Genomic DNA, 57,671 nt, shown 5'->3' with positions numbered 1-57,671 from the left:
AACGACGTGGTGGCGGTGGATAACTTCTCGGTGGAGAAGAAGATGCCGAACCTGAAAGGCAAGCGCCTGCGCGAGTTCGTAGACCGCAACGAGTTCTTCGAGTGGCTTGATAAGAACCACGAGCAGGTGGAGTTCATCTTCCACCTGGGCGCCCGCACCGATACGGCCGAGCAAGACAAAGCCGTGTTCGATTTGCTGAACCTGAACTACTCGAAGCAGATGTGGCAGGCCTGCGTGCGTTACCAGCTGCCGCTGGTCTATGCCTCGTCGGCGGCTACCTACGGCTCGGGCACGCTCGGCTACTCCGACGACGAAGCCCTGCTGCCGCTGCTGCGCCCGCTCAACCCCTATGGCGACTCGAAAAACGACTTCGACAATTGGGCCATTCAGCAGGAAGAGAAGCCGTTTTTCTGGGCGGGCCTGAAGTTCTTCAACGTGTACGGCCCCAACGAATACCACAAGGGCCGCATGGCTTCGGTGATATTCCACACCTTTCAGCAGGTGCAGCGCACGGGCTCGATGGAGCTGTTCCGCTCGCACAACCCCAAGTTTGCCGACGGCGAGCAGATGCGCGACTTCATTTACGTGCGCGACCTCACCGACGTGTGCATCTTCCTGATGCACCACCGCCGCAACTCGGGCATCTACAACCTGGGCACCGGCGAAGCCCGCACTTTCCTCGACCTGGCCCTGAACACCTTTGCCGCGCTCGATAAAACGGCCGATATCAAGTTCAAGGACACGCCGGAGGACATTCGCGACACCTACCAATACTTCACGCAGGCCGACATGAGCAAGCTGCGCAGCATTGGCTACGCGCGGCCTTTCACGCGCCTCGAAGACGGCATCAGCGAGTACGTGCGCGACTTTTTGGTGCCGAACGCGTATCTGTAGCCCGGCCTGCCGCGCCCGCTGCCTGTAAGCCCCAGGTAGGCAGAGTCCGGAAAATTTCCTTTTTTCGGACTCATAGCCAAGATAATCTTGGACTTACAATGCTTTGTATGACGCGGCGTACCATTGTCATTGTTGGGGGCGGAGTAGCGGGCAGCCTGCTGGCCGTGCAGCTTACGCGCCTGCCCGGCGGCCCCTGGCCGCTCGATGTGGTGGTGGTGGAGCCGCGCGAGCGGCTCGGCCCCGGCACCGCCTACACCAACGACCGGCCCGAGTGGCTGCTGAACGTGCGCAGCCAGGGCCTGAGCGCCTTTCCCGATCAGCCCAACCACTTTGTGGAGTGGCTGAAGCAAAACGGCATTGCCGAGGGTGAGTACGGCTTTTGCCCGCGCCAAACCTACGGCCGCTACATCGAGGGCCTGGTGCAGGCAGCGTTGGAGAACACGGCCATCAACGGGGTGCGCGTGCAGTGGCTGGCCAACCGCGCGGTAGCCGCCGCACCCGCTGCCGGTGGCTGCCTGATGCGCGTAACCCTCGACGACGGCCGCGAGCTGAATGCCAACACGGTGGTGCTGGCCCTAGGTAATTTTCCGCCCAGCATGCCCGTGCGGCCCGATACCGGTTACCACCAGCACCCGCACTTCCATGCCAACCCGTGGGCGCCCGGCGCGCTGCGCAACATCGGCCCCGAGGAGTCGGTGCTGCTGATTGGCACCGGCCTCACCTCCGTTGATGTACTGATGGCCTTGCGGGCCGACGGGCACCGCGGCCCCTTGCTGGCCGTATCGCGCCACGGCCGCTGGCCCGTAGCCCACACCGAAACGGCCGTAGCCCCCTACCCCAACTACTACGCCTCGGAAATAGCTGGCCTGCGCACCGTAACTGAAGTGCTGCGCGTGGTGCGCCGGCACGTAACCCAAGGCGCCGCCCAGGGCTACAACTGGCGGGCCGTGCTCGATGCCCTGCGCCCCGACCTAGGGCACATTTGGGCCAACTGGCCCCGGCCCGAGCAGCAACGCTTTATGCGCCATTTGGCCACCTTGTGGTCGACGCTGCGGCACCGCAACCCGCCGCAAAACGCCGCCGTGCTCCGCGAGCTGCTCGGTAGCGGCCGCCTGCAAGTGGAAAAGGGCCGCGTGCGGCACATCGAGGGCCGCAACGAGCAGCTGGCCGTGCAAATCCGCCACGACCACAACCACCAATGGCTGCAGGCCGACCATGTGGTACTGTGCACCGGCCCGCTGATGGACTACCAGCAGCTCAACGATCCGCTTATTGTGCAGCTGCGCCACGCCGGCCTGCTCGTGCCCGACTCCATGCGCCTGGGCATCCAAACTTCTGTTGAAGGAGCTTTGCTCGATAGCATGGGCATCCCTTCGGAGCACTTGTTCACCCTAGGTCCTAGCCTGCGCCCGTTGTGGTTCGAGTCGACGGCGGTGCCGGAGCTGCGCCAGCAAGCCGCCGATTTGGCTGCGGTGCTGGCCCAACGCCTGGCCGGCAACCACCCCGAGTCGGCTACAGTACTTCGGCGCGTACCGTAACCTTGCCGCTGGGGCTGGTCATCACCACTTGGTAAATACCCGCTTTCAGCGAGCCTTGGTACCACCTGAGCTGGCGCTTGCCGGCGCGCACCTCGGCATCAAACAGCGTGGCTACCTCCTGCCCTAGCATGTTCAGCACCCGAATTTGCACCCGCCCGGGCTCGGGCACGGCAAACGCCAGCTCCGTAGAACCGCTAAACGGGTTGGGAGCCGGCGGGTACAAGGTGCCTTCGAGGGGCAAGCCCTTGCCCAGGGTATACGAATCGATGCGCTGGCCGCGGCGGGTGTAAAACTCGAGGCGCAGCGTGTCGGCCGAGGCCTGCATGAGCATGGCGCCGTAGTCGGCGTTGTAGCGCACGCGGCTGCCGGGCACGGTGCGCTGGGGGTTCAGGTTGTAGATGTTGCGCCCGCCCAGGCCGTTTACGAAATACGGTAAGCCCTCCACCACCAGGCGCTCGTAGTGGTGGTCGTGGCCGGCCAGCACCACCGAGGCACCCCATTCCTTGAAAGGCCACTGCATGAACGTGGTGCTGCCGTGCTTGCCCGAGGAGTACGGCGCGTGGTGGAAGTACACCACTTTCCAGGGGGCGCGGGCCGCGGCCAGGCGCCGCTTCAGCCACTGAGCCTGCACCGAGGTGCTGGCTACGCCGTGGGGCTCGGCCGGGTCGCTGTTCAGCACAAAAAAATGCACGTTGCCGCGCCGATACTCGTAATAGCGGCCGTTGCCCGGCAGCGTGAAGTAGTGCTGAAAAGGAATGCCGTTGGCCGTGTACAGGTCGTGGTTGCCGAGGCTCGGGAAAAACCGGTTGTACGACGAGCCCTGCCCGTAGCGACCTTTGTAAAAGCCGATGTACTCGTGGTAGTACTGGCCAATGTTCTGGTCGATGGTGGTGGAGTCGCCGTAGTCGTAGTTGTTGTCGCCGAGCGTGATGACGAAGTGCGGGTTCCAGCTTTTCACCAACGAAGCCACGTCGCGCTCGGGCGTGCCGGCGTAGCCGTAGTCGCCAATGGCCGCAAAGCGCTGGGCCCGCGCCGGCGCTGCCAGCCACGTGCAGGCCAGCAGCCACCCCAGAAAGAAATACTTGAGCAAAGCGTAATAATTGGGCATTCGAAAGCAGGCATCTGTGCCAAACGTAATGACACTGACTGGCCCGCAACAGGCTCGAGAGTGCGCTACGAAGCAGCAATTTACGGCCGATACGCGGGCCGCCCCGCCATGGGTTGGCCAAAGGGCCAACTTTTGCTGCTTACGAGCGGTGCAACCTGCAGGCACGGGTTGGCAACAGGCTGAGCGAGCCTACGGTTCGGGCGCAAAAAAAGGCGGCTTCTCGTAGTGAGAAGCCGCCTACAGGGTGTTTAATATCAGCAAAGCAGCGCCCTAGGTTAGGCAGCAATGTCGGGGTACATGGGCCGCACATCAGCACCGATTTCGGGAGCGGGGCTGAAGGGCACGCCGCCCTCGGGCTCCTGCGAGCGGCGCAGGGCACGCATCAGCAGGTAGCGGTATTTCTCGGCATCGGCCAAGGCGTTTTCCACGGCGCGCAGGGCGTCGTCGTAGCTAACCACGGGGGCTTGCTCGGCTACTTCACCCGTCGGATACGTAAGGTAAAAAACCGGCATGTCGAGGTATTCAGCGGGTGTTTTCATGTCAGTATCGGCTGCTGTTTCAGTGTCAGGAGTAAAACACCCAGGGCCGGCTGCACATTCCATTTCAGCACTTCAGCTTGCAATTTATTCGCGCTGAAAAACAACCACTTACAAACTATTTTATCTGCAGCACCAGCTTACCGAACTGCTGGCCTTCGTCCAGGCGGCGCAGGGCTTTTTCGCCCTCGGCCAGGGCAAACACTGCGTCCACGAAGGGTACCAGCTGGCTGTCATCTACGAGGCGCAGCAAGGCGGCAAAATCTGCTTCGGTGCCCATCGTGGAGCCCATCAGGCTCAGCTGTTTCCAGAAGATGCGCGCCGGCGGCAGTTGGGTAATGGCGCCGGTGGTGCCGCCGTAAAACACGATGCGCCCGCCGGGGGCCGCGGCCTCCAGTAGCTGCGCGGTGCCGGGGCCGGCGGCGCTGTCGATAATCAGATCGAAGCCCGCGCCGGCTTGCTTGGCCAGGGCGCTGCCCCACCCCTCCTGCCGGTAGCTGATGCCGCCGCGGGCACCTAGGGCGCAGGCCCGCGCCAGCTTGTCGTCGGAGCCCGAGGTTACCCACACCTCGGCGCCGGCGGCCAAGGCCAGCTGCAGGGCCAGCAGGGCCACCCCGCCGCCAATGCCGGTAATCAGCACCCGCTCGCCGGCTTGCAGGCCGCCGCGCGTAAACAGCGCCCGGTACGCCGTAACGCCCCCCAACGGCAGCACGGCCGCTTGCTCGGGCGTGAGGTGGGCGGGGCGCGGGTGCACGTAGCGCGCCGGCACGCACACGTACTCGGCAAAGGTGCCATCGTGCGGCAGGCCCAGAATGGTAAAATCGCGGCCCTGGGCCCGGGGGTTGTCGCCCCAGTTGTGGCCGGGGTTGATGACGACTTGCTGGCCGCGCAGGCTTTCCGGCACGCCTTCGCCTAGGTCGGCCACGGTGCCGGCGCCATCGGAGCCCAGAATGATGGGAAAGCGCAGGCCCGCGTACTGGCCTTTCTGAATCCAGACGTCGCGGTGGTTGAGGGCGGCGGCTTGCAGGCGTACCAGCACCTCGCCGGCTTGCGGCTGCGGCGTGGGCACTTCGCGGAGTTGCAGCGGCTGGCCCACCCCATCGAGAACAAGAGCTTTCATAACAGAGAAAAGTGCCGCAAGTGGCGGCTGCACAGGATAATGGTTGATAGTAAGCGGGGTTACGGTAAACCTGTTTACGGGAAATTCGTTTAGCCGAAAACCTACCTGGCCCACGTGTTTGGGCGCGCAACCTACCGAAATTCCTATGGCACTCCCGCTCGACCCATTGTTTACGTTTGAAGGCCCCGATGTAAACCCGGGCTTTTTGCTGGCCCAGGCCACCGCCCACTGGCAACGCAGCCTGGGCGAAGTGCTGCAACCCATGGGCCTTTCGCCAAGCCAGTTTTTGCTGCTGGCCGCCGTGCAGCGCCTAGGTCAGCAGCAGGCGCCGGTTACGCAGGCCCAGGTGGCGCAGTTTGCCCACTACGACAAAATGACCACCAGCAAAATCGTACGTGCGCTGGAGGAAAAAGGCCTGATTCAGCGCCCCACCCACGAGCAAGATGCGCGGGCCCGCAGCCTTTCGCTTACGCCCGCCGGCCTGAAAACCGTGGTGCGCGCCGCGTGGGCCCTGGAGGAATTCGATCAGCAGTTTTTCGGGGCGGGAGCCGGCTCCTTGGTGAAATCCCTGCAAAGCCTGCTGCCTTCGGCCAACAAAGGCGGCGACGAGCACGCAGCTTCGTCGGCGGCATAGCTGCTACCAGGCGCAAGCGTAACATACCAAAACCGGCGCGGCCGGCGGCACCCTAGGTGCCGCCGGCCGCGCCGGTTTTGGGGAGGGCCGCAGGGCGCAGTAAGCACCCGGCCCAAAGGCAGCCGGCGCCCTACAAAAAGCGGGCTCTGAGCGCGGGCGTGGGCAGCCAGCATTCGTTTTGCTTGCCAAACCAGCGGTAGCGGTTGCGGGCCACAAAGCGGTAGGCGGCATCGCGCAGAAAACGTGGCAGCACCATGCCCAGGCCCAGCAGGCGCCAGCCGCCCCCTAGGTGCCGCACAATGCGCAGGATGGCCGTGGAGTGGGTGTAGGCCCGGCCGTTCTCAATCAGCACCACCGAGTCGGGGTTTGCGGGGTCGGGGTTGATGCCGCCGGGCATCAGGCGCTGGCCCGCTTCCGATTGCAGGGAGGCAAACTGAAACCGCCCCGCCGGGTCGCGCTCGATAATGAACTGCACCAAGCCGTGGCACAGGTTGCAAACGCCGTCGAAGAGGATAATGGAGGAGCCCGGTGTCATGGCGGAAGAAGTTGAAGCAGAGGTGCAGTGCCAGTACGCAACCCGCGAAATGCAGTTGGGTTGTGGCCTTCGCAATAATACTGGCAGCGGTGCCGCTTCAGAAAATACACCTTGTTTATGCAAAAAACATGCACAAAATTTTCTTGGTAAAGTTCATCTGATCTTCATGTGGAAGCGTATATGCCTCCTGTATTCGCCGCAGCAGTTACTACCACCAACCAACCTAAAACACTGTTTATGAACCGTACACGCATTTGGTGCATGTCGGGCGCAATGTGCGCGCTTCTGGCCTTGGGCTCTTGTGGCAACGATGGCAACTCCAACGCCGGCTCCGGCATGGGTGCCGATGGCACGGGCCCCGGACAAGGCACAGATACCGAAACCACCACCGACATGGGCAGCACCGACACCATGGGCACTGGTACTATGGGCACCGGTTCGGGCACCACGGGCAGCACCTCGTCGGGCACTACGGGCGGCGGCGTAACCACAGGCGGCGGCATGAGCGGCACCACCTCGAGCGCCGGCTCTACGGCCGGCACAACCGCGGGCTCTACGGGCGGCGGCGCTACTACCAACGAGGCTACCACGGGCGGCACCACGGGCGGCTCCGGCGCCGGTGCCTCCACCACCAGCGGCAGCACTACCAACTAGCTTACTCACACGCTCACATTTGGAAAGAGGAGGGAGAAAAAGGACGTCACGTTTGTGGTTGTCCTTTTTTTCTGCCTTTGCTCCAAGCCCGTCGGGCAAAAATAAACACCGCTATATAGCTCTTCTTTTGTGAGCTACGTAGAGTATGGGCTGGCTTGGCGTGAAAGCCGCCGCCCTGGCCCGCTGTAGAGTTTCGTCGTTCAGGCATTGCGTACAAGTTCTTCTCACAACCATCACCCCCTACAGCTATGAAAAAGTCGCTTCGTTCCCCGCTTTTCCTGTTCTCGGCCGCCGTGCTGAGCGTTTCGGTTGCCCTTTCGGGTTGCAACCGCGAAACCACCTCCGGCGCCACCACTTCGGGCTCTACCTCGGGTAGCGGCACCACCTCGGGCACTTACGACTCGACGACGCCGGCCACCACATCGGGCAGCACTACCACGGGTACTACCTCGGGCTCAACCAGCGGCACCACCTACGGCACCACTTCGGGTAGCACCAGCGGCAGCACTACCAGCGGCACCACCTCGGGCACTACTACGATGGGCAGCGACATGGGCACTACCACTTCGGGGACTACGTCGGGCTCTACCACGATGAGCACTTCGGGGACTACCTCGGGCACCACCAGCGGCAGCACCACCATGAGCACCAGCGGCTCTACCTCGGGCTCGGGCACCATGGGCACCACCAGCGGTACTACCTCGGGCTCCACCACGCGTAGCACCATGGGTACTACCAGCGGCAGCACCTCCGGCTCCACCACCCGCAGCACGTCTACGTCGGGCAGCACTTCGGGCTCTACCACCCGTGGCACTACCTCGGGTACTACGTCGGGCACCACCTCGGGCCGCACCACGTCGGGTTCTACTTCCGGTTCAACCACCCGCTAATTCCTAACGGCTTTGCATACTTCGGTCGAACCGCTTGACCGGGCGCAAGGGCAACTTCCCACCGAGGAGGTTGCCCTTTCTGCGCCTCCGCCTCCTTCATCCGGCAGCGGGCCCGGCCTTCGGTTGTTGGCCTTGTTGCGCCGTCCTTTCGAAGTCGATATCCGGGCCCTGGCGCTGATGCGCATGGCCGTGGCCGCGGTAATCCTGCTCGACCTGGGCATCCGCAGCACCGACTTGGAGGCCCACTACACCAACCTGGGGGTGCTGCCCCTGCACGTGCTGTTCGAGCGGGCCTGGAACCCCTACGAGTTTTCCATTCATAACATGAGCGGCCTGTGGCAGGTGCAGGCGCTGCTGTTTCTGGCGGCGGCGGCTTTTGCCGTGGGCCTGCTGCTGGGTTGGCGCACCCGCCTGATGACGGTGCTTTCGTGGGTGATGCTGGTGTCGTTGCAAAACCGCAACCCCATGATTGCGCAGGGCGGCGACGACTTGCTGCGCATGCTGCTGTTCTGGAGCATCTTTCTGCCCTGGGGCCGCGTGTGGAGCAAGGATGCCGAGGGCAAGCCTGCCCCCGAAAGCTACACGCACTTTAGCGCCGCCACGGTGGCCTATGTGGTGCAAATTGCCCTGGTGTACGTGTGCACGGCCTTCCTGAAAAACGCCCCCGAATGGACCACCGAGGGCACGGCCATTTACTACGCCCTCAGCCTCGACCAGGTGCTGATGCCCGGCGGCCGCCTGCTGTACCCGCACTACGAGCTGATGCGCTGGCTGACGCACCTCACCTACTACACCGAGCTGCTGCTGCCCATTCTGCTGTTTATACCGGTGGGCACCGCGTTTTTCCGGACGGTGTTTGTGGCCGTGCTGTTCAGCTTTCATATCGGCATCAGCCTTACGCTGTTCGTGGGCCTGTTCTTCGTCATCAACTTTGCCTCCCTCATGGGCCTGCTGCCCACGCCCGTACTCAATTGGCTGGAGTGCAAGCTGGGTCCTGCTACGCAACGCTGCTCGGGCTACCTAGGCGGGCTGCGCCAACGGCTGCCGGCCTGGCAGCTGCCGTTGCAGGTGCAGCTGCAAGCCACCTGGCAACCCAGGGCCCGCAAGCGCCAGCTGGAAATATTGCCCCTGCTGCGCGAAACCGTGCTGTACGTGCTCGTGGGCTACACCATTTGGTGGAACCTCGACGGCATCATCGCGCCGCGCTACACCATGAGCGAGCCGCTGCGCTGGTTTGGCTACCAGTTTCGTACCGATCAGCACTGGGGCATGTTTGCGCCGGCTGTGTTCAAAGACGACGGCTGGTACATTCTGGAAGGCCACGCCGCCAACGGGCGCCTGTACGATTTGTACCGCGAGGGCCGGCCGGTGTCGTACGAAAAGCCGTACTCGGTAATGGCGCTGCACAAAAACGACCGGTGGCGCAAGTACTCCGAGAACTACCTGTTCGTGGACAACTCCTGGATGCGGCCGTATTACTGCAACTACATGCTGCGCATCTGGCACCTCAACCCGCGCAACCCGCCCCTGAAGCGCCTCGATGTGGTGTACATGAAAGAAGTATCGCTGCCGAACTACCAGGTTTCGGAGCCGAAACGCGAGGTGCTTTGCAGCTGCGAATACTAGCCGCCGCAAGGGCCTCTACCCACTCAATCCAACACCTACCCTATGACCAATCACCATCTGGATGTGCTGAAGTCGCGCCCGAACCGCGCCACCACGCCCGATTTGCAGTACGTAGCGCCCGGCGTGTGGGCGTTGCGCAACGTGTTCGTGAATTTGTTTTTCGTGCGCCCCGAGCCCAACTCGGGTCCGTGGGTGCTGGTTGATGCCGGCCTGCCCGGCGCGGCGGGCAAAATCCGGCACGCGGCCGAAACGCTGTTTGGCGAAGGCGCGCGGCCCGAGGCCATTGTGATGACGCACGGCCACTTCGACCACGCCGGCGCCCTCAAAACCCTGGCCGAGCACTGGGACGTGCCCGTGTACGCGCACCGCTTGGAGCTGCCCTACCTCACGGGCCGCTCCTCGTACCCCCCACCCGACCCCACCGTGGGCGGCGGTGCCATGGCGCTGATGTCGGTGCTGTACCCCAAAACGCCCTACGACCTAGGCAGCCGCGCCCACGAGCTGCCCGCCGATGGCTCGGTGCCGCAGCTACCCGGCTGGCGCTGGCTGCACACGCCCGGCCACACGCCCGGCCACGTGTCGTTTTTCCGCGAATCGGACCGCCTGCTGCTGGCCGGCGACGCCTTCGTGACGGTGGAGCAGGAATCGGCCATTGCCGTGTGGGAGCAGCGCCAGGAGGTGCACGGCCCGCCCAAGTACTTTACCTGCGACTGGCAAGCCGCCCGCAATTCGGTTGAACTGCTGGCCCAGCTGAAACCGGCCATTGCCGCTACCGGCCACGGCGTGCCCATGCGCGGCGATGCGCTGCAGCAAGAGCTGGAGCAGCTGGCCCGCGAGTTCGACCGGCTGGCCGTGCCGGCCCACGGCCGCTACGTGCCGCAGCCCGCGCAAGCCGACGAATCGGGTGTGGTAGCGGTGCCGCCGCCCGTAATTGGGGCGCGCACGCCGCTGCTGGTGGGCGCCACTGCCGCTGTGGTGGGCCTGGCTGCCTACGCCATACTCGCGCAGCGCCGCAACGGCAGCAACAAGCACCTGAAGCGCCGCAAGCAAAACCGCATGCGCCACCACCACCTCGATCAGCCCGAAGCCTACGCCAGCGGCGTAATCGACCCGTTTGCGCCGACAGAAGGTTATTAGTTTTTTAGCTGTTAGCTATCAGCTGTTGGCTGTTAGTTATTGGCTATCGGCTGTCAGCCTAAATTAGCCCAACGAAAAGCCCGCGACTTGCGTCGCGGGCTTTTCTGTTACTGGCGTTATGGCATGTCAGCCAAGAGCTGACAGCCAACCGCTAACAGCTAACAGCTGCCGACTAACAGCTGCCAACCAAATCCTGGTACCAAAAGCCGGCGCTGAAGGGGTTGGGCTCGTTGCGGTAGCAGTCGTCGTTGGCTTTTTCGGTTTCGGTGGCGGGGCGGTAGGTACGGTGTACCTGCTCGCCGCGCGCAAAGGCAATAGGCCGGCTGAAGTACGGCGCATCGTACACGAAGCTGTGATACTCGCCGTTTTCGCCGCACGGGTCGACGCCGGCCGGCAAGTCGCGCAGAAACTGCTCGTCGAGCTCGCGCCCGCAAAAGCTTTGGTCGAGGTGCTGGTCGTTGACGCACACCACCACGGCCCGAAACCCTAGGTCGAGAAACTCGCGCATCACCTCGGCAGCCGGCTTGTGCCAGATGGGGAACTCGGCTTGCCAGCCCGCGTGCGCCAGCTGCTGCTCGCGGTACGTACGCAAATCCTGCAGGTGCAAATCGCCGAACACGGTGGTGCGCACGCCCTCGGCAGCCAGCCTACCCAGGGCCGCGGTCATGCGCTGCTCGTACACCTCCATGCTGGGCATTTCGGGCAGCCACACGGGCACCAGCGGCAGGCCGATGCGCTCGGCCTGGGCTTCGAGCAGCTCGGCCCGCACGCCGTGCATGGCCACGCGGCGGTAGTGCTCGTTGAGGGTGGTGAGCAGGTGCGTGAGGCGCAGGTGCGGGCTGCGCAGCGCGTGGTGCAGGCACAACGCGGAGTCTTTGCCTCCGCTCCAGCTGAGTACGGCGTTTGTCAAGGCTGATGGGGTTTGGATGCCGCAAAGATGCGCGTTGGGGCATTTCGCACGCGTGAGCCTAGGTGCAGTTAGCCAAAAGAGCGGCGCGGCGCGTATACAACAGCTCAATCCGAATTCTCTCATCCAAAACATTGCCTCTGCTATGTCTCGCACCCCGTACGCGCTAGGCGCGGCCCTGCTGCTGCTGTCGGCGCTTGTTGCCTGCGACCGTTCTATGGAACCCGGCATCGACCATTACATCCAGGATTCGTTCGACCGTGCTCCGCACGCTACCCGCGTCGATACCGAGCGCGACAGCGTATCGGGCGGCGGCAAGGCATACACGCCGGTGGGCACCACCTCGGGCGCCCGCACCGTGGCCGAGGCCGTCAGCTCGCAGCCCGGCGGCGACCCCAACACCTCCAAATACACCGAAACCGGCACCACCGACGGCAGCAGCACCACCAGCGGCCGTAGCCTCACGGGCCGCGGTGCCCACGACTCCGAAATACCCGCCACCGACAACCCGCCGCAAGCCGGCACCACCTCGGGCCGGGGTTCGCTCAACAACATCCCGCGCTCTACGCCCCAAAACGCCTCCATGCAAGGCGTGCAGGGCGGTGGCCCACGCCGCAACACCGACCGCGAAAACAGCAACTCGAGCCGCCAGGACAACCGCCAGTAGCCGCACATCGACACCGGCCTCAGCCGCCCCCGAACCTGGTTCGGCGGGCGGCTTTTTTTGTGGCCCGAAGCGGCAGCTCCGCAATGCCCGACCGCGGCACAAACACCTAGGGCACAGCACCCATGGCGGCTCCGCAACCGGTAGCCGGCGCCCTAGGTTGTGGGCCGGCTTTGGGCGGCCAGCAGCCGGGCGCACCAAGGGTAGGTATGCGGAGGCAGCGGGCGGCAAATACGGTGGCCGAATTATGTAAATATTCTAAGTATAAATCTTGCTGAAATACGTGTCTATTCGGAAACTCGACTATAGCTGCGCTGCGTACAAGCAGCTATAAAGCTCTACAACCTACACCTTCCCACCCCATTTATGCAGTACTCACGTTATCGGGTTTCCTCGGCCAGCGAGCGGGGCGCCGCATCCGGCCAGCGTTTGCATTCTGCCGGCAGCCAGGCGGCCCGCAGCCACGCCTACCGCCACACCCGCCACACCCGCCCCAACCACGACGGGCGCCACGCCCACGAGCGCGACACCGACCGCACCGCCGACAACGCCTAGGTGCCCACGGGCCCCGGCCAGCCCGGCAGCCAGCAAAAAGCCCCGCGCCAGCAACGGCGCGGGGCTTTTTGCACGGGGGCCCTAGGTGCTACTGCTGCTTAGCAGCCCAGGCATCCATCTTGCGCTCCAGCACGGCCAGCGGCATTACACCGTCTTTCAGCAGCTCGTCGTGGAAGTCGCTGATCCTGAACTTGGCGCCCAACTGCTGCTCGTACTTGCGGCGCAGCTCCTGAATTTTGAGCGAACCGGTTTTGTACGACAGTGCCTGGGCCGGAATAGCCATGTAGCGCTCAATTTCGGCTACGGCACCCTGCTCGTTGATGGCTTCGTTGTCCATCATGTACTTAATGGCCTGCTCGCGCGTCATGTTCTTGCTGTGCATGCCCACGTCTACCACCAGCCGGATGGCGCGGTGAATCTCGTCGCCCAGCGCGCCCATGTACTGGTATGGGTCGGTGTAGAGGCCTAGCTCCTTGCCCAGGCTCTCGGTGTACAGAGCCCAGCCCTCGCCCATGGCGCCGTACCACGCAAAGCGGCGGAACTTGGGCATCTGGTCGTTTTCCTGCTGCAGCGAGGTTTGGTAGTGGTGGCCCGGAATGGCTTCGTGCAGAAACAGCGACTCCATGCCCGAGGTGGTATTGAAGGTTTTGGCGTCGAGAATGGGCACGTAGAAAATGCCCGGGCGCGAGCCGTCGGGGTTGCCGGGGTTGTACTCGGCCGAGGCCGAAGCGGCCCGGAAAGCTTCCGTCTGGCGAATCTCGAACGGCGTTTTGGGCGTGCGGCCGAACAGCTTGGGAAGGTTCGGGGTGATTTTGGCCTGAATGCCGCGGAAGGCGTTCAGTACGTCTTCGGGCGTTTTGTAGGGCGTAAAGCGCTTATCGGTGCGCATGTAGTTGAAAAACGCGTTCAGGTCGCCTTTAAAGCCAACCTGGTTTTTCACGCGCTCCATCTCCGTCCGGATGCGCTTCACCTCGGCCAAGCCCGTCTGGTAAATCTCGTCGGGCGTTTTATCGGTGGTGGTCCAGTACTTCACGTAGTACCGGTAAATTTCGGGGCCGTTGGGCACGGCTGCAATGCCGGTGCTGGTGCGGCTCTTGGGCAGGTACTCCGTTTCCAGGAACTGACCCAGGCGGCGGTACGTGGGCACCAGCTCGTTGCTGATGGCGGCACGGTACGCCTCCGTAATGCGCTTGCGGTCGGCCTCCGAAACACTAGCCGGAAACTTGTTGATGGGCCCGTAGAACAAGCTCTTCGTGGGGTCGGATACCACCATGGCTTCCATCTGCGGAATCATCTTTTGCACCAGCGGGCGGGGCAGCACTACGCCGGCGCGCATGCCGCGCCGGAAGTTGCTGATAGCTGTATCGGCCCACACCGAGAAACCGCGCACGCGGCCCAGCCAGTTGTCGTAATCCTCGGCGGTTTTGAAGGGCTGCACGCCCTCGCCCGAGCCGTACTGGCCCATGGTAAGCGGCAAGCCCCAAAACTGCTGAAACGGCACCATCCAGGTGTTCAGCTTCAGGCCCTCGAGCTTGGTTTCGAGGTCGTAGCGGAAGATGTCGTAGCTGATTTTGTCGTTGTCGGAAAGCTTTTCGCGGTCGAACTGCTGCAGCTCCGTCAGGTATTTCTGGTAGAACTGCTGCAGGTTTTGCCGGAAGGCCACCGTGCCGTCGTTGGGCAGCTGGTCGTTGTAGCGGTTGTCGCCCTGGGCCGTGGCCTCCAACGGAAACAGCTTGGAGTTTTCTTCCCAGTAGCGGTCGAAAACCGAGCCGAGGGTGTTTTCGGCCGTAGCGGTTTGCGCACCGCCACCTACCTGGGCTTCTTTCTGGGTTTGCTGCGAACAGCCCATCAGCAAGGCGCCGGCCAGCACGCCGGCCGCGAGTGTACGTTTGTTCATGAGAGAGGAGAAGAAGTAGGGCCTAAATCTAACCGCTTTCTGCGCGCCAAAAAGCAGTTGCCTTAGCCGAATTGCTACACCCCTAGGTGCCCACAAAACAAAAGCCCGCGAGGCAGTACCTCGCGGGCTTTCGGGCCGGGTAATTACGTCCCTTCTCCGGCTGTTAGTCGCGCAGCATCGTTTTTTTGGTGAGCGTGCCGTTGGTGGTTACGGCCTGCACAATGTACACCCCGCCCAAGCTCTGGCGCAGCGGAATCTGGCGCGTAACCAGGCCGGTAGCACCATCGGGCATTACCTCGGTGTGCAGCACGCGGCCCATGTTGTCCATCACCCGAATGGCGCGGCACACGGCGTCGGTGCGCATTTCCACAATCAGGTTGCCAGGGGTGCCGTAGGCGCTCAGCTCCTGCTGGGCTGCGCCGGCCTGCACGGCCACCACCTGCGAGGTAGTAGCGGTGCCGTCGAGGTCGGTTTGCTTGAGGCGGTAGTAGTTCAGGCCGGGGCGCATGTTATTGTCCACGGCGCTGTACTCGCGGCGGGCCGAGGAGTTGCCGGCGGCGCGCACGGTAGTTACCACGTCAAAGGTTTTGCCATCGGTGGAGCGCTCCACCGCAAAGCTGGCCGAGTTCTTTTCCGAAGCCGTTACCCACTGCAGCTGCACTTGCTTGCCCACGTAGCGGGCGTTGAAGCTGGCCAGCTCTACGGGCAGCGGCGCGGCAGTGGCGCAGCCATTCACGGTAATGTAGTCCTGCACGCGGGGGTTGCACGTCAGGCCATCGGTGGCGCAGTCGTTGGGCTGGCCCTGCACGCACACCCGCAGGCTGTTGCCAAACAGGCCGTTGAGGCTGCCGTTGCCCTGGGTAAGTACGCAACCGCTGATCGAGAGCGTGCCGGTGCCCATGATGCGCGGGTTGCCCTGCGTTACCATAAGGTTGCCGTCGATGTCAATTTCGGCGCCGGGCGCCACCATCAGGTCCGATTGGTTGGCCAGCGAAATATTGCAGTCGGTGCTGAGGTTGGCAGTAGCGCTCAGCTGCGCATCGGCCTTGTAAAAGCTGATGCTGTACACATCGAGCGTGCCGTCGAGCTGCAGGCGCGTCATGTCGGGGCCGCTTTGCTCGCCGAAGTACAGGTTGTGGGCGTTGGCTTTGTCGGTGAGCGAGCCGGTGCTGGTAATTACCATTTTGGCATTGTCGCCGGCTACGCTGTAATCGATATCCAACTCAACGGCCGAGTTGATGACGATGATGTTGTCGCTGGCCTCTTGCCCGTTGCGCTGTTGGTTGTTGGTGGGCGTCAGGTGGCCGTCGGCTTTGCCCGAAATAACCCAGGTGTTGGGGTCGCTCCACTTACCGCCACCGGGTTTGGAGGTGTAGGTGCACTGGGCTTGGGCCTGGGTAGCGCCAACCACAGAAGTCAGAAGAAAAGAAAGGCAGAGTATGGTGGATTTCATATGGGTACAGGCTAGGGAAAACAGGCCGGCGGAGCGGGCCGTGCTTTCGGTTTTTTGCTTTCGCATTTGGAGCCTGATACGCTTTGTAGTATTATTGGATGCAGAAATAGGACTACAAACTATATAAGTAATATTTATTAATTTAATATTTAAATATTAAGATTGTTTGATAACTACTATGCCCAATGGCCCGGTTTAGCTCAGGCAATCAATACTTTATCCCGCCCGCACCGGATATTTCCACTTTGTTATATAGCGCTGATTATCACGCACAAGCTGACTTTTTGGGGCTGATTATTTTTGTAGGCCGCCGACCTTTTCCTCTCGTTCCAGCGGTATACATAAACCAGCCCGGAGCTAAACTGCCCAGGCTTTGCTCGTGTGCTTTATGCAATCATTTACCCAAATAGATGGGGGCACCGCGAAATACCCGATAGCAATTGCTGCCTCGCTCCGGGGCCGCTTCCGGCCTGTCAACAATTCAGCACTAGGCCGCAGTACGGTATTTCGAACCGCTGTCCTGCTCCCCCTTTTGGGTGCGCAGGCAAGCCTCGCGCTTCGGCCTGCAGGGCTCAGCCGGATTCTATTGAGCAGACATTGTTTCAGGGGTAACCAAACACGCCGAGGCCCGCGGGGCACCAACTGTAGCTGGTGCCCCGCGGGCCTTTCAGGTGTTTTCACGTGGCAGGTGCCCGGGCACCTAGGGCGCAGCTATTTTTTGTGCTGTTTAAGGTAAGCGCGGGCCTCGCGGTACTCGGGCGAGTTGCGCGGGGCTTTGTCCTTTACTACGTTGTAATAGCGGCGGGCCGTGGCCACGTCGGAGCGGTCGGCGGCAATGCGGGCGAGGTGGCGGTGGGCCAGCACGTAAAAGCCTTGTTCGGTTTCGCCGGTGCTTTCGGCAAACACGATGCAGCGCTGGAAGTATTCGGCAGCCTTTTCGGAGTTGTCGTAGCGGTGCTCCATCAGCCAGCCCAAAAAGTACGTGGCGTAGCGGCCGCTGATGGCCTCGTAGCCAGGCATGCCTTTGTTAAGCTTTTCAAGAATTTCGCGGCTTACCCGCTCGCATTCGTCGTACTCGCCGCGGTTGTAGCAGGCCAGGGCGTAGAAGCGCTGGAAGTAGGCGTTGTCGGGGTAGTTAGCGGCCAGGTCGCGGGCTACGGGCAGGGCTTCGGTGGGCTTGTTTTCGTCGTTGTACAAGATCTTCATCAGGAAGAACTTGGCCTCGGTGCCGGTGTAAAAGCCGTTATCGGCCACGTTGCGCAGCTGGCGCAGCCCTAGGTCGCGGTTGCCCTTCGGGAAAAACAGCATTACCGGGCGCAGCAGCGGGTAGTTTTCGGCAATCCACACCTGGTAATAGTTAAACAAAGCCTGGCCAAACAAAAACTCGGGGCTCAGGCCGTTGGCCTCCTGGCTGCGGGCCAGGTAATCGAGGGCTTCTTTGCTGTACACGGTGGCTTTGCGCCAGTTGGCCCGCTCGGCGTTTAGCCTTGCGGCAAACCCGTACGCGGCCGACAGAAAAAAGCACGCCTCGTAGTTCTGCTTATCCTGCTTATACAAGGTTTCGCCTTTGCTGATGGTGGTGTCCATGTAGGCAAAAAAGACCTTGTCGTAGAGCTTGGTTTGCACGTTGCTGGGCACGATTTTCCACCACTGGCTCAGGCCCAGCAAAAAGTACGGCATGGGGTGCTCGGGGTAGCGGCGGCGGAGCGAGCGAAATTGCTTTTCGGCCTTGTCGTACTTGAAGTTGTAGAGGTTGCGCACGGCCCCGTCGAGCTCCAGCTGGATTTCCTTGTCGAGCAGCAGCCAACTTTTGGTGTTGATGGCCGTGGGCGACACCTCCACGTTTTCGAGCTGAATGTTGCGGATGGGCGCATCGGGCCGTTTGGTGGTATCGGGCCGCTGCTGCGCATGCGCGCACAAGGCCCCCAGGCCACCTAGGGCAACCAGGCACAAGCGCAACCAAATCAGTGAAAAACGTTGGGGCATAGATCAAGAACGGCACTCGGCTACTAAACGCCCAAAGGCGCCCGCAGCGTGCACGGCTGCTAACATACGGCCACACCAGGCCGCGCGGACAATTGTTGAGTTAAAAACCGTACCAACGGCCGCCCGCAAATCCGTTGCGCGCTCCATTCCGCTACTCCGCAATGCGCTGCGGGCCTTGGCCGGCGCGGGCAAAGGCGTAGCGGGCCAGGGGCTCCACGCGGTGGTAGCCATCGAGGCCGCTGATGCAGACATCGGCCACGGCCCCTAGGTGCAACGAGCCATCGGGTTGCAGCACCTCGGGGGCCAGGTACACGTGTTCCACGCTGCCGATGAGCAGCACCGTGCCGTTCAGCCGAATGGGCACCTCCTCCTGCAGGCGCAACCCGATGCTGATCTGGCTTTCGGCGACGTAAGGCGCCGGAAACTCGTGGCGGTAGCTGGGCGTGAGGCCACAGGCCGCAAACTCCGACTCCTCGCGCGCAAAGTTGGCCGAGGTGTAGTGCGCCGCCGCCACAAAGCCCTCGTGCACGTGGTTGATGGTGTAGCAGCCCGTGCTCCGGATGTTTTCGTAGGTGTGCCGCGGCACGGTGGTGGGGCGCGTTACCATGCCCAGCACGGCGGGGTCGGAGCCGAGGTGCACCACCGAGCTGAAAATGGCCACGTTGGTAGCGCCCTGCCCGTCGGTGGTGCCGATGAGGTTGGCCGGTTTGTAGCCCGTGATGCTGTTGACGAGGTTGAGGCGGTAAATCTTATCAAAAGCCTGAATGTCGGCGGCGGTGAGGTGGTGCATGAGCCCGAGCGTAGATGAATGCGGAACAGGTGCACTACCGGCCTGCCGGCTGATTGTTTTGGGGCCTCACGGGACCCCTACGGGGCACGGCCCCCTACCTCGCTCCATGCGCGACGTCATAGAGAGGGGGAGCCACGGCGGCGCGGCCGTCAGCAACGATTGCGGCGGCTGCGGCTCGCGCCTGCGCCGCCGCCCCGTGTAGCGCGGAAATCCGTTCCGCGACGCGCCACCGGCGCGTATGGGGCACCGCGCGGTACCGGATACGCGCCCGTGGCGCGTCGCGGAACGGATTTCCGCGCTACAGGACCTAGGGGCCGGAAACGCGGCGGGGCCGCCGAACTTGGTTCGGCGGCCCCGCAATCGTTGAACGAAATCGTTGCTGACGGCTGGCTCCCCCTCTCCCTCGGAGAGGGGGCCGTGCCCCGTAGCAGTCCCGTGAGGCCCCTAGGTACCTAGCGGCGTTGGGCGGGCTTGGCAGGCTTGGTTACCATGGTGCCAAACGCCCCGGCCTTTTCGAACGACTGAATCACCTCGTCCTCCACGGGGGTGCGCTGCACCACGGGGTTGTTGGCCCAAAACTCGGGGTCGTATTTCACGCTCCGAATGGCCTGCAGGTCGTTTTCGTTGGCGCTTACGCGGGCGTAGCGCACGTTGCCGGGCTGCTTGGTGGTGTCGTAGAAAAACGTGAACGACTCCACGCTGATGGCCGCTTTCGGCATGCCGGGGCGCACCAGGTCGGTGGTCAGGTTTACCTGCATGTGGTCGAGCGGGGCCACGGGCGCGTCGCTGTCCTGAAACACCATATCAATGCTCAGCTTGGAGTTATCCACCTTGTAGCTCGGGTTGCTGAGCGTGGTAGTGAAGTTGGGCGTCGTGAATTTGTAGCGCTTCACCTTGTAGGTTTCCACGTCAATCCAGACGGTGCCTTCGGCCTTGTATTTCTTCAGCTCGGGGCGGGTTTCGAAGTTGATTTCGGCCACGCCGCTGCTGTCGTCGCCGAGCACGCGCACCAGCTCCACGTTGTAGTTTTTCACCACGTTGGGGCTGAACAGGGCCAGGCTCACGGTGCTGTCGGCGCGCGGGTCGTACAACCCGAACGACTTGGTGTAGAGCGAAAAGTTGCTGAAGTTCATGGCCGCCTGCTTGCCCGCAAAGCGGCCCTGCGCAATGGCCGTGCCCTCGATGCGGGCCGGGTTGGTTTTCACGTTCCAGATTACTTCCTGCAACTCGGTAGGCCCGTTATCGATGCGCGTAATCTGGCGGTAAAAGGCCTGGCCGTAGTACTTCTGCCCGTAGTTGCGCTGCATCTGGCGGTACGCGCGGTCTACCAGCTGGTAGGCGTAGCTGCCCACCTTCACTTCGGGCAGCGTAATGGCCGTGGTAGCCAGGCTCACCTTCAGGGGCTGATCGATGCTGGTAACGCGCACGGTGTCGCGCACGTGGGCAATTTCGCTGAACACGAGCGTTTGCGGCAGCTGCGACACGTTCAGCTGAAACTCGCCGCTTACGTTGCTGGCGGTGCCTTTGGTGGAGTTTTTCACGCCGATACTCACGAAGGGCAGCGGCTCCTGGGTGTCCTTATCCACCACCACGCCCCGGATAATGTACTGGGCCTGTGCCGGCGCTACCGCCCCCAGGGCGAGCAACAAAACGAGCAAGGCGCCGGCGCTGGGCCAGCCTACGCGCGAAAGCAACCGGCCGAAGGCCGTCGTCGGAAAATCAGATAAAGCCAAAACTGCGAACGGTTGTTGATGTGAAACCTAAACCAGGTGCTTGCTACAACGCCAGCCAGCCCCGAAAACATGCATCCGGCCTGCAAAAATACAGCCACGCTGCGCAGTGCCCCACTCAGCAGCCCTGGGTAGGCGGCCGCAACATACCCCAAAGTGTTGGCCGTGGGCCCGCGCCAACCGCCCCGCTGCGCTTACAGATGCTCGCCGCAACGCCAGCAAAAACCGGCGTCGGGGCGGTGCTCGGCGGCCTGGCACACGTGGCACACCACCTGTTTGTAAGCAGGCGCACCTAGGGCCGGGCGGGTGGCGCTGGCCATTTGCGCCGACACTATGCCCGTGGGCACCGCAATAATGGCGTAGCCCAAAATCATGAGCACCGAGGCCAGGGTGCGGCCCATCATGGTTACAGGCGAAATATCGCCGTAGCCCACCGTGGTAACCGTTACGATGGCCCAGTAAATGCTCTGCGGAATGCTCGTGAAGCCGTTGGCGCCGCCCTCAATCACGTACATCAGCGTGCCCACAATGATGACAATGGTAAGCACTGCCGTCAGGAACACCATAATTTTAAACCGGCTGGCTTTCAGGGCTTCCACGATAAATTCGCCTTCGCCCACAAAGTGCCCCAGCTTGAATATGCGGAACACGCGCAGCAGGCGCAGCGTGCGAATCACCAGCAGGTACTGGCTGCCTATCATTACGAGGCTGAGCAGCGTGGGCACAATGGCCAGGAAATCGATGATGCCAAGCGGGCTGAGCGCGTAGGCCAGCGGACGGCGCACCACAATCAGGCGCGCGAGGTACTCGATGAGGAAAACGCCCGTGAAAAACCACTCGATGGCGCGCAGCAATTGCCCGTAGCTGGCGTTGATGGAACGCACGCTTTCGAGCATCACGGCCAGCACGCTCAGCAAAATAGCCCACAGCAGCGCCACGTCGAAAGCACGGCCGGCGGGGGTATCGGCTTCAAAAATGACGCCGTAGGCAGTGCGCCGCCAGCTCGGCGAGGTGTCTTTCGGACGAAGTTCCATGGTCAAAACAAGCAGGCAGGCGCCAAAGCACCTAGGGCCATGTACGCGAAACGATGAGCTATGGCTTAGCGACTGCGGGCACGCTGGCAGAAAAACCATCCCAAAGCACAGCCGCTCCCGCCGCGGTTGCGTATACCTACCTCGCAGCCACCCACTTGGCTGACCGGGTATCTGCCATTACTACTTACCGCTATGATCAAGCATCCGATTCATCCTGCTTCCGATTCGCACGTGGGCCTGCCCCCTGCCCGCCCCGCCGATCCGCTCCGTTCGCCGCGCCCGCGCCGTTCGCAGCAGCCCGGCCAGGCCGAACCCGAAACCGCTCCCGAACGCACCCAACCCGCCTCGCCCGGCTTCAAGATGAGCCGCTGGTGCTAGGCCGATAAGCCCGATACCATTGCCGGGGCGGCTTTCCATCCTGTTTTCGGGGTGGAAAGCCGCCCCGGTGCGTTTATAACCGCTACAGCGCCGGGGCCTGGCTGGCCTCGCGGCGGTTTGCTACCTGCCGGGCAAAGGCGGCCCATTCGCCCCGGTTCGATGGCACGCCCACTAGCTGCTTGCCCGAAGCATCGGTGAGCGTTACTTCAAAAGCCCCTGCACCCTCGGCTTGCTCGCGGGTGGGCTTAAGCTTGGTGCGCCGGAGCAATTGCAGGCATTGCTCGCGCTCCTCGCCCCGCAGCACCATCTCGCCGCTTTCCTCGCCCTGCCCATCGGAGGTGCGGTACGTCAGCTGAATCAGCTCGGGCTGCACCACGCCTTGTATCACGCTCAGGCCCTGGTGCGGCGGCGGAAGCGCGGCGTCGCCGGCGTACAGCTCGAAGGCAACGGGCTCCTTTAGCTGCTGGCCGCACGCGCCCAGCAGCCAGGCCAGGCACAGCAGCCCTAGGTAAGCAAAGCGGGTTGGGTTTGGCATGAGGTTGTGAGGATTTGTAGCGCGATGTAGCGCGGACTTTGGCTACGCCGACCTTCGGTTGTAGTCCGCGCTACTGTTACGGCGCCATTACAGGCTTCACCTCAAACGTAAAGCTGCGGCTGCCAGCCAGGCCGGTGGCTGATAGGCCCTGCACTACCACTAGGTAGCGGCCGGGTTCGTCGCCGGTGTAAAAAGATAGCTGCTGGGGCTGGCCGGCGGTGGTGCTCAGGGCGGGGTTCCAATACAACAAATGGCGCAAATCGGGCAGGCGACTTTGTTTTTGCTGCTCGGTTTCGTAGCGCGGGGCGTAAAACTCCCGCTCCCACTGCAGGCCTTCGTACTCCTGCAGCAAGGCGCGGGCATCGGGCTGGGCGCCGGCCAAATCGCCGCGGTAGCTGGTGTAGCTTACCAGGCCGGGGTACGTGAGCGGGCCGTGCAGGTAGCCGCGGGTTAGCACATCGAGGCGCTGCACTTTCAGCGGGTCGATTTTCATGACGCGGTCGGTGTTGAAGAACGGCACGCCGTCGACGAGCACCATGGGCTCCTCCGTGAAAATGGTGCGGTTGCCGTTGTCGACCACCATAAAGTGGAAGCGGCCTTTGCGCAGGCGCACCTGCACGCCGGGCACGTACTCGCGCATTACCTCTTCCATTACCTTAAAGCGGGTGTAGTCGTCGAGGCGGTAGCGTTCGTCGGGGCGGCCGTAGAACGGCAGGCTGTCGGCCAGCGGCTGGGCGTAGGCACCTAGGGCTTTGCGGAAGTACGCGTTCTGGGCCTGCATCTGCAGGTGGCGCTGCGTAAGCTCGGGGCGGTAGCGCTCGGGCAGGCGCACGGGCGGCAACGGCGGCCCGGCGTGTTCGGTAGCAAACGGACTCAGCAGCTCAAAGCGGGCTGTGCTGTCTTGCCGAAAATTGGTTTGCAGCACCAGCGTTTGGGGGCCGTACAGCTCGCGGGCCTCAAACCGCACCATGCCGCTGGCGTTGCTGATGCCGTTGTAGAGGCGTACCGCGCGGCTGGGCGCGGCCAGGTAGGCCGGCGTGCCCGCCAGCGGTGCCCCAGTGGTTTTGCTGAGCAGCCGCGCCTGTATCTGGTGGCCGTTGAGCTCGGGCGCGTGCGGCCAGGCCGGCGGCGTGCCCGCCAGCGCGGCCTCCCAACGAAAGCGCCGCCAGCCCTGCGTCAGCATCAGGTTGTCGGCGGCGGCCTCGGCCTCGGGCTCGGCGCTATCCAGGTAAAAATTGGGGTTTTCGACGTGGCCCGGCAGCGCCGAGGTCAGCCACAGGTACGAGCGGATATCGGCCGCGGCCTCGGGCGCCGCCAGCGAATCGAGGCGGTACACGGCCATGGAAAGGCCGGCCGTGGCGGGCTGGCCGGCGCCGGAGGCGGTGGCCAGGCGCAGGCTCACCCGGTTGCGGGTGGCGTACTGCGGTTTGTCGGGGGCCGCGTCGATAACCAGGCGGCTTTCGGGCCGCCGGAAATACAGCCGCTCGCACACGGGTCGCCGCTGCTCCGTGAACACCGTAAAATGCAGCACGCCTTCGGGCAGCGTGGCTTTATCGAGCAGCAGTTGGGCCTGGCCACCCGCCAGGCGCAGCGGCTGGGCCACAAAGGCCTGCTGGCCGGCGTGGCCGAGCACGTACAGCTCTTCGGTAGCTGCATTGGGCATGTTGGCGGCTACGGTCAGGCTCAGCTGCCCCGCCCCGGCCGGCGCCACGCTCAGCACGTAGCCCTGCTCGAACACGCTGGGCAGGGCCCGCGTAAGGGTTTGCTCGTTGGGCAGCTTTAGCACGGCGGTGTAGCCGGGGCCGGCCGCCGCGGGCGTAAAGGCAAACTGCCCCATGCCGTGGCGCAAGGTGGCAAACCGGGCCACCTGCTTGCCCTGCGCATCGAGCAGCACGCCCTCGGCGGCCAGGCCGCGGCCGGCTTGGTCGGTTACCTTAAAGCCGACTTTGCCGGGCAGGCCTTTTACCAGGTTGCCGCCCTCGGGGAAAAACTGCACCTCGGGCGCGGGGGCCGCGGCCGAATCGGCGGGCAGGGCGGCGGCAAAGGTGTTCAGCACGGTTACGGTGCTCTGGAAGAAGTACTCCGGCCCGAAGTTTTTCATCCAGTTGGTGTAGGCCCGCACCGTGTAGCGCCCCGTGGGCAGCGTGGCCGGCAGCTGAAACGAGCCGTGCCCCACGGCCTGCTTCAGCTCGATTTTGGCCTGCAGCACGGGTTTCTGGCGGGCGTTCAGCACCTCCACGTAAGCCACGCGGCTGAGCGGCAACGGCCGCTGGCGGGTGCCCTCGGCGGCGTACAGCTTAAACCACATCACGTCGCCGCCGAGGTAGGTGGTGCGGTCGAGGTGCAAAAACAGCTTCTCGTGCGCATCGAGCCGGCTGTAGTTCTCGAAGGCCTGCTTGATGCTGGTGGCCGGCGCGGGGGCCTGGGCCCAGGCGGGCTGCCCGGCGGCCAGGCCCAGCAGCGCACCTAGGGCGCGCCCTAGGTAGCGGGTGGTTCGGGAGGTCGTCATCAGGGCCAATAGCTGGGTCGTTTGTTGGTGCCCCGGTCGCGGCAGTCGATGCACTTGCGGGCGGCGCCGGTGTAGGCAATCAGCACGCCGTTGCCGGTGTACACGCCCTCCAGCGGCTGCAGCGACGGGTCGCGGAAAGCGGCGTCCACGTCGCGTAGCTTAAAAGTGTCGATCTGCATGCAGTTCTCGTAGCCGGTAAGGTAGGTGCGGTACCACTGCACCGGCAGCTCGGCCGAGCTGATAAAAATGCGCTTTTCGGTAACGGAGTACGCGCCCACAAAGCCCAGCACGGTTTCGGCGGGGTTGCTGAGGCAGCGCACGTTGCCGGTTACCTGCGAGGGCAGCGGGTCGAAGAGCGTGCCGAGGCTTTCGGTGTTTTTGCGCAGCTCGTCCCAGTAGGCGTACTCCTCGGGGGTTTGGGCGTACTGCTTTACCAGTACGCTGTAGCGCAGGCGCAGCCGGGTAGCCGTGCGCGGAATTTCGAGCAGCTGGTGCCGCGACACCACGTCCTGCGTCAGGCGCGTGGTGTTGAAAAGCCGAATGTTGCCGCCTGTGGCGCTAGCCCAGCAGCGGTAAATGTCCTCCTGCCGGGGCCGCATCTGGCCGTTCACGTACTCCACCACCGAGCGGTAGGCCGACGTGAACTCCCAGGTTTCCTCGAAGCCCCAGCGGTAGTAGCGGCTCTGGTTGGTGGCGTCGCGGGTGCTCACGCTGATTTGCACGCCTTCGCCACCCAGTTGCCACTCTACCGTGTCGATTTCGGGCGTGATTTTGACGGGCGTGTACGCCGAGGCGTACTCCTGGCCGCCGCTGGTGTACAAGTGCAGGCGGTAGCGCGTGCCGGCCCCCAGGTTGAGCGCGGCCGAGGTGTATGTACCAGGAGTACTTTCGGTAAGCGGCACGCTGCCGCCGCCCTCCTGCTCAAGCAGCACGCGGGCGCGGGTTTCGGGCGGGGGCTGGGCCGGGCCGCTCAGCTTGTAGGTGCGCGAGAGCTTGATGGTGCTGCTGCCGCGGGCGTTGATGAAGCCATCGACCACCAACAGGTTGGTTTCGGCCTCGCGGATGGCGGGCTCGAACGGGTCGATGCAACCGCCCGTGAGCACCCACAGCGCCGCCCAGGCAAAGGCGCGTCGGATGTAGCTCGGCTGGCTTGTCATGGTGGCGAGGGTCAGAAGCGGAAGTTGTAGGTGATGGTAGGAATGGGCTGCCCGAATACCGACAGCTGGTAGCCTTTGATGTTGCCGTTCACGGATTTGTAGTAGATCGAGAACGGATTGCGGCGGCCCGTGAGGTTGTACACGCCCACCGTCCAGGAGCTGTGGGCCAGCTTTTTCACGCGGTGGTTGCCCTCGATGTTCAGCCCTAGGTCGGCGCGGTAATAATCGGGCACGCGGTAGGCGTTGCGGTCGGAGTACAGCACGCGCACCGAGTTGCCCACGTAGTACTTGGCCAGCGGCAGCGTAATGGGCCGGCCGGTGCTGTACGTGAAGTTGAGCGAGGTGCTGAAGCGGCGGCTGAAGCGGTAGTTACCGATCATCGTCACGTCGTGCGGCTTGTCGAAGTTGCTGGGGTAGTACTTGCCGCCGTTGATCATTTCGGCGGTGGTGCCGCTGTTCACGCGCACCAGCGAGCGGGAGTAAGTGTAACTGATCCAGCCGTTTACCTTACCCGTGAGCTTACGCACCATCACCTCCACGCCGTAGGCCTTGCCCTCGGCGTTTACCACGTCCTGCTCAATGGCCGGGTTCAGCAGCAAGGTGGCGCCGTTGCGGAAATCCACGAAATCGTGCAGCCGCTTGTAGTAAGTTTCCACCGAGGTTTCGATGGTGTTGTCCTTGAAATTGCGGTAGTAACCCAGGGCCACTTGGTCGCCTACTTGCGGGCGAATGTGCGCGTCGCTCAGCTTCCAGATGTCGGTGGGCGCCATGGTAGCCGTGTTCGAGAGCATGTTGATGTACTGCCGCGTGCGGTTGTAGCTGGCCTTGAGGGAGGAGTTTTCGGTGAGGGCGTACTTGGCCGACACCCGGTACTCCGGCCCGTGGTAGGTGGCCAGCACCTGCCCGGCGCGGTAGCGCACGGTGTCGGTTATGGTATTGTCTGAGCGCGGGCCGCCGGGCGCGTACTGCCGCACATTGTTGGGGCCCAAGGCGTTGAACATGGAGTAGCGCAGCCCCAACGACACCGAAAAGCGCGGCGACACCTCAATTCGGTCCGAAACGTACAGGGCGCTTTCCAGCCCTTGCTCCCGCTGCAGCACCTCGGGGCTGATGAGCGACTCGGCACCTAGGGGCTGCAGCTGGCCCGGCGCAATGCGGTAGAGCTGCGTGCCGGCGCCAAACTCCACGGTGTGGCGCGGGCTGTGGAAGTAGCTGAAATCGAACTGGGCCGTGTGCTGGTTCAGGTCGAAAGCCAGCGCCGAGGCGTTTACCGGGTTTTTGCGGCTGCTGATGTCGTAGCCGTAGCGGCTGTAGGTGGCCGTGGCTACGCTGTACAGCCGGTTGTTGAAGATGTGCTTCCACTTCAGGCTCGCATTCTGGTTGCGGTACTCGTAGGTGGTATCCGAAGCCAGCCGAAACTTGTCGCGGCTAAGGTAGCCGGTGGCATAGAGCGCGTTTTTGTCGTTGAGGTCGTGGCTGACGTGCGCGCTCAAATCGTAAAACAAGGCCGAGCTTTCGCGGTAGCTTCGGTTGGGCAGGCGGTGCAAAAGCCAGTCGGAGTACGAGGAGCGCCCGCTCACGATAAACGAGGCCTTATCCTGCCGGATGGGCCCTTCGAGCGTGAGGCGGCTGGTGAGCGGCCCGATGCCGCCCGCGCCGCCAAACTTTTTGCGGTTGCCGTCGCGGGTAGTAATGTCGAGCACCGAGGAAAGGCGGCTGCCGTACTTGGCCGGGATGGCGCTTTTGTACAGCTCCACGTTCTTCAGGATATCGGGGTTGAAGGCCGTGAAGAAGCCGAACAAGTGCGAGGGGTTGTACACCACCGCATCGTTGAACAGGATCAGGTTCTGGTCGGTGGCGCCGCCGCGCACGTTCAGGCCGGTGCTGCCCTCCCCCACCGATTTCACGCCGGGCAACGTCAGCACCACGCGCAGCATATCGGCCTCGCCAAAGGCCGTGGGCACCTGCCGGATGGTTTTGATATCCAGCTTCTCCAGGCCCATCTGCATGCCGGCCACGTTCTTATCCTTTTCGGCCTCAATCACCACCTCTTTCAGCGGTGTAATGTCCTCGTCTACCTCAATCTCCAGCTTGCCGTCGTTGCGCAGCACAATGGTGCGCTTGGTGTTCTTGATGCCGATGCCGCGCACCAGCACGGTGTGCCGACCTAGGGGTAGCGTAAGCGAGTAGTAGCCAAACTGATCGGTGGAGCCGCCCACGGCCGGGGCCTCCACGTACACCGTGGCGCCCGGCACCGGCTCGCCGGTTTTGCTTTCGCGCACGTGCCCGGCCACGGTGGCCTTGCCGCTGGGGTTGCTGCCCTGCCCGATGGCGTACACCTGGCTTTCGGCCTGCCGCCGCGATTTGGGCCGGTTCAGGCCATCAAGCGGGTCGGTGTCGGTGGCCGCGGCCGTAACTGCTGCCTGCTGCCGAAAATACCCGGCCGCCAGCTCCGTTTGCATGGGCTGCCCCGTGGTGATGAATACCCGCTGCCGGGCGTCGATGGCGTAAAACAGCTCGCGCGGTTTCAGGATGGCTTCGAGCACCTCGGGCAGCGGCTGGTTGCTGGCACCTAGGGTTACGCGGATGCTATCCACGGCACTGGGCTCGAAGTAGAAGCGGTAGGGCGTTTGGCGCTCCACCGCGCGGGCAAACTCCTCGAAGGTGGCGTTGCTGAACTGCCCACTGATCAGCGGCGGCGCTTGCTGACCTAGGCCGGGCACGGCCCCGCCCAGCAGCAGCCACCCGAGCAGCACCCCCACCAGCCACCGCGCGGCCTGGCGCCCGGGCACGTATTTGTTCGGTACTTTCATCGGGCGGCGGCCTGGGTTAAGGCGTGGTAATGCCGGACCAGCTGCGCAATGGCGGTGGCGCGGTTTTCCTTCTTGAACTTCAGATTCTGCTCGGCGGCGTACTTCTTCAGCTCCTTTTTGCGGTCGTGGAGCACGGCCAGCACCGAGCCTTTGCTGCCCACGGGGTGGTAGGCGTTGCCTTTGCGCAGGTAGTAGCGGTCGACGTCGGTAAACTCCTGGTAGCTCAGGCGCGGGCCCATGCGGGTTTGCAGGTCTTTGCCGTGCTTGGCCAGCACCTGCAGCTGCGGGCCGCCCGCAAACAGCAGCTCGTAGTAACCCGTGGTCAGCACCTTCGCCGAAGCCGAGTCGGCCACCAGGCGCACGAACCGGTGCCCGTCAATCACGAAGTGGCGCACGCGCTCATCTACCAGCCGGAACTTGGCCGGGCTGTTGAAGCTGTTTACCAGCAGCGCATCCAGCTTGGCGTCGTACTGCATGGCCAGGTCAGTGAACTCGTAGCCGTCGTAGTGCACGCTGCCGCGCAGCTCGTTTTTCGACTTAAAAAACTGATGCCCCTGCGCCGTGGCCGAGGCGTAGTTTACGTACTGCACGCCGTTGTAGAGGGCGGCGCTGCTGCCCAGCGCCTCGCGGTAGCGCCGGTGCAGGTGCTCGGTGGCCGCCGTAAGCAGGGTGGTATCGGCAGGAGCTGCGGGCGTTTGGGCCAAGGCGCCGATGCCGCACACCGGCGCAAGCAGCAGGGCGCAGCTGGTTAGTACTAGGTTTCGCATCGGCAACGGGCAACAGGCAGCAATCGAACAAGGCAATTACAGGGGCCGGGCCGCGCGGGCTGCACGCAGCCGGCTAAAGGCTTCTTTTTCAGCCCCCGACGTAGCCTCCCCAGAATATAGAGCAGCAAACATACAGCCTGCGTTGCTTACGGCCCCGAAAAACCCTGCTCGTTTCTGCCATATCGGGCCTTTGGGGCCTATTTTAAACGTCATGCTGAGCTGGTCGAAGCATCTCGCGTGCTGACGTTGAATAGTCTTGTCATCCTGAGCAGAGCGAAGGACCTGCTCACGCCAAGCCGTCATGCTGAGCCCCGTCGAAGCATCTCTACGGATAGCATCCTACTATCTGAAGAAGCGGTAGAGATGCTTCGACGGGGCTCAGCATGACGGCCTGAATAGTTGTTCAGACGTGAGAAGGCCCTTCCTGCGTCAGGATGACAAGACTATCCGGCGAGATGTCTCGGCAAGCTCGACATGACATTTTGGAGGCGCGGGTTCATGCTTGGCTTGCGCCTTCCTGCGGTTCGACTGCGCGTACGCCAGATGGAGCATGACGTAAACCTGAATTTTCAAATCGGGCCTGGGGCGGGCACCTTGGGTTGCTGGCATGCCCGCTGCCTTTCCCTGCCCCATTCGGCTTAACTTCGCACCGTACCACTTTCCCCATCCGCTTTGCGCCTCCACAGATTTCTCCTGTTGATGCTGCTGGTGCTCGGGCCCCTGGCCCTCACCGCGCAACACCGCAAGCAGCATTCCGCCAAAAAGAAACCCGCTGCTACCCATACCTCGGCCAAGCGCCCGGCCGCCAAAGCTGCCCCGGCAGCTAAGTCAGCCAGCAGCGCCAAAGCCGTTGCCAATGGCAAAAAACCTGCGCCGGCCAAACCAATGGCCGAGGCGCCGGCATTCCTAAAATACCTGAATTCGCCGTGGGTCGACTCGGTGATGAAGACGCTCACGCCCGACCAGCGCGTAGCGCAGCTGTTTATGGTGGCCGCGTACAGCAACCGCCAGCGTATTGACGAAGACTCCATTTCGGCGCTGATTCAGCAGAACGGCATCGGCGGCCTCATCTTCTTTCAGGGCGGCCCCGTGCGCCAAAGCAAGCTGCTGAACCGCTACCAGGCCCAAAGCCGCGTGCCCCTGCTCGTGGCCATGGATGCCGAGTGGGGCGTGGGCATGCGCCTCGATAGCGTAGTGCGCTTTCCGTACCAGATGACCCTAGGTGGTGTGCGCGACAACCAGCTGCTTTATGAAATGGGGCAGGAAGTGGCGTACCAGATTCGCCGCCTGGGCATGCACGTAAACTTTGCGCCGGTGGTCGATGTGAACAACAACGCCAACAACCCGGTCATCGGCTTCCGGTCGTGGGGCGAAAATAAGCGCAACGTAACCGAGAAAAGCTACCAGTACATGAAGGGAATGCAGGACGCGGGCGTGCTGGCCGTGGCCAAGCACTTCCCCGGCCACGGCGACACCGATGCCGACTCGCACTTTGCCCTGCCGCTGATCCGCGCCGACCGCCGCCGCCTCGATTCGCTGGAGCTCGGCCCCTTCCGCTCGCTCATGAGCCGCGGCCTGGGCGGCGTGATGATTGCGCACCTCAACATCCCGGCCCTCGATAGCACCGGCATGCCCTCTACCCTCTCGCGCCGCATCGTAACCGATATGGTGCAGAAGCAGATGGGCTATCAGGGCATCATCTTCACCGATGCCATGAACATGAAGGGCGTGACCAGCAAGTACCCGCCCGGCGAAGCCGACGTGCGCGCCCTGCTGGCCGGCAACGACATTCTGGAGTTCTCCAAAAACGTACCCAAGGCCCTGCAAGCCGTGCGCGCCGCCATCGATTCGGGCCGCATTAAGCAGGCCGATATCGACATCCGCTGCCGCCGCGTGCTGGCCCTGAAGCAGTGGGCTGGCCTGAACAAGTACCGCCCCATCGAGCTGAAGAACATCACGGCCGACCTCAACAGCCCGCACGCCCAGCACGTTTCGCAGCGCCTGCAGGAGCTGAGCATGACGGTGCTGCGCAACCAGCGCAACCTGCTGCCGCTGCAGCGCCTTGATACCCTGCGCATTGCCACCGTTACCCTAGGCACCAAGGATACCACCGACTTCCAGCGCATGGTGTCGGACTACGCCCCGGCAACACACTTCTCCATCCCGGCCAACGCCACACTCGACGACCTGGCCAGGCTACGCGAGCAGCTGCGCCCCTACAACCTGCTGCTCGTGGGCCTGCAGAACCTAGGGCGCAACCCGGCCAGCAACTTCGGCATTTCGCCCGAGGAAAACGTGCTGCTGCGCGAAGTAGCCGCCCTCAAAAAGAAGATGGTGGTATCGGTGTTTGGCAGCGCGTACGCCGTATCGAAGCTGCGCGATGTGAACACCGCCGATGCCATTGTGCTGGCGTATCAGGAAAGCAAAAATGCCCAGGAGCTGGCCGCCCAGGTAATTTTTGGCGGCGTGGGCGCTACCGGCAAGCTGCCGGTTTCGGCCTCGGAGCGCTACGGCTTTGGTGCGGGCCTGACTACGCAAGGCGGCATTCGCCTGCGCTACGCCCAGCCCGAGGCCGTGGGCATGAACAACAACCTGGAGGCCCGCGTCGATTCGCTGATTAGCGCCGCGCTGGCGGCCAAGGCTTTCCCCGGCGCCGAGGTGCTCATTGCCCGCCGCGGCACCGTGGTGCTGCGCAAAAGCTACGGCACGCACACCTACGATGCCAAGGCCCGCCCCGTACGCAACACCGACCTCTACGACCTGGCCTCGGTAACAAAGGTGGCCGCCGCTACCCCGGCCCTGATGAAGCTGCAGGACCTAGGCAAGTTCAGCCCCGAGCAAACCCTGGGCTCGTACTTCGATTTCCTGAAAGAATCGAACAAAAAGGACCTGAAGATGCGCGACGTGCTGACGCACCAAGCCCGCCTGAAGGCCTGGATTCCGTTCTGGCAGAGCTACACGCGCCCCAAAGGCGTGTTCAGCCGCCTGTTTGCCAAGTATCCGCACGAGCCTCTGAAGCTGAAAGCCGGTGAAGTGCCCGAAATGAGCCGCCGCTTCTTCCGTCCCGATTCGTCGGCGCGCTTCCCGCTGCAAGTGGCCGATAAGATGTGGGCCCGCAAGGATATGCCCGAACGCCTGAAGAAGTCCATTGCCGAGTCGCCGCTCAACGAGAAGCCCGGCTACGTGTACTCCGATCTGTCGTTCTACCTCTACCCGCAGCTGGTGCAGCAGCAAACGGGCAAGCCCTTCGAGCAGTTTCTGCGCGACGAGCTGTACCGCCCCCTAGGTGCTACCACGCTGGGCCTGCACCCGGAGTGGCGCTTCCCCAAAGCGCGCATCGTGCCCACCGAGTACGACTCGCTGTTCCGCAAGCAGCTGCTCCACGGCACCGTGCACGACGAAGGCGCCGCGCTCCTAGGTGGCCTCTCGGGCCACGCCGGCCTGTTCGGCTCGGCCAACGACCTGGCCAAGCTGGTGCAGCTCTACGCCTGGAACGGCAAGTACGGCGGCCAGCAGCTGCTCAAGCCCGAAACCGTGCAGGAGTACACCAAATGCCAGAACTGCCCCGACAACCGCCGCGCCCTCGGCTTCGACCGCCCTGCCGCAAACCCCTCGGTAAACTCGGCCAAGAGCGCCTCGCAGCTGAGCTACGGCCACACCGGTTACACCGGCACCTACTTCTGGGTCGATCCGCAGTACGACCTGATGGTGATTCTGCTGACCAACCGCGTGAACCCCACGCGCCGCAACAACAAGATTACCGAGATGAGCGTGCGCTCGAACCTGCTGCAAACCGCCATCGAAGCCGTGCAATCGGCCCGCCCGAAGGTGGAGACGACTGTGGAGGAGTAAGGTCGGGTTGAACTAGCCCCATCCTGTCATGTCGAGCGTGAGCGAGACATCTGGGGAAACACTTTTCTGCTACTGAACCCAGATGTATCGCTCACGCTCGACATGACAGTGACACGCACAAGGCCCGGCCAATTGGCCGGGCCTTGTGCTTTTGGCGGCAGCGGGCGCCTAGGGCATCTTACTGCTCGGTAGTTTTCATTTTAGCCTCGATGCTGCGTTGCAGCTCGGGCAGGTTTTCCTGCATGCGGCGCTGGCTCAGCTCCATGCCGGCCACCATCAGGGCGCTTTGCTTGCCGATGAATTTCTGCCCCGTTGAGGAGCTGTAAAATTTGGTCAGGTCTTTCAGCTCTTTCTCGCTGAACTCCTTGGCGTAGAGCTGCACCATATCTTCCTTCAGCGAGGCCCAGCCCATGTACTTCGTGAGGAAGCTGCGCATTTCGGGTTCCACGGGCTTTAGCTCGGGGCGTTGCGCCATTTGGGCCACCAGCATTTGATCGAGGGCCGCGTTGGTGTTTTTCTCCATTTGCATCGCCAGCATCAGCTCTTCGGCGGCTTTGCGCTGCCCAGCCGAAACAGACGCCGTAGCGGTGCTGCCGGTGGCCGGGGCCGTGGTTTGGGCCAGTGCGGCCGGCGCGGCCAGCAGCAAGCCAGCGGCAAGGATGATTACCTGTTTCATAGCTGCTACTACGCAGAAAGCTCCTTGGGTGGCCATGCTGCCAAGGGTTTTCCTGGGCGCTAGGTACAAACGGCTTAGGCAAGCACGTGCCAGCCACCAGCGGGGTTTAGGGTTGCGAGAAGTTGCGGTTTTTACCCCGGTTTATGACAAAATTGATAGCAAGCTCAACAATTGCTTTGTACCTTAAGCAACCTTTGTCCCGGGTTCTGCATCTGGTTTACTGACGGCGCATGGCAAGCTCCGGCGCACGGCCTAATGCGTGTTTGGTGGCTTGCTCACATGCATATGCGATTTACTCGTGTGCGTCGGCGGCCGATGTTTGCATCGCCGCACAACACCACTCCTGCTCAACCACTTCCTGCCCTCTCTCAACGCCCGGCTATGGCCCTACTTTACCCACTTGCGCAACGCCTGCCCCTGCTCGGCCCGCTGATGCTCACGCTGCTGCTGAGCGCCTGCGACGGTGCGCTGCCCGGTGCCGAAAGCGACGAGCCCACGCACTACGTGCTGAGCCAGCAGGAGCAAGCCTGGGTAGCGCCCTACCGCCTGGGCGAGGAGTGGCGCTTTGCCAACCAGGCCGGCTACGAGCGCCGCTACCAGGTGAAAGGCCTTTCCGATAAGTCTCAGCCAGGTATGGCCAGCAAGGGCGCGCGCGTGCAGTTCTATCAGCAAGAGGTAGGCACCCGCCTCGAGCGCGTTGATTCGGCGTATTACGAGCGCCGCAACGCGGGGCAATTCGCAGCCGCGTTTACCCTAGGTGCCGCCGCGGGCCCGCAACCCCTGGAGGCCGCTTTGCAGTGGGGCAACCTGCAATTGCCGTTGCCTGTGGCGGAGTTGGAAAGCCAGCAAGCCCTACCCCCCAATGTGCGCCTGCTGCCGAGCCTAGCCGTGGGCGGCCGCACCTTCAGCAACGTGTTGGAGTACCCCGCCCTGCAGCCCGCGGCCAGCCAGGCCGTCCCGGCGTGGCAGGTGCAAAGGGTATATTATACCAAGGAATACGGCGTCGTGCGCTTCGTGGAGGCGGGCGGCACCGTGTGGGACCGGCGCTAACGGCCGCTCCCGAATATAGTGAGTGAAATGGTGAAGCAGGCGGCTCGTTTCGGGCCGCCCGCTTTGCTTTTGGGCCCTGGGTGTTTTGGCTGAATACGAACTAAAAAGCCCGCTCCGGAACGCGGAGCGGGCCTTTTCGGCGGATGCCGGGCGGCCTCAGACCTTGATGATGATGCGCTTGTGGTACATCCACCACAAAATGCCCAGCCAAATGAGGATGAGCGTAACGGCGCCGGCCAGCGAGGCGTTTTCGGGCACCTCGAATGCGGGCACGAACACGGTTTGGTACAGCCACTCCTTCAGGCCCACCGCTTTGCCGCTGCCGGGCAAAGGCTGCTTGATGAGGCCCAGGATGCGCGGTATCAGCCCCGACAAAAAGAACACGGTAATGGCATTGACGCCGTACACCAGAAACGGCTTGATCCAGCCGCGCCAGCCCTGCACGTCGCACAGCCAGTACAGCACGGCCAACGCGCTGATGGCAATGCCGCCGGTGTACAGCACGTAGGAGCTCGTCCAGAGGCTTTTGTTGATGGGAAACCAGCCGTTCCAGATCAGCCCGAGCACGATGAGCAGGGCACCGTGCACAAACAGCCAGGCCACTTTTTCGGCGGGCGGCACCTCGCGCCGGCGCAGCCACTGGGCCGTGAGCACGCCCAGCAAACCGGTGCCCACGGCGGGCAGCGTGCTCAGCAGGCCTTCGGGGTCCCAGGTTTTGCTTGATTTCCAGAGGTGGGCTTCCGAGAGCAGGGTGCGGTCGAGCCAGGCGCCTAGGTCGTGGCCGGGCAGCAGGGTGGCGGCACCCAGGCCGGGCGCGGGCACCAGCTGCAGCAGTACGTTGTAGAGCACCAGAATACCGGCCAGCAGCCCCAGCTGCGTGCGCCGCCCGGTGTACAGAAAAACGGCGCTGCTGAAAATGAACACCAGCCCGATGCGTTGCAGCACGCCCGGAATGCGCACCGTGGCAAACTCAAACTTCGGGAACAACGCCAACAATAGCCCCAGGGCAAACAGCACCGCGCCGCGCCGCACCACCCGCAGCATGGTAGCGCCCAGCGGCCCGCCCTGGCGCTTCAGGCCATCGAGGGCGTACACCAACGACACCCCCACGATGAACAGGAAAAACGGGAAAATCAGGTCGGTGGGCGTGCAGCCGTGCCAGGCCGCGTGCTCGAGCGGCGCGTAGATGTGGCCCCAGTCGCCGGGGTTGTTCACCAGGATCATCGCCATTACGGTAATGCCCCGGAATACATCGAGCGATACCAACCGGCCCGGCTGCGAGGCCTCGGCCAGCGGCTGGGTATGGGTGGTATCGAGGGCGGCTTGGGTGGTGCTTTGCATGTTGTAAAGAACGCAAATCCGGCCAATGCGCCGCGCGGAGCCGCGCTGGTCGCGGGCTAAGTCGTGGGGCGCTGGGTTTGGTTATCATCCCCGTGGTAATGGCGGCTGTGGTGTAGGCAAACTGGCACGAGTCGCGCAACGCTGGCGCGAGTCTTAGCGCGTTAGCGCGCGACTCGTGCCGCAACATGGAGGGGAGTCTCCAGACTCCCGTCGCGTGAACGATACGCCCTAGGTGCCGGCGGCGGTGTGGAAGGCAAGCAGCTTATGCCAGCATATTGTTTCCTAGGTATCGTTCACGGCACGGGAGTATGGAGACTCCCCTCCATGTTGCGACACGAGTCGCGCGCTAACGCGCTAAGACTCGCGCCAGTATCAGCTAGCGTCAGTATCACCAGTATCAGTGTCACTCGCGCCAGCATTGCCAGCAGCCAGGCCGTTTCACAAACCGCCCGAAACCTTTACCGCACGGGTCGTATTGTAATGCCTACCAATGCGAGTGTGTACTTTCACGCACTCTATCGTTACCGTGCGTATGCCCCCTTTCAATGCCGCATTAGCTCCCGATTTGTTGCCTGCGTTTCTGGCGGTGTCGCTGGCGGCCTTGCATGTGGTGCGGCCCATCTACAACGAGGCCGGCACTGAAATCGTGGATTTCGCACTGGAGTACGTAAACCCGGCCGGGCAACGCATGACGGGTTTGCCCGAGCAGCCGGGCGGTACGCTGCTCACGCGCTTTCCGAGCACAACTGCGGCCGGCATCCTGGGCTACTACCGACGCACTTTCGAGTCGGGCGAGTTGCAGTCCTACGAGGTGAATTACCAGGCCGACGGGCTCGATAACTACTTCCGCCTGCAGGCCCAGCGCAGCGGCGCGGTGCTGGTGGTAAGCTTCACCGACACCTCCGACCAGGACCGCAGCCCCGTGGAGCAGGCCCTGCGCGAAAGCCAGGCCCGCGAACAAGCCATTTTGCGCGAGGTAAAGCACCAGCGCAACGAGCTGCTGCGCTTTGTGGAGCAGGCCCCGGCCGCGGTGGCGGTGTACAGCGGGCCCGAGTACCGCGTGGAGCTGGCCAACGCCGCCGCGCTGGCCATTTGGGGCCGGTCGTTGGCCGAAGTGCAAGGCCGGCCCGTGTTCGAGGTGCTGCCCGAAGCCGCCACCCCCGATGTGGTGGCCATTTTCGAGCAGGTATACACCACGGGCGTGCCCCATATCTCAACCGAGCAGCCCACCCGCATCGAGCGTTACGGACGACTCGAAACCGTGTACTGGAACTTCGTGTTTCAGCCGCAGTACCGCTCCGATGGCAGCATCAGCGGCATCCTGACGTTGGGCACCGAGGTTACGCCGCAGGTACTGGCCCGGCAGCAGGCGCAGGAGCTCAACCAGCAGCTGGAGGCCCACGTGCAGCAGCGTACGCTGGAGGTGCAGGCCGCCCGGGCCGAGGCCGAGCGGCAGCGCCGGCAGTGGGAGCAGCTTTTCCGGCGCGCCCCGGCGGCCATTTGCATCTTTGACGGGCCGGAGTTGGTGTTCGAGTTCCTGAACCCTGTTTACCAGGCCATGTTTCCGGGGCGCGAGCTGCTGGGCAAGCGGCTGATTGATGCCCTGTCAGAGTTTGCCGACCACCCCCTGGTGGCCATTTTGCGGGGCGTGTACGAAACCGGGCAAACCTTTGAAGGCCGGGAGGTGCTGGTGCCGCTGGCCCATACCACCGGTGGCCCCGTGGAGGACACTTATTTCGACCTAACCTACCAGGCCCGCTACAACGAGGAAGGCCAGATCGACGGCCTGATAACCTACGCCTACGACGTAACGCAGCGCGTAATGGCGCGGCGCGAGCGAGAGATGCGGCAGCAGCAGCTAAACGAGCTGTTCGAGCAGGCCCCCGTTGCCATTGCTATTTTCCGGGGTCCGCAATACGTAATCGAGGTGGCCAACCCGGCGGTGTGCGCCATTTGGGGGCGCACCCAACAGCAGGCCATCGGCACTCCCTTGTTCGAGCTTTTGCCCGAGGCTGCAGGCCAAGGCTTTGAGCAGCTGCTTGATGCGGTAATGGCCACCGGCACGCCGCACATCGCCACCGAGCTGCCCTCCTACATCCACCGCCACGGCCGCCGCGATTTGGTGTACTGGAACTTTGTGTACCAGCCCCTGCGCGAGCAGGACAACGGCCGGGTAGCCGCCGTTACGGTGGTAGCCACCGAAGTAACCGATCAGGTATTGGCGCGGCAGCAGGTGCATGCCCTCAACGAGGAGCTGGCGAGCATCAATGCTGCGCTGCGCACCGCCAACGACGAGCTGCACGACACCAACGCCCAGCTCACGCGCTCCAACATCGACCTCGACACCTTCGTGTACACGGCCTCGCACGACCTGAAAGCGCCCATTGCCAACATCGAGGGCATTTTGCTGGCCTTGCGCGAGCAGCTGCCCGCGGCCGTGCAGCAAGATGCCTGGGTGGCCCAGCTGCTGGATATGCTGCAAACCACGGTGGCGCGGTTTCAGAACACCATCGCGCAGCTCACCGATGTATCGAAGCTGCAGCTGGCGCAGGCGGGCCCCACCGAACCGGTGCCGCTGGCTGCCGTGGTGGCCGATGTGTGCCACGACCTAGGGCCGGCCCTGCAGCTCAGCGAGGCCCGGCTCACCCTCGATGTGGCGCCCGATATCGTGGTGTCGTTTCATCCGGCCAACCTGCGCAGCATTGTTTACAACCTGATCAGCAACGCCATCAAGTACTGCTCGCCCAAGCGCCCCGCGCAGGTAAGCGTGCAAGCCACGCGCCGCCCGCAGGCCGTGGTGCTAACCATAACCGACAACGGCCTGGGCATGAGCGAGCAGCAGCTGACGCAACTGTTCGGCTTGTTTCAGCGCCTGCACACGCACGTCGACGGCACCGGCGTAGGCCTGTACATCGTGAAGCGCCTGGTCGAAAACGCCGGGGGCAGCATTACGGTGGCCAGCCAGCCCGATGTGGGCACCACCTTCACCGTTACGTTTCCGGCCTAGGTACCGACGGCGCCGTCGGCACCCAGGAGGCCCGTTGCCTTCACTCCACAAAACAACGGCCCGCCTAGGTTTAGGCGGGCCGTTGTGGCTGAAGGGGGCCGGTTAAATGGCCGGGTCGTTGGGGGTGGCCGAGTTGTTTTCGCGCTCTACCCGCGGGTACGGAAAGAAATTGCGGTTGCGCTCGGCGCCTGCCGCGCCCGGCCCGGGCCGCCCGAAACGGCGGCTGTCCTCGAGCCGGAAGCCCTGAAAGGCCAGCTCCACCAGGCGGTTGCGGTAAATATCCAGCAGAATGGCCTCCTGGGTAAGCGGACCGGCGTAGGGCGCCAGGCCCGCGCCGGGGGGCGCCACCGGCAGGTTGCTCGAGTTCAGCTGCGCGGCCGCCGTGCTGGTGCGCACGCGGTTGAGCTCGGTTACGGCGTTGACGAGGTCGTTTTTGCGGGCGTAGGCCTCGGCCCGAATCAGCAGCATTTCGTTGGGCACGTACACCGGAATGGGCGCGCTGGCCGCCGTGTAAAAGCCCAGGCCGCGGTTTTGGGTAGCCGTGGGGCTCAGGCGCACGTAAAACGGAATGCGCCGGTCGCCGGCTTCGGGGGCCAGCGCGCCGGTCAGGCCCAGGTTGGCATCGGTGGGCTCAAACACGTTGCGGTTGCCAAAAGCCGCCTCAAACAGCGGGTTGCGGGTGTTTTCGTCGAAATTGAACACCGAGCGGCTCGTGGGCGATACGCGGCCGGCCGCGGCTATGGCGCGGTCGTAGTCGCCGGCCATCAGGCTGTAGCGGGCAATGAGCGCCTGCAGGGTGTTGGCCAGGTCGATGCCGGGCACGATTTTGCTGTTGAAATCGGCCGAAACGGGGTTGGCGCTCAGCTGAGTGGCGGCCGCCTCCAGCTGCGTAATGGCCGAGCGCAGCACCTCCAGCCGGGGCACAAACGGCGCGTTGGGGCCGGTAACCAGGGGTGCCTGCTCGAAAAACTGCGCCTGCGTACCTAGGGCCAGCGCCCGGAAGATGGAGGCGTACGCCACAATGCCGCTGCGCGTGCCCGCATCGCCGGCGTTGCCGGCGTTGGCCAGCACCAGATCGGCGTTCGAGCGGATGAGCTGCGTTTGGCTCCAGAGGTTGCGCACCACGCCGTTGTCGATGCGCAGGCTGGTGCCGCCCTCGCTCACGTTAAACTCCTCGATGTTGCCCACGTTCAGGATGGCCAGCTCGCGGGTGGCCAGCCCGCCGGCCGCCACTTTGTTGTAGAGCACGCTCAGGGCGCCGCCCACGGTGTAGCGGTACTGCAGGCCGTTGCACACGGTAATCAGGCCGTCGGCGGTGGCCAGCACATCTTGCTGGCGGGCGGCGCTGGGGTCGAGGTATTCTTTGTCGCAGCTGCCCAGGCCAATGCTCAGCAACGCCGACAGCAGCAGAAGGTATTTTTTCATGACAGAATGCCGAATGAGGTGGAGTTAGAACGAAGCCGCCAGCCGCACCTGGTAAGTGCGCGGAATGGGCACGTTGCCAAAGTCGATGGCGCGCAGCAGGTCGCTGGTGCCGCCGGCGCTGGTTTCGGGGTCGAAGCCCTTGTAATTGTCCCACGACACGAGGTTGCGCCCGATCAGCGACACGTTGAGGTTGCGGATCAGCGGCGTGAACGTGGGCAAATCGTAGCTCAGCGAGGCCTCGCGCAGCTTCACAAACGAGCCGTCGTCGATGCGGAACTCCTGCGTGTTGTACACCGCAAAAATGTAGCCGCGCGGCAGCTCGCCCCGCAGCTCTTTTTCGGCCAAATCACCCAGGCCCACGCCCTGCCGGGTGCGGTAGTCGGCATTGAACACATCCACACCCTGCACGGCATCGAGCAGGATGCGGGCCGAGAGCTTCTTGTAGGCCACGTTGGTGCTGAACGAGCCCGTCCATTTAGGATTGGGGTTGCCGATTACGATGTTGGCAATGGCCGTGCCGGGCCCGTAGGCGGGCTGGCCGTTGCCCTCGCGGGCGGGCACGTAGGTGGTGGCGCCCACGGCCTGGCCGCGGGTGCGCTCGTCCTGCGGAAAGCCCTGCGGCGTGAGCAGCAGCGAGCCATCGGGGTTGCGGGCGTAGCCCGAGCCGTAGAACACGCCCACCGGCTGCCCGGCCAGCAGGTACACCGGCGCCCCGGCCACGTTATCAATGGCAATGGCCTGCTGCTGCCCGCCCGAGCCCGGCAGCTCCAGCACTTTGTTGCGGTTGCGGTTGAACAGGGCCGTAACGTCCCAGCTGAAGTTGGCGGTGCGCACGGGCGTGGCCGTAAGCTGCAGCTCCACGCCTTTGTTCTCGATGCTGGCCACGTTGGTTACGATGGTGAGGCCACCCGTGGAAGGCGCCACGTTGCGGTTGGCCAGCAGCTGCTTGGTTTCCTGCCAGTACGCCGTGATGCCCAGGCCGATGCGGTCGTTCAGAAACCCTAGGTCGCCGCCCACTTCCAGCTCCGTCAGGCGCTCGGGGCGCACGCGCTCGTTGGCCAGCCGCGCGCTGGGCAGGTAGGTGCTGCGCCCCAAAAAGGGCACCGGCGTAAACTGGTAAAACCGGTCGTAGGAGCCGATGCCGGTGAGGCCGCCCGCCTGCCCGTAGCTGGCCCGCAGCTTCAGCGAGTTAAACGCCTTAGCGTAGCCGGCGTTCTGCCAAAAGCCTAGGTCCGAAAGCACCAACGAGCCGCTTACCTTGGGGTAGTACTGGTTGGTTTCGGAGCTGGAAAACTTCGACGACCCATCGCGGCGCACGGCCGCCGTTACAAACGCCAGGTTGCGGTAGCCCAGCGTGCCCTGCACGTAGGCGCCGCTCAAATCGAACTGCTCGGGCAGGCCGAAGGTGCTGACGAGCGTGTTGTTGGCCGCCCCGCTGATGGTGGTGATAAACGGCGTGAGGTTTTGGCCGCGGGCCTGCGTCAGCTCCTGCCGCACGTACTGGTAGCTGTAGCCGGCCAGCAAAGTGGTCTTGAAGTTTTCGCCCACCTGCCGGTCGTAGGCCACGTTCAGGTCGGAGTTGAGCTGCAGGGCGTTCAGCTGGGCGTTGGAGGCAAAGCCAAACGGGTAGCGGGCCAGCGGCAAGCCCGCCTGCGCCTGGTACGGGTACGGCCGGATGTAGCTCTGCCCGGCCTGCCCGATGATGTCGGCCCCAATCAGGTAATCAACCGACAGGCCTTTGGCCGGCGTTAGCTTCAGCTGCAAGTCGCTGATGGTGCGGTTGATGCGCTGCGTAAAATCCATGTCCTCGATGGTCGACAAGGGGTTTACGCGGGTGGGCTCCACGGCCAGCAGGTTGCCGTTGGCGTCGCGCCGCCGGATGTCGTAGATGTTGTTGGTGATGTTGACAGAGTTGATGGGGCTGTAGAACACGTTGCCGTTGGCTTTTTCGTCGGCGTCGCTGTTGTTGAAGGCCACGCCGGCCGTCAGGCGCGCCCACTTGGTGAGGCGCTGATCGAGGCGCGTGCGGATGTTGTAGCGCCGGAAATTGGTGCCCCGGATGATGCCCTGGTTTTGGAAATACCCCACCGACACGAGGTACTGCGTGTTCTCGGAGCCGCCCGATACGGACACGCCGTTGTCGGTGCCGTAGCCGCGCCGGAAAATCTCGTCGAAGTAGTTGTAGCGCTCCACGTCTACCAGGTTGGAGGCCAGCTGCGTGGTTACGCCCGCGCGGACGATGGGCACGGTGGTGGTGCCGGGGTTGGCCGCCACCTGCGCCGGCGACACGCCCGCAATGGTATACAGGCGCAAATCCCTGAAGCCGAACTGCTTGCCGTAGGTATTTACCGGCACCGATTTGCGCAGCTCGTTCATGTTAAAGCTGGCATAGGCCGATACGCGCACCTCGCCGGCGCGGCCGCGCTTGGTGGTAATCAGCACCACCCCGTTGGCGGCCCTGGAGCCGTAGATGGCCGCCGCGGCGGCCCCGTTCAGCACGTTGATGCTCTCGATGTCGTTGGGGTTGAGGTCGGCGAGGCGGTTTTGGCCTACCTGCGCCGAGCCCACGTCGTTCGACAAGGCCAGCTGCGACACGTTGGTGCTGCTGTTGCTGATGATGACGCCGTCGATAACGTACAAGGGGTCGGAGGAGCCCGAAAGCGACTTGATGCCGCGCAGGCGCACCGAAATGGAGCCGGCCGGGTCGCCGGAGTTCTGCACGATTTGCGCGCCGGGCACCTTGCCCTGCAGCGAGTTCAGCACCGCCCCGGTGCCGCTGCGCGTCAGCTCCTGCCCCGATACTGTGCTGATGGCGTTGCCGAGCTCGCGCCGGTTGGTGCTCACCGTGGAGCCCACCACCACCACGTCGTCGAGGCTTTGGCGGGCCTCGCGCATGGTTACGTTGGTGGTGATGCTGGTGGCGCTACCCAGGGTAAGGGAGCGGCTTTGGGCCGTGTAGCCGATGCTCGAAAACGTGAGCGAATAAGCCCCGGGCGCTAGCTGCGCGCTAAAGCTGTAGTTGCCGTCGGCATCGGTGGAGGCGCCTTGCGTGGTGCCGCCAACCAGCACGGTGGTGCCGGGCAGGCCCTGGCCGCGCTCGTCGATAACGCGGCCTTGCAGGGTATAGGCTTGCTGCTGGGCGTAGGCCGAAGCGGCGGCACCTAGGCAAAGCAATAGGCATAGCGAAAGCCAGCTCCAGAGCAGGGGCCGCCTCGCAAGCGAGTAGGTGTTGGGCATAGTTGACAGGGAGTAAGGTGTGGGAATTGCATGCTACTCTCCGTCAATTTATAATATTTAACCTATTAAAAATGCAAACATTATAATTAAGCATTAAGCCCGTCTGCAATCGCTGAAAACGGCCTTATTCGGCAAGCTTACAATTGGTTACAAACCATTACCTGTCATCCTGAGCGAAGCGAAGGACCTTACTAAATCTGAGTTTTTCAAGGTCCTTGTCATGTTGAGCGCAGTCGAGACATCTCGCGTGCTGATGCTGGATAGTAAACGCTGCCCCATCTCTTTTGTAGAGGACGCTGGGGTTAGGTTCAACGTCAGCCAACGTGATAAGGTCCTTCGCTGTGCTCAGGATGACAGTTACCATCCAAATGCTATCAAGTTACTATCCAGCATCGGCACGCGAGATGTCTCGACTGCGCTCGACATGACGAGCTTTTGACTGGCCGGGCACACGGCCCTGCGCTACCGACGGCCTAGTATTTCCAACGCACAAAGGCCTCGATGCCTTCGTACTCGGGCAGGCCCAGCTGGTCGTAAACTTTGGCGGTGGTGCGGTTGCGCTCCTCGGCGCGCTGCCAGAACTCGCGCTGATCGGCTCCGGGGAACAGCGGCCGGTCTTTCTGCGACTGGTGCTTGAAGATGGCGCGGCGCTTGCGCGTGAGTTCCTCCGGCGAAATCGGCACGGCCATTTCAATCTGGTCGATGTCCCACTCCTGCCACGCGCCGCGGTACAGCCACACCCAGCAATCCTGCAGCCACGCGGTGCCCTCGGCTTTCAGGCGCTCCACGGCCTGAAAAATGGCCGACAAGCACACCCGGTGCGTGCCGTGCGGGTCGGATAAGTCGCCGGCGGCGTAAATCTGGTGCGGCCGGATGCGGTTCAGCAGGTCCATGGTCAGCTGAATGTCCTCTTCACCTAGGGGCTTTTTGCGCACGCGCCCGGTTTCGTAGAAAGGCAAATCCATGAAGTGCGCATTCTCGTCGGGGATGCCGGCCAGGCGGCATGCCGATTTGGCCTCGCCCCGCCGAATCAGCCCTTTGATTTGCTGCACCTCGGGCGTATCTACCTGGCCCGGGGCCTTTTGGCGCAGCGCATCCACCACGCGCTGGTACAGGCTCTCGGCGGGTTGCCCGCCCGGCAAACCCAGGGCAGCGTCGTAGTCGGCCACGAACTCGGCAAACCGGATGGCTTCGTCGTCGAACACGGCAATGTTGCCCGAGGTTTGGTACGCCACGTGCACCTCGTGGCCCTGGTCGACGAGGCGCAGCAAGGTGCCGCCCATCGATATTACGTCGTCGTCGGGGTGCGGCGAGAAGATGAGCACGCGCTTCGGGAAAGGCGTAGCGCGCTCGGGCCGGTGCGAGTCGTCGGCGTTGGGCTTGCCGCCGGGCCAGCCCGTAATGGTGTGCTGCAGCTGGTTGAACACCCGGATGTTAATGCCGTACGCCTGCCCCGATTCGGCGAGCAGATCCGACAAGCCGTTTTCGTTGTAATCCTCGTCGGTAAGCTTCAGAATGGGCTTTTGCAGGTGGCGGGCCAGCCAGGTTACGGCCTTGCGCACCAGCGCCTCATCGTGCCAGTTGCAGGCAATGCCGGCCAGCCATGGCGTTTTGCGCGGGCTCAGCTCGGCGGCCGCGGCTTCGTCGAGCACTACCTGCACGGCGGGGTGGCGCTGCAGGTAAGTAGCGGGCACCGAGTCGGTAGGCTCGCCCTCTACCATGCGTTTGATTACGGCCGCTTTGCCTTCGCCCCAGGCCAGCAGCACGATTTGCCGCGCTTCCAAGATGGTGCCTACCCCCATCGTGAGGGCGCGGCGCGGCACGTTCTCTTCGCCGTAGAAATCGGAGGCCGCATCGGTGCGCGTAATGTGGTCGAGGGTGATGAGGCGGGTGCGCGAGCTGGCGCCCGAGCCTGGCTCGTTGAACCCGATGTGGCCCGTGCGGCCAATGCCCAGCAGCTGCAAATCGATGCCGCCGGCCTCTTCAATATCGGCCTCGTAGCGGCGGCAATACTCGGCTACCTCCTCCTGCCGGATGGTACCGTTGGGGATATGAATGTTCTCGGCCGGAATATCCACATAGTCGAACAAGTACTCGTGCATAAAGCGCACGTAGCTCTGCAGCGAATCGGGCGGCATGGGGTAGTACTCGTCGAGGTTGAAGGTGATGACGTTGCGGAACGACAATCCTTCTTCGCGGTGCATGCGCACCAGCTCCTCGTACACCCGCGTGGGCGACGAGCCAGTGGCCAGGCCCAGTACGCAAGGCTGGCCTTCGCCGTGGCGCTGCCGGATGAGGTCGGCAATTTGCTGGGCCACAGCCACCGATGCCTGCTCCGAATCGGAGTAAATGCTGACGGGTACGCGCTCGGGAGTGATTACGGGGTGCATAGCGACGGAAGGGATGGTAGACACCGGTAATGTAAACGCTTTTGCGCCCCCTCTGCAACCGTTTGCACAATTCGGCCGCCGCCCCAGGCTTTAACCTTGACTTAACCCCGGCCTACGCTTAGCTTTAAACCCTGTTTTGTGCCGCATTACGCTTTCGGGGCGCCGGTTTCGGCTCTCTTTTTACACGTCAGGTTTCACTTATTCTTGCTGATCCACCTCTATGTCAGCTGTTTTCGCTTCCTGTTGTACTGCGGCACCCTCGTTTTCTGAAGCATACCGGCGCGCGGCTATATAGCTGCGCGCTTTTTGTTTTTTGCCTTTTTCCCCACCTATTCCTTCCCACTCAATGAAGAAATCTTTATGGTCTATCATGCTGCCCGGCGTACTGCTGGCGCAGCAGGTGCAGGCCCAGCAAACGCGCACCGTTACCGGCGTGGTAACGGCCGCGGCCGACCGCTCGCCCTTGCCCGGGGTGAACGTGGTGGTAAAGGGCGGCACCACCGGCGCCCAAACCGGCGCCGATGGCCGCTACTCGCTGCAGGTGGCGCCGGGCACCACGCTGGTGTTCAGCTTTATCGGCTACAATACCCTGGAGCGCACCGTGGGCGCCGATGGCACCATCGACGTAGCGCTGGAAGCCTCCTCTACCACGCTGCAGGAAGTACAGATTACCACGGCCTACGGCATTCAGCAGGAGCGCCGCGAGATTAACTACGCCGCCCAGCAGGTTACCTCGAAGGACATCATCGAGACGCGCCAGACCAACATCGTGAACGCGCTGCAGGGCAAGGTGGCCGGCGTGCAGATTACCTCCTCGGGCGGTGGCGCCGGCGAAGGCGCCAGCATCGTAATCCGGGGCGGCAACTCGCTCGACGGCGACAACCAGCCGCTGTTCGTGATTGACGGGGTCATCATGGATAACTCGTCGTTCACGGAGTCAACGGCTCCCGGCGGCGGCTCGGCGTTCAACGGCATCCTAGGTCGCTCGGTGGCCTCTACCAACCGGGCAGCCGACATCAACCCCGAGGACATCGAGAGCATGACGGTGCTGAAGGGCCCGGCCGCCGCGGCGCTCTACGGCCTGCGCGCCGCCAACGGGGCCGTTATCATCACCACCAAGCGCGGCAAAGCAGGCGCTACCAACATCACGTACCGCACGCAGTTTTCGGTGGATGAGGTAAACCGCCTGCCCAAGCTGCAAAACCAGTACAAGCAGGGCGCGGGCGGCGTGTTCGACCCCACCACCCGCAACTCGTGGGGCCCGCGCTTTGCCCCCGGCGAGCCGGTGTACGACAACGTGGGCAACTTCTTCGAGAAGGGCACCTCGTTCCAGAACTACCTCACTATGTCGGGCGGCAACGACAAGGCCAACTTCATGGTGTCGGCCTCGCACCAGGATACCAAGGGGGTAACGCCGCAAAACAACTACGACAAAACCACCGTGCGCCTGAGCGGGCAGGTGCAGCTGTCGCCCAAGCTGGGCGCCTCGGGCTCGGCGCAGTACATGAACTCGGGCGGCCGCCGGCCGCTGCAAGGCCCCGGCTTGTTTGGCGGTACGGGCGGCTTTTTCGTGAGCTTGCTGAACTGGCCCCGCAACGACGACGCCAGCAACTACCTGAACCCCGACGGCACGCGCCGCCGCCTCACGCCCCTGTCGGTAGGCACCAACGACGCCGACAACCCGTACTGGACGACGGAGTTTAACCCCCAAACCGACCGCACCAACCGCGTAATTGCCAACACGCAGCTCACCTACGACCCTGCCAAGTGGGTGCGCCTGAGCTACAACCTAGGCACCGACGTGTACACCGAGAAGTTCCGCTCGGTGCGCGCCGTGGGCACTTCGCAGCCCAACAACCAGAACGGGGGCATTGCCGAAACCACCAACTTCGTGCGCCTGCTGAACTCCAACTTCCTGGCCACCTTCAACCACGATTTCAGTGAGAACGTGGGTACCTCGTTGGTGCTCGGCAACACCGTGGAGCAGGCCGTGTACGAAACCACCGACGTTATCGGGTTGATTTTCCAGAACCCGAACTTCGTTTCGATTAACAACACAGTGAACCGCAACGCGCTTACCAACAACCGCATCCGGCGTTTGGTGGGCAACTTCGGCCGCCTGAGCTTCGACTTCTTCAAGCAAGCCACGCTGGAGCTGAACGGCCGCTACGACCTCTCCTCTACCCTGCCCCGCCCCAACCTGAACAAGAACTACGGCAAGGGCTTCTTCTACGGCTCGGTGGCGGCAGGCTGGGAGTTTAGCCGCACCCTGGGCCTCGATACCAACCCCGTGCTCAACTACGGCAAAATCCGCGCTTCGGTAGCGGAGGTGGGCAAGGATACCGGCCCGTACCGCGTCGATTCGCCCTTGGCGCAGTCGACGTACATCGGTGCCGGTTTCCGCCAAGGCTTCTTCGGCTCGAACCGCCTGCTGAAACCCGAGCGCACCCGCGCCTACGAAGCCGGCCTCGACCTGCAGTTCCTGCGTGGCCGCCTGGGTCTGGATGCCAGCGTGTACCACCAGGAGACGCGCGACCAGCTAATTGCACCGCGCGTAAGCCAGGCTTCGGGCTTTATTCTGCAGTACATCAATGGTGGTACGGTAGTTAACCGCGGCATTGAGTTGGCTTTGTCGGGTACGCCCGTGAAGCTGGCGAATGGCTTCGAGTGGACGGCCCTTGCCAACTTTACGGCCAACCGCAACAAAGCCAAGCAGCTGCCCGGCTTCCTGACGGAGGTAAACCAATCGGATGCCTCCATCATCGACGTTGCTCGTGGCAGTGCATTCCCAGGCCGCCCCATCACCTCTATTGCCGCCTACGATTTCCAGCGCGTGCAATCGGGCCCGAACGCGGGCAAAATCATCATTGGCGCCAATGGCTACCCCACCATCAACACGGCGGTGTACCAGTATGCCGGCAACCGCGCCCCCGATTACACCACGCAGGTTACGAACACCTTCAGCTACAACGGCCTCACGTTTAGCTTTATGTGGGACTTCCGCAAAGGCGGCAAAGTGGTAAACGGCAACGACTGGCTGACTACCCGCAACGGCTTGAGCGAGCGTACCCTCGACCGTTACAAGGAAGTGGTATTTGATGGCGTAGTAGCTAACGGCGACGGCACTTTCTCGCAGAACACGCGCCCCGTGGAGCTGACGCAGGCTTACTTCACCAGCATCCTGGGTGCCGTGGGTACGCCCTTCATCGAGGATGCCTCCTGGACGCGCCTGCGCTACGCCACGCTTACCTACAGCCTGCCCAAAACCTGGCTTGGCAACTCGGGCACCATCAAGAGCATCGAGCTGGGCGTAACGGGCCGCAACCTGCTGCTCTTCACGAAGTACTCCGGCGTCGACCCCGAAACCTCGGCCGCCGGGGCCGGCGTGCGCGGCGGCGGCTCCACGGGCTTCGATTACGGCAGCGTGCCCGCTACCCGCGGGGTAGATATGTCGCTGCGGGCCACTTTCTAACTCCCTAGGTGCCCAGCGCTTAGGCCGCCGCAAGCACCTAGGCAGCGCACCGTTTCTACTATGTCATTCAAGATGAAAAAATACCTTCTCGCGTTGGGCCTGCTGATGAGCAGCGGGGTGCTTACGTCGTGCGAAAAGTTTCTGGACGTAAACACCGACCCCAACAACCCCATCACGGCCACGCCCAATTTCCTGCTGCCCGGCGCTATTTCGCAGGGCATTCAGCAGCAGATGTTCACGGCCCTGACGACCTCGTACATCTCGCAGTACATTGTGCGCCGCCCGGCGCTGGCCAGCACCGATCAGTTTTACCTCTCGAACGGCAACAGCACCAACACCTTCAACTACCTGTACTTTTACTCGGCCGGCAACGGGCGGTATGTGATTGACGAAGGCCAGAAAGAAGGCTCGCCGTACTACGTGGGCGCCGGCAAAATTGTGCTGGCCATGACGATGGCCCACGCCACCGACATGCTCGGCGACATTCCGTACTCGGAGGCGTTTCAGGGAGCGGCCAACTACACCCCCAAGTACGACCCGCAGGAGCAGATTTACGCCACCATCGACAAGCTGCTCGACGAGGGCATCGTGGAAATGCAGAAGCCGGCTTCGGCCAACTTCCGCCCGCTCTACGTTACCTCGCCCAGCATCAGCGGCGACATTCTGTACAAAGGCGACGTGCAGAAGTGGATTCGGCTGGCCAACTCGCTGAAGGCCCGCCAGCTAAACCACCTCACCAAAAAGAGCAGCTACAACCCGCAGGCCGTGCTGGCGCTGGTAGATAAGGGCTTCCGCACCTCGGCCGACGATGCGCAGCTGCAGTTCGAAACGGCCGTGGCGCCGGTAGCGGGCAGCACCAACATCTTCGGTACCACGCGCGCCAACTTTGCGTCGGCGGCGTTTTCGGCTACGTTCTCCACCAACATCATTAAGTACCTGAACGGCAGCGCGCCCGGAGCCACCTACCCCGGCGTAACCGACCCGCGCTTCCCCATCATCGCCACGGCCAACAGCACCGGCGGCGACCCCGGCGTGGGGGGCGGCACGCCCATTAGCGCCGCTACCGGCAATGCCACCGACTTCTACTCGAGCTGGTACGCCCGCGACCTAGGGTACTTTGAGGTGATTACCTACCACGAGCTGAAGTTCATCGAGGCTGAGGCGGCTTTCCGGGCCGGCGACAAAACGCGTGCGCTGCGCGCGTACCGCGAGGGCATTCAGGCGCACATGCGCAAGATTGGCGTGGGCGGCTCGAACGCCGTGCCGGCCGTAACCTTCCCGGTGATTACGCAGGCGCAGATTGATGCTTACATGGCCAGCGCGGCCGTAGCCCAGAACGAGGGCGAGCTGGATCTGAAGCGCATTATGGAGCAGAAGTACATTGCCATGTTCCTGAACCCGGAGTCGTGGTCGGACCTGCGCCGCTTCGATTTCAGCACCGACATCTACGTGAACCTGCGCTACCCCAACAACGCCAACCCGTTGCTGGCCACCAAGCCCGACTACAAAGACCGGTGGCCGCGCCGCATGCTGCCGGCCCTGACGGAGGTGCAGTACAACCCGCAGAACGTGGCGCTGCTGTTCTCGTCGGTGGGCGCCGCCAACTCCGAGGACTACATCACCAAGCCCATGTGGTGGGACCAGCAGTAGTGCCCGCAGGCTTTTGTTTCAGCTTCTTCCGCCGAATCTACTTTCATGAAATCAACGATATATCTGCGCCGCGGCGCTATGCTGCTGGCCCTGGCGGGCCCGCTGCTGGCCGGCTGCGAATCGGAACTGGATACCTTTTACAACGAGGTTGACGGCCAGTTTCCGACGTTTATTGAAAATGCCCTGGGCACCGCCACCAAGTACGCCACCGGCGAGGTGGTAAGCTTTGAGCTGCGCTTTGCCCCGCAAACGGCGCCCATCAAGGAAATCCGCATTCTGCAAAAAATCGAGCCGAACCGCGACTCTACGCTGGTGCAAACCATTCCGTACCGGGCGGCCTTTTCGCGCCTGCGCAACGCCGATACGCTGGTGGTAAACTACACCGTGCCGGCCGGGCAAAACAAAGCCAACGTGCGCGTGGATGCGGTGGTGGTGTCGGAGAACACCCAGGTGAAAACCCGCTCGTTCAGCTTCCGGCTGGCCGAGGCCGTGCCCACCATTGCGGTGGATGCGCCCACCAACGTAACCGCGCCCAGTAACGCCGCCCGCGTACCCGGCGACGTGGTGCGCTTTCCGGTGCGCATCAACACCGGCGGCATCACCTCGGCCACCTCGCTTACCGCGGCCGGCACGCTCTACAAGGACATCGACAGCCTGATTACCTACATGCGCGTGGGTACGGGCGCCGAGCGCCGGGTAGCGCGCCAGCGCGTGCCGGTGGGCACGGCGGCCCAAACGGGCGCGGCCACTACCGTGAACGTGGACGTAACCTTGCCCGCGGGCTCGAGCGGCCAGGAGGTGGTGTACCGCTTCGAGGCCAAGACGCGCTTCCAGGACAAGCCCACCCTGCCCCTGCCGGCCGCTGCCCCCAGCACCCGCTCGGCTTCGGCCACGGCAGCGCCCATCGTGCCCGGCACCACCACGGCGCTGGCCGCGGCCCGCACGGCTACGCTTACCTACACCGGCGCCACCGGCGGCGACCAGGCCGCCTTCGACCTGACCACTTTTGCGACGGTAGCTCAAGCGGGCGCACCGGCCAGCAAGGATGTGGCCATTACCAGCACCGCTAGCAATGCCGTGCAGCTGCGCGCCCTCAACGCCACGCGCTTCTTCCGCTACACCACGGGCGGCGCGGCGGCTTACAACAGCGCTACCCTGAACAGCATCCGCCAGACGTACCAACTGGCCGGCACCGCCAACCAGGTAGCCCAGCTGGATAACGTAGTCGTCGGCGACGTGGTAATTGCCCGCCTGCGCGGCGCCGATCAGTACGCCATCTTCACCGTTACGGGCATCAACCGTACGGCCACGGGCGTTACGCTGACGATGGACGTTAAGGCGCTGTAAGCGGCGCCCTAGGTCCGAAGAAACAAAACGCCCGCCCGGCAGCTGCCGGGCGGGCGTTTCGTTTCTTCGGACCTAGGGGAAACTGGCGCGAGTCTTAGCGCGTAGCGCGCGACTCGTGTCGGCAGCATGGAGGGGAGTCTCCAGACTCCCGTGCCGTGAACGATGCGACCTAGGGCGCCATCAGCCAGCACACTTTCGTACGTAGTATCAAGAAATCGCCCCAACAAGCTATTTATGAGCGAAAAGTATAAAGTCAGGTCGTCCGATGAGGTTTATTTTCTGACGTTTACGCTCGTCGAATGGGTCGACTTATTTACTCGTAAATCATACAAGGATATCATTGTTCGCAGCCTCGCCTACTGCCAAGCCCACAAAGGCTTGGAGCTGTATGCGTACTGCATCATGTCAAACCACGTGCACCTGATTGCACGCGCTACGCCGCCCGCCACGCTTTCCGGCATCGTGCGCGACTTTAAGAAATTCACTGCCAGGACGCTGATGCTGGAGCTTGAAACCAACCCGCAGGAAAGCCGCCGAAGCTGGTTGCGCTGGATGTTCGAGAGGAACGGCATGGGAAACGCGCACAACCAGCACATACAGGTGTGGCAGCAGCGCAGCCATCCGGTAGCCCTGACTTCAGATGAATTGGTGCAACAGCGTTTGCGCTACGTGCACGATAACCCGGTGCGCGCCGGTATTTGCTTTCTGCCCGAAGAGTACGTGTACAGCAGCGCGGCGCAGTACGCGGGGCGTGAGGCTATATTGCCGGTATTACACTTGTAATCGTTCACGGCACGGGAGTCAGAGACTCCCCTCCATGCTGCCGGCACGAGTCGCGCCTTGCAGGCTAAGACTCGCGCCAGTTCCCCGACTCGTGCCAGCTCTCACCTGCCTAGGTCGGAGAAACGAAACGCCCGCCCGGCAGCTGCCGGGCGGGCGTTTCGTTTCTCCGACCTAGGGCGTTTCGGTTTCCGGCCTAGGCGCTACTACCGCCCGAACAACCGGCCGAAGAAGCCGCGCTTCTTGGTCTTAGTTTTCGTTTTGATAGTGACGTTGCCGGCGCTGCTGGTAACCTTGGTGGTACCCGGCTTTTCGGTAACCGCTGGGGGTACGGTGGCCACCGGCGGGGCGGGTGCGGCGGGCGGCGCGGCGGCAGGCTCGGGTGCCGTTTGCGCCACCACTGGGCCAGCAGCTGAACCCAGCGTAGTTACCCGCGTGGGGCCGCTCTCGTTGTGCAGGCGGTCGATGGCGGTGATGTAGTAGGCGTAGTCGATGCCGGCTTGCGCGGTGGTGTCGATGAAAGCCAGGCTGTTGCGGCCGGCGCGCGGCTGGATTAGCAGGATGTGCCTGGGGTTGTCGGGGGTGGGCTGCTCGCCGCGGGCAAAACGGTACACCACAAAGGCGTGGGCCGAGTCGCCATCGGCGGCGGCGGGGCCGGGGTGCCAGGTAAGCGTAACGGGGCCGCCGGCGCGCACCAACGTAAGGCCTTGCGGCGTGCGGGGCGGCACGGCGTCCTTCCAAGGCATGGTGGGCAGCAGCGCCGGGTAGCGGAACAAGTTTTCGCGCAGCGAGTCGGTGGTTTTCAGCGGGTTGTTCAGCACCGATTTGGCCGAGAAAAACACGCTGCCGCTGATATCGGTGGGATACGAGCGGTTGAGGCGCACTTGCTTGGGCAGCTCGCCGGGATTGCGCCACGTGGTATCCGACTTGGTGCTCTCGAACATGCGGTAGGCGCCGTGCCCGATGTACAGGTGCCGGTCGTAGCGGTTGCGCGACCACCACTCGATCAGGGTAGCGTAGCTGGCCAGCTTAAAGTTGGTGCTCCAGTACAGCTGCGGCAATACGTAGTCGACCCAGCCTTGGCGCAGCCACTCGCGGGCATCGGCGTAGAGGCCGGTGTGACCCTGGAAGGCTTTGGTATCGGAGCCGTCGGGGTGGTTTACCTGGTTCATCCACACGCCGAAGGGCGAGATGCCGAACTTCACCCACTTCTTTTCGCTGTCGATGGAGTCGTGCATCTGCTGCACCAGCTGGTTTACGTTGCGACGGCGCCAATCGGGTACGCTCAGGCCCTGGTCGTTGAACTGCGCGTAGGCGCGCTCGTCGTGGATAACCTGGCCGGGGTCGGGGTACGGGTAGAAGTAGTCGTCGAAGTGCACGCCGTCGATGTCGTAGCGGCGCACCACATCCATGATAACCTTGGTAATGTAGTTGCGCACCTCGGGCAGGCCGGGGTTGTAGAGCAACTTACCCGAATAGCGGAAAAACCACTCGGGGTGCTGGCGGTACGGGTGGTTGGGCGCGAGGCGCGCCGAAGTGGTATCGGTACTGGCGCGGTACGGGTTGAACCACGCGTGGAACTCCATGTTGCGCTTGTGTGCCTCTTCGATCAGGAAGGGCAGCGGATCCCAGCCCGGCTCTTTGCCCTGCTGGCCCGTGAGCCACTTGCTCCAAGGCTCGAGGCTGCTTTGGTAGAACGCATCGGAGGCGGGCCGCACCTGCACAAACACCGCGTTGATGCCCGTGCGCTGCTGCTGATCGAGCATGCGCACGTACTCCTGCCGCTGCTGCTCGGGCGTGAGGTTGCGCCGGCTCGGCCAGTCGATGTTCTCAACGGTGGCAATCCAGACGCCGCGCAGCTCGCGCTTGGGCGGCGGCGCCGGAATGGGTGTGGTAAGAACCGAGCTCTTAAACTTGGCGGCCGGCGGCGCGGCGGCCGATGGCTGCGCCCACGCGGCACCCGACGAAAACAACATTGCCGCCGCGGCGGCAAACGACAAACAACAGCGCATCAACAAAATATAACAAGCAACAACCAACCAGCGGCCTATACTGGCCGCCCACCGAAACTCGGTGCAATTTACGCACCATACGGCCGAGGCTCAACGCCGCAGCTCAGCAAAAGCGAGGTCGAGCAGCGGAAAATCGGCCCAGCGCTGGTGGTCGAAGTGCCACCACTCGGCGCGGTAGTTCGCAAAGCCGTGTTGCGCCAGCACGGTGTGCAGCAGCGCGCGGTGTTGCAGCACGGGCGTTGGCAGCTCCAGGTAATCGGAGTGCGCTTCGGGGCCTAGGGCATCGAACTCGGTGGGCATGGCGAGGTCGGCGCCGGTGCCTAGGTCCACCAAAGCCACATCAACCGAGCAGCCGCGGTTGTGCCGCGAGCCCCGCCACGGCGGCGCGGCGTAGGTTTCGTCGGGTATCTTCTCGAAGAAGCGCACCGTGGCGCTGTACGGCCTATAGGCATCGAACACCTTTAGCCCCACTCCTACTTTGGCCAGCTCCTGCTGCGCGGCACCTAGGGCCTCGGCCACGGGGCGGCGCAGGTAAGCGGCAGGCTCGGCGTACACGGCTTCGCCTAGAAAATTGTTGGAAGTGGCGTACCGGATATCAAGCTGCACGCCGGGGATGCACGCGCCTAGGTCGATGAGCTCGTGCTCGGGGTTGAGGTGCACCAGGTGCCAGTACTGCGCGGCATCGGTGAGCACGGGCAGGCCGTAGCGGTTCAGGGGTATTTCGGGAGCGGGCATCAGGGCGTGGCGCGTTCGTGTTGCTCGCTCCAATATGTGCGCACCTGCTCGCGGCGGCGCTCCGAGGTGCGGCCCAGCTCGTACTGGTACACCAACTCGCCCAGGCGCCGCAAAAAGGGAAAACCCACGGTGTCGTAGTCGTACTGGTCGTCGTTGAGCACTTCGTCGTGGTTAGCGTACACCACGGCCGATAGCATAAACTCCACGCCACGCAGCGAATCGACGATGCAGGCATTGTCAATCAGAAAGCCGTAAGCCTGGCCGATTTTGTTGTAGATGCGCACGCCCTCGGGCAGCGCGGTCGATTTGCCGCCGGCCAGCAGAAACTTGGCGTAGTTGTCGGGGTATTCGGTGGGGTTGTACCTAGGGTAGCGGCTTTGGCGCGGCAGCAGGCGCATGTACTTGCGCAGAAAGGCATATTCGTCGGGTGCCAAGTCGAAGCGCTGTTGCGGCGGCACCGATTCGGGAAAGAGCAACAGGCGCAGCACCTGCTGCTGGTCGCGCAACGGAAACTCGTTTTTGGTGCTGAAATCGAGCGGCTGCTCCACGCGGCGGTTGCCCTCCATGTAGGCTTTGCCGATGCGGATGTTGGTTGCCGACATAGGCGGCAGCGCGCTTTCGTTGAACGCGGCGGGCTGGCGGTACAGCTCGGTGCGCAGCGTAGTATCGGCGAAGAATGTTACCGGATTGGTGTGGCGCGAACCCGGCTCTTTGTCGCCTACTGAAAGGCGGTGGATGATGCGCGTGTTGGCGAGGCCGGCTTGCTGTAAACTGCGGTTGAGCTCCTGCTGCCCTACGTACTCGTACAACCGGTTAAATGCTTCATTATCGCTCACCAACAACACCTTAC

Annotated in this window: 42 protein-coding genes (2 of these 42 running past the window's edge); 17 read left to right on the top strand and 25 right to left on the bottom strand. The window is 63.2% G+C overall.

Translation table 11 applies throughout. From position 1 onward, the window contains the following. Positions 1 to 894 carry the 3' portion of an ADP-glyceromanno-heptose 6-epimerase gene (gene rfaD / locus OIS50_RS01125; protein WP_264692501.1) on the top strand. 72 nt of this gene lie to the left of the window's left edge, so the window shows 894 of its 966 coding nt (coding positions 73-966); its start codon lies off the left edge, out of view; its stop codon occupies positions 892 to 894. Positions 895 to 1,001: 107 nt separating this feature from the next. Continuing rightward, positions 1,002 to 2,432: an FAD/NAD(P)-binding protein gene (locus tag OIS50_RS01120; protein ID WP_264692500.1), complete on the top strand. Its 1,431-nt coding sequence runs from the start codon at positions 1,002 to 1,004 to the stop codon at positions 2,430 to 2,432. Here the strand turns inward: OIS50_RS01120 and OIS50_RS01115 are convergent. The 3 genes from OIS50_RS01115 to OIS50_RS01105 form a co-directional block, all read right to left on the bottom strand. Next, positions 2,407 to 3,540: a metallophosphoesterase gene (locus OIS50_RS01115; RefSeq protein ID WP_264692499.1), complete on the bottom strand. Its 1,134-nt coding sequence runs from the start codon at positions 3,538 to 3,540 to the stop codon at positions 2,407 to 2,409. The genes OIS50_RS01120 and OIS50_RS01115 overlap by 26 nt on opposite strands. Positions 3,541 to 3,815: 275 nt before the next feature. Then, complete coding sequence (locus OIS50_RS01110; RefSeq protein WP_264692498.1) at positions 3,816 to 4,079, bottom strand: hypothetical protein; 264 nt, start codon at positions 4,077 to 4,079, stop codon at positions 3,816 to 3,818. Positions 4,080 to 4,194: 115 nt separating this feature from the next. After that, entirely contained in the window at positions 4,195 to 5,196 is a 1,002-nt protein-coding gene (locus OIS50_RS01105; protein WP_264692497.1) for a zinc-binding dehydrogenase, read from the bottom strand. A 145-nt stretch (positions 5,197 to 5,341) separates the two neighbouring features. Here OIS50_RS01105 and OIS50_RS01100 point away from each other — a divergent pair, with 145 nt between their 5' ends. Further along, positions 5,342 to 5,830 carry a MarR family winged helix-turn-helix transcriptional regulator gene (locus tag OIS50_RS01100; protein ID WP_264692496.1) on the top strand — a complete coding sequence of 163 codons (489 nt, stop codon included), beginning with the start codon at positions 5,342 to 5,344 and terminating at the stop codon, positions 5,828 to 5,830. Positions 5,831 to 5,960: 130 nt separating this feature from the next. On the opposite strand, the gene OIS50_RS01095 is transcribed toward OIS50_RS01100, so the two are convergent. After that, positions 5,961 to 6,365 (bottom strand): thiol-disulfide oxidoreductase DCC family protein, encoded by a 405-nt coding sequence (locus OIS50_RS01095; RefSeq protein ID WP_264692495.1) that lies wholly within the window; start codon positions 6,363 to 6,365, stop codon positions 5,961 to 5,963. Between the two features lie 237 nt (positions 6,366 to 6,602). Here OIS50_RS01095 and OIS50_RS01090 point away from each other — a divergent pair, with 237 nt between their 5' ends. The 4 genes from OIS50_RS01090 to OIS50_RS01075 all read left to right on the top strand — a co-directional run bounded on the left by OIS50_RS01090 (position 6,603) and on the right by OIS50_RS01075 (position 10,672). Further along, complete coding sequence (locus tag OIS50_RS01090; protein WP_264692494.1) at positions 6,603 to 7,019, top strand: hypothetical protein; 417 nt, start codon at positions 6,603 to 6,605, stop codon at positions 7,017 to 7,019. A 248-nt stretch (positions 7,020 to 7,267) separates the two neighbouring features. Further along, entirely contained in the window at positions 7,268 to 7,909 is a 642-nt protein-coding gene (locus tag OIS50_RS01085) for a hypothetical protein (protein ID WP_264692493.1), read from the top strand. Between the two features lie 135 nt (positions 7,910 to 8,044). Then, positions 8,045 to 9,535, top strand: coding sequence for a hypothetical protein (locus OIS50_RS01080; RefSeq protein ID WP_264692492.1), 1,491 nt, complete (start codon positions 8,045 to 8,047; stop codon positions 9,533 to 9,535). A 42-nt stretch (positions 9,536 to 9,577) separates the two neighbouring features. Continuing rightward, on the top strand, positions 9,578 to 10,672 hold the full coding sequence (locus OIS50_RS01075; RefSeq protein ID WP_264692491.1) for an MBL fold metallo-hydrolase: 1,095 nt from the start codon (positions 9,578 to 9,580) through the stop codon (positions 10,670 to 10,672). A gap of 172 nt (positions 10,673 to 10,844) precedes the next feature. Here OIS50_RS01075 and OIS50_RS01070 read toward each other — a convergent pair whose 3' ends face one another. Beyond that, the gene (locus tag OIS50_RS01070; protein ID WP_264692490.1) at positions 10,845 to 11,582 is read right to left on the bottom strand and encodes an adenine nucleotide alpha hydrolase; all 738 of its coding nucleotides are present in this window, start codon (positions 11,580 to 11,582) and stop codon (positions 10,845 to 10,847) included. 142 nt (positions 11,583 to 11,724) lie between these two features. Here OIS50_RS01070 and OIS50_RS01065 point away from each other — a divergent pair, with 142 nt between their 5' ends. Both OIS50_RS01065 and OIS50_RS01060 read left to right on the top strand, forming a co-directional pair. Further along, positions 11,725 to 12,246: a hypothetical protein gene (locus tag OIS50_RS01065; protein WP_264692489.1), complete on the top strand. Its 522-nt coding sequence runs from the start codon at positions 11,725 to 11,727 to the stop codon at positions 12,244 to 12,246. A 363-nt stretch (positions 12,247 to 12,609) separates the two neighbouring features. After that, on the top strand, positions 12,610 to 12,798 hold the full coding sequence (locus OIS50_RS01060) for a hypothetical protein (RefSeq protein WP_264692488.1): 189 nt from the start codon (positions 12,610 to 12,612) through the stop codon (positions 12,796 to 12,798). Between the two features lie 88 nt (positions 12,799 to 12,886). Here the strand turns inward: OIS50_RS01060 and OIS50_RS01055 are convergent, their stop codons facing one another. The 6 genes from OIS50_RS01055 to OIS50_RS01030 all read right to left on the bottom strand — a co-directional run bounded on the left by OIS50_RS01055 (position 12,887) and on the right by OIS50_RS01030 (position 21,688). Continuing rightward, complete coding sequence (locus OIS50_RS01055; protein WP_264692487.1) at positions 12,887 to 14,695, bottom strand: DUF885 domain-containing protein; 1,809 nt, start codon at positions 14,693 to 14,695, stop codon at positions 12,887 to 12,889. A gap of 163 nt (positions 14,696 to 14,858) precedes the next feature. Further along, positions 14,859 to 16,148, bottom strand: coding sequence for a hypothetical protein (locus OIS50_RS01050; RefSeq protein ID WP_264692486.1), 1,290 nt, complete (start codon positions 16,146 to 16,148; stop codon positions 14,859 to 14,861). 711 nt (positions 16,149 to 16,859) lie between these two features. Beyond that, on the bottom strand, positions 16,860 to 18,134 hold the full coding sequence (locus tag OIS50_RS01045) for a tetratricopeptide repeat protein (protein WP_264692485.1): 1,275 nt from the start codon (positions 18,132 to 18,134) through the stop codon (positions 16,860 to 16,862). A gap of 151 nt (positions 18,135 to 18,285) precedes the next feature. Continuing rightward, positions 18,286 to 18,924, bottom strand: coding sequence for a flavin reductase family protein (locus OIS50_RS01040; protein ID WP_264692484.1), 639 nt, complete (start codon positions 18,922 to 18,924; stop codon positions 18,286 to 18,288). Between the two features lie 452 nt (positions 18,925 to 19,376). After that, on the bottom strand, positions 19,377 to 20,657 hold the full coding sequence (locus OIS50_RS01035) for a carboxypeptidase-like regulatory domain-containing protein (protein ID WP_264692483.1): 1,281 nt from the start codon (positions 20,655 to 20,657) through the stop codon (positions 19,377 to 19,379). Positions 20,658 to 20,848: 191 nt separating this feature from the next. Then, positions 20,849 to 21,688, bottom strand: a complete 840-nt coding sequence (locus OIS50_RS01030) for an ion transporter (protein ID WP_264692482.1) — start codon at positions 21,686 to 21,688, stop codon at positions 20,849 to 20,851. Positions 21,689 to 21,880: 192 nt separating this feature from the next. Between OIS50_RS01030 and OIS50_RS01025 the strand changes: the two genes are divergently transcribed. Beyond that, complete coding sequence (locus tag OIS50_RS01025) at positions 21,881 to 22,066, top strand: hypothetical protein (RefSeq protein WP_162910450.1); 186 nt, start codon at positions 21,881 to 21,883, stop codon at positions 22,064 to 22,066. Between the two features lie 82 nt (positions 22,067 to 22,148). Here the strand turns inward: OIS50_RS01025 and OIS50_RS01020 are convergent, their stop codons facing one another. The 5 genes from OIS50_RS01020 to OIS50_RS01000 form a co-directional block, all read right to left on the bottom strand. Beyond that, entirely contained in the window at positions 22,149 to 22,601 is a 453-nt protein-coding gene (locus tag OIS50_RS01020; protein WP_264692481.1) for a hypothetical protein, read from the bottom strand. A gap of 76 nt (positions 22,602 to 22,677) precedes the next feature. Next, the gene (locus OIS50_RS01015) at positions 22,678 to 25,110 is read right to left on the bottom strand and encodes a hypothetical protein (RefSeq protein WP_264692480.1); all 2,433 of its coding nucleotides are present in this window, start codon (positions 25,108 to 25,110) and stop codon (positions 22,678 to 22,680) included. Continuing rightward, positions 25,110 to 26,267: a DUF4249 domain-containing protein gene (locus tag OIS50_RS01010; RefSeq protein ID WP_264692479.1), complete on the bottom strand. Its 1,158-nt coding sequence runs from the start codon at positions 26,265 to 26,267 to the stop codon at positions 25,110 to 25,112. The genes OIS50_RS01015 and OIS50_RS01010 overlap by 1 nt, the downstream gene beginning before the upstream one ends. Positions 26,268 to 26,278: 11 nt before the next feature. Beyond that, the gene (locus OIS50_RS01005; RefSeq protein WP_264692478.1) at positions 26,279 to 29,080 is read right to left on the bottom strand and encodes a TonB-dependent receptor; all 2,802 of its coding nucleotides are present in this window, start codon (positions 29,078 to 29,080) and stop codon (positions 26,279 to 26,281) included. Beyond that, on the bottom strand, positions 29,077 to 29,847 hold the full coding sequence (locus OIS50_RS01000) for a hypothetical protein (protein ID WP_264692477.1): 771 nt from the start codon (positions 29,845 to 29,847) through the stop codon (positions 29,077 to 29,079). The genes OIS50_RS01005 and OIS50_RS01000 overlap by 4 nt, the downstream gene beginning before the upstream one ends. 672 nt (positions 29,848 to 30,519) lie before the next feature. On the opposite strand from OIS50_RS01000, the gene OIS50_RS00995 reads away from it, so the two are divergent. Beyond that, positions 30,520 to 33,699: a glycoside hydrolase family 3 N-terminal domain-containing protein gene (locus OIS50_RS00995; RefSeq protein ID WP_264692476.1), complete on the top strand. Its 3,180-nt coding sequence runs from the start codon at positions 30,520 to 30,522 to the stop codon at positions 33,697 to 33,699. Positions 33,700 to 33,877: 178 nt separating this feature from the next. Here the strand turns inward: OIS50_RS00995 and OIS50_RS00990 are convergent, their stop codons facing one another. Next, positions 33,878 to 34,375, bottom strand: coding sequence for a DUF2059 domain-containing protein (locus OIS50_RS00990; RefSeq protein WP_264692475.1), 498 nt, complete (start codon positions 34,373 to 34,375; stop codon positions 33,878 to 33,880). 381 nt (positions 34,376 to 34,756) lie between these two features. Here OIS50_RS00990 and OIS50_RS00985 point away from each other — a divergent pair, with 381 nt between their 5' ends. Then, positions 34,757 to 35,425, top strand: a complete 669-nt coding sequence (locus OIS50_RS00985; RefSeq protein ID WP_264692474.1) for a hypothetical protein — start codon at positions 34,757 to 34,759, stop codon at positions 35,423 to 35,425. Positions 35,426 to 35,581: 156 nt separating this feature from the next. On the opposite strand, the gene OIS50_RS00980 is transcribed toward OIS50_RS00985, so the two are convergent. Then, entirely contained in the window at positions 35,582 to 36,766 is a 1,185-nt protein-coding gene (locus OIS50_RS00980; RefSeq protein WP_264692473.1) for an acyltransferase family protein, read from the bottom strand. Positions 36,767 to 37,298: 532 nt separating this feature from the next. On the opposite strand from OIS50_RS00980, the gene OIS50_RS00975 reads away from it, so the two are divergent. Next, entirely contained in the window at positions 37,299 to 39,773 is a 2,475-nt protein-coding gene (locus tag OIS50_RS00975) for a PAS domain-containing sensor histidine kinase (RefSeq protein ID WP_264692472.1), read from the top strand. 102 nt (positions 39,774 to 39,875) lie between these two features. On the opposite strand, the gene OIS50_RS00970 is transcribed toward OIS50_RS00975, so the two are convergent. The 4 genes from OIS50_RS00970 to OIS50_RS00955 all read right to left on the bottom strand — a co-directional run bounded on the left by OIS50_RS00970 (position 39,876) and on the right by OIS50_RS00955 (position 47,197). After that, positions 39,876 to 41,198, bottom strand: a complete 1,323-nt coding sequence (locus tag OIS50_RS00970; protein WP_264692471.1) for a RagB/SusD family nutrient uptake outer membrane protein — start codon at positions 41,196 to 41,198, stop codon at positions 39,876 to 39,878. Between the two features lie 24 nt (positions 41,199 to 41,222). Beyond that, positions 41,223 to 44,435 (bottom strand): SusC/RagA family TonB-linked outer membrane protein, encoded by a 3,213-nt coding sequence (locus OIS50_RS00965; protein WP_264692470.1) that lies wholly within the window; start codon positions 44,433 to 44,435, stop codon positions 41,223 to 41,225. A 473-nt stretch (positions 44,436 to 44,908) separates the two neighbouring features. Next, the gene (gene nagB, locus OIS50_RS00960; RefSeq protein WP_264692469.1) at positions 44,909 to 46,825 is read right to left on the bottom strand and encodes a glucosamine-6-phosphate deaminase; all 1,917 of its coding nucleotides are present in this window, start codon (positions 46,823 to 46,825) and stop codon (positions 44,909 to 44,911) included. A 198-nt stretch (positions 46,826 to 47,023) separates the two neighbouring features. Then, the gene (locus OIS50_RS00955; RefSeq protein ID WP_264692468.1) at positions 47,024 to 47,197 is read right to left on the bottom strand and encodes a hypothetical protein; all 174 of its coding nucleotides are present in this window, start codon (positions 47,195 to 47,197) and stop codon (positions 47,024 to 47,026) included. Here OIS50_RS00955 and OIS50_RS00950 point away from each other — a divergent pair. The 4 genes from OIS50_RS00950 to OIS50_RS00935 all read left to right on the top strand — a co-directional run bounded on the left by OIS50_RS00950 (position 47,172) and on the right by OIS50_RS00935 (position 54,077). Further along, a complete protein-coding gene (locus OIS50_RS00950) occupies positions 47,172 to 50,297 on the top strand; it encodes a SusC/RagA family TonB-linked outer membrane protein (protein WP_264692467.1) in 3,126 nt (1,041 codons plus the stop codon). The genes OIS50_RS00955 and OIS50_RS00950 overlap by 26 nt on opposite strands. 72 nt (positions 50,298 to 50,369) lie before the next feature. After that, entirely contained in the window at positions 50,370 to 51,947 is a 1,578-nt protein-coding gene (locus OIS50_RS00945; RefSeq protein ID WP_264692466.1) for a SusD/RagB family nutrient-binding outer membrane lipoprotein, read from the top strand. Between the two features lie 45 nt (positions 51,948 to 51,992). Next, the gene (locus OIS50_RS00940; RefSeq protein ID WP_264692465.1) at positions 51,993 to 53,294 is read left to right on the top strand and encodes a hypothetical protein; all 1,302 of its coding nucleotides are present in this window, start codon (positions 51,993 to 51,995) and stop codon (positions 53,292 to 53,294) included. Positions 53,295 to 53,528: 234 nt separating this feature from the next. Continuing rightward, the gene (locus OIS50_RS00935) at positions 53,529 to 54,077 is read left to right on the top strand and encodes an REP-associated tyrosine transposase (protein WP_264692464.1); all 549 of its coding nucleotides are present in this window, start codon (positions 53,529 to 53,531) and stop codon (positions 54,075 to 54,077) included. A gap of 203 nt (positions 54,078 to 54,280) precedes the next feature. Here the strand turns inward: OIS50_RS00935 and OIS50_RS00930 are convergent, their stop codons facing one another. The 3 genes from OIS50_RS00930 to OIS50_RS00920 form a co-directional block, all read right to left on the bottom strand. Further along, complete coding sequence (locus tag OIS50_RS00930; protein WP_264692463.1) at positions 54,281 to 56,086, bottom strand: glycoside hydrolase family 10-like protein; 1,806 nt, start codon at positions 56,084 to 56,086, stop codon at positions 54,281 to 54,283. A 90-nt stretch (positions 56,087 to 56,176) separates the two neighbouring features. Next, entirely contained in the window at positions 56,177 to 56,821 is a 645-nt protein-coding gene (locus OIS50_RS00925) for a M15 family metallopeptidase (protein WP_264692462.1), read from the bottom strand. Next, a protein-coding gene (locus tag OIS50_RS00920) for a serine hydrolase (RefSeq protein WP_264692461.1) crosses the window boundary here: on the bottom strand, positions 56,821 to 57,671 show its 3' portion. Its footprint extends 427 nt past the window's final position; only the last 851 of its 1,278 coding nucleotides appear in the window; the start codon falls outside the window, past its right edge; its stop codon occupies positions 56,821 to 56,823. The genes OIS50_RS00925 and OIS50_RS00920 overlap by 1 nt, the downstream gene beginning before the upstream one ends.

The organism is Hymenobacter sp. YIM 151858-1, assembly GCF_025979705.1.
Classification (GTDB): Bacteria; Bacteroidota; Bacteroidia; order Cytophagales; family Hymenobacteraceae; genus Solirubrum.
Note: the sequence above shows the minus strand (reverse complement) of the source record. Positions and strands in the feature narration are given on the sequence as shown.

Bases quoted from the DNA above. Each gene is read 5' to 3' on its own strand.
- OIS50_RS00945 (WP_264692466.1), top strand. From the start codon at position 50,370: ATGAAAAAATACCTTCTCGCGTTGGGCCTGCTGATGAGCAGCGGGGTG.
- OIS50_RS01020 (WP_264692481.1), bottom strand. From the start codon at position 22,601: ATGCCAAACCCAACCCGCTTTGCTTACCTAGGGCTGCTGTGCCTGGCC.
- OIS50_RS01045 (WP_264692485.1), bottom strand. From the start codon at position 18,134: ATGCCCCAACGTTTTTCACTGATTTGGTTGCGCTTGTGCCTGGTTGCC.
- OIS50_RS01060 (WP_264692488.1), top strand. From the start codon at position 12,610: ATGCAGTACTCACGTTATCGGGTTTCCTCGGCCAGCGAGCGGGGCGCC.
- OIS50_RS01120 (WP_264692500.1), top strand. From the start codon at position 1,002: ATGACGCGGCGTACCATTGTCATTGTTGGGGGCGGAGTAGCGGGCAGC.
- OIS50_RS01100 (WP_264692496.1), top strand. From the start codon at position 5,342: ATGGCACTCCCGCTCGACCCATTGTTTACGTTTGAAGGCCCCGATGTA.
- OIS50_RS01110 (WP_264692498.1), bottom strand. From the start codon at position 4,079: ATGAAAACACCCGCTGAATACCTCGACATGCCGGTTTTTTACCTTACG.
- OIS50_RS00955 (WP_264692468.1), bottom strand. From the start codon at position 47,197: ATGATAGACCATAAAGATTTCTTCATTGAGTGGGAAGGAATAGGTGGG.
- OIS50_RS00975 (WP_264692472.1), top strand. From the start codon at position 37,299: ATGCCCCCTTTCAATGCCGCATTAGCTCCCGATTTGTTGCCTGCGTTT.
- OIS50_RS00990 (WP_264692475.1), bottom strand. From the start codon at position 34,375: ATGAAACAGGTAATCATCCTTGCCGCTGGCTTGCTGCTGGCCGCGCCG.
- OIS50_RS01010 (WP_264692479.1), bottom strand. From the start codon at position 26,267: ATGACAAGCCAGCCGAGCTACATCCGACGCGCCTTTGCCTGGGCGGCG.
- OIS50_RS00950 (WP_264692467.1), top strand. From the start codon at position 47,172: ATGAAGAAATCTTTATGGTCTATCATGCTGCCCGGCGTACTGCTGGCG.
- OIS50_RS01075 (WP_264692491.1), top strand. From the start codon at position 9,578: ATGACCAATCACCATCTGGATGTGCTGAAGTCGCGCCCGAACCGCGCC.
- OIS50_RS01105 (WP_264692497.1), bottom strand. From the start codon at position 5,196: ATGAAAGCTCTTGTTCTCGATGGGGTGGGCCAGCCGCTGCAACTCCGC.
- OIS50_RS01000 (WP_264692477.1), bottom strand. From the start codon at position 29,847: ATGCGAAACCTAGTACTAACCAGCTGCGCCCTGCTGCTTGCGCCGGTG.
- OIS50_RS01030 (WP_264692482.1), bottom strand. From the start codon at position 21,688: ATGGAACTTCGTCCGAAAGACACCTCGCCGAGCTGGCGGCGCACTGCC.
- OIS50_RS01115 (WP_264692499.1), bottom strand. From the start codon at position 3,540: ATGCCCAATTATTACGCTTTGCTCAAGTATTTCTTTCTGGGGTGGCTG.
- OIS50_RS01090 (WP_264692494.1), top strand. From the start codon at position 6,603: ATGAACCGTACACGCATTTGGTGCATGTCGGGCGCAATGTGCGCGCTT.
- OIS50_RS00985 (WP_264692474.1), top strand. From the start codon at position 34,757: ATGGCCCTACTTTACCCACTTGCGCAACGCCTGCCCCTGCTCGGCCCG.
- OIS50_RS01050 (WP_264692486.1), bottom strand. From the start codon at position 16,148: ATGAAATCCACCATACTCTGCCTTTCTTTTCTTCTGACTTCTGTGGTT.
- OIS50_RS01015 (WP_264692480.1), bottom strand. From the start codon at position 25,110: ATGACGACCTCCCGAACCACCCGCTACCTAGGGCGCGCCCTAGGTGCG.
- OIS50_RS00940 (WP_264692465.1), top strand. From the start codon at position 51,993: ATGAAATCAACGATATATCTGCGCCGCGGCGCTATGCTGCTGGCCCTG.
- OIS50_RS00965 (WP_264692470.1), bottom strand. From the start codon at position 44,435: ATGCCCAACACCTACTCGCTTGCGAGGCGGCCCCTGCTCTGGAGCTGG.
- OIS50_RS01025 (WP_162910450.1), top strand. From the start codon at position 21,881: ATGATCAAGCATCCGATTCATCCTGCTTCCGATTCGCACGTGGGCCTG.
- OIS50_RS01065 (WP_264692489.1), top strand. From the start codon at position 11,725: ATGTCTCGCACCCCGTACGCGCTAGGCGCGGCCCTGCTGCTGCTGTCG.
- OIS50_RS01040 (WP_264692484.1), bottom strand. From the start codon at position 18,924: ATGCACCACCTCACCGCCGCCGACATTCAGGCTTTTGATAAGATTTAC.
- OIS50_RS00930 (WP_264692463.1), bottom strand. From the start codon at position 56,086: ATGCGCTGTTGTTTGTCGTTTGCCGCCGCGGCGGCAATGTTGTTTTCG.
- OIS50_RS00935 (WP_264692464.1), top strand. From the start codon at position 53,529: ATGAGCGAAAAGTATAAAGTCAGGTCGTCCGATGAGGTTTATTTTCTG.
- OIS50_RS00980 (WP_264692473.1), bottom strand. From the start codon at position 36,766: ATGCAAAGCACCACCCAAGCCGCCCTCGATACCACCCATACCCAGCCG.
- OIS50_RS00925 (WP_264692462.1), bottom strand. From the start codon at position 56,821: ATGCCCGCTCCCGAAATACCCCTGAACCGCTACGGCCTGCCCGTGCTC.
- OIS50_RS01095 (WP_264692495.1), bottom strand. From the start codon at position 6,365: ATGACACCGGGCTCCTCCATTATCCTCTTCGACGGCGTTTGCAACCTG.
- OIS50_RS01005 (WP_264692478.1), bottom strand. From the start codon at position 29,080: ATGAAAGTACCGAACAAATACGTGCCCGGGCGCCAGGCCGCGCGGTGG.
- nagB (WP_264692469.1), bottom strand. From the start codon at position 46,825: ATGCACCCCGTAATCACTCCCGAGCGCGTACCCGTCAGCATTTACTCC.
- OIS50_RS01055 (WP_264692487.1), bottom strand. From the start codon at position 14,695: ATGAACAAACGTACACTCGCGGCCGGCGTGCTGGCCGGCGCCTTGCTG.
- OIS50_RS00970 (WP_264692471.1), bottom strand. From the start codon at position 41,198: ATGAAAAAATACCTTCTGCTGCTGTCGGCGTTGCTGAGCATTGGCCTG.
- OIS50_RS01085 (WP_264692493.1), top strand. From the start codon at position 7,268: ATGAAAAAGTCGCTTCGTTCCCCGCTTTTCCTGTTCTCGGCCGCCGTG.